52 protein-coding genes are annotated in these 57301 nt (G+C 68.2%); 19 read left to right on the forward strand and 33 right to left on the reverse strand.

Annotated features, from left to right (window positions below):
• Positions 1 to 59: 59 nt before the first annotated feature.
• The 7 genes from ABT313_RS43045 to ABT313_RS43075 form a co-directional block, all read right to left on the reverse strand.
• Positions 60 to 911, reverse strand: coding sequence for a polysaccharide deacetylase family protein (locus tag ABT313_RS43045; RefSeq protein WP_350866616.1), 852 nt, complete (start codon positions 909 to 911; stop codon positions 60 to 62).
• Positions 912 to 926: 15 nt separating this feature from the next.
• Positions 927 to 1481, reverse strand: coding sequence for a GNAT family N-acetyltransferase (locus tag ABT313_RS43050; protein ID WP_350866618.1), 555 nt, complete (start codon positions 1479 to 1481; stop codon positions 927 to 929).
• 4 nt (positions 1482 to 1485) lie between these two features.
• Complete coding sequence (locus ABT313_RS43055) at positions 1486 to 2223, reverse strand: 3D domain-containing protein (RefSeq protein WP_350866620.1); 738 nt, start codon at positions 2221 to 2223, stop codon at positions 1486 to 1488.
• Between the two features lie 91 nt (positions 2224 to 2314).
• Positions 2315 to 4747 (reverse strand): glycoside hydrolase family 2 protein, encoded by a 2433-nt coding sequence (locus ABT313_RS43060; RefSeq protein WP_350866622.1) that lies wholly within the window; start codon positions 4745 to 4747, stop codon positions 2315 to 2317.
• A gap of 67 nt (positions 4748 to 4814) precedes the next feature.
• Positions 4815 to 5423: an SGNH/GDSL hydrolase family protein gene (locus ABT313_RS43065; RefSeq protein WP_350866623.1), complete on the reverse strand. Its 609-nt coding sequence runs from the start codon at positions 5421 to 5423 to the stop codon at positions 4815 to 4817.
• Positions 5420 to 6517 (reverse strand): Gfo/Idh/MocA family protein, encoded by a 1098-nt coding sequence (locus ABT313_RS43070; RefSeq protein WP_350866625.1) that lies wholly within the window; start codon positions 6515 to 6517, stop codon positions 5420 to 5422. The genes ABT313_RS43065 and ABT313_RS43070 overlap by 4 nt, the downstream gene beginning before the upstream one ends.
• Positions 6514 to 7263 (reverse strand): sugar phosphate isomerase/epimerase family protein, encoded by a 750-nt coding sequence (locus tag ABT313_RS43075; protein ID WP_350866627.1) that lies wholly within the window; start codon positions 7261 to 7263, stop codon positions 6514 to 6516. Before ABT313_RS43075 ends, ABT313_RS43070 begins: the two co-directional genes overlap by 4 nt.
• Positions 7264 to 7559: 296 nt before the next feature.
• Between ABT313_RS43075 and ABT313_RS43080 the strand changes: the two genes are divergently transcribed.
• Entirely contained in the window at positions 7560 to 8570 is a 1011-nt protein-coding gene (locus ABT313_RS43080) for a LacI family DNA-binding transcriptional regulator (RefSeq protein ID WP_350866629.1), read from the forward strand.
• Here the strand turns inward: ABT313_RS43080 and ABT313_RS43085 are convergent.
• The 3 genes from ABT313_RS43085 to ABT313_RS43095 form a co-directional block, all read right to left on the reverse strand.
• Positions 8567 to 10651, reverse strand: a complete 2085-nt coding sequence (locus tag ABT313_RS43085; protein WP_350866631.1) for a molybdopterin-dependent oxidoreductase — start codon at positions 10649 to 10651, stop codon at positions 8567 to 8569. The two genes, ABT313_RS43080 and ABT313_RS43085, sit on opposite strands and share 4 nt — an antisense overlap.
• A gap of 35 nt (positions 10652 to 10686) precedes the next feature.
• Entirely contained in the window at positions 10687 to 11199 is a 513-nt protein-coding gene (locus ABT313_RS43090; RefSeq protein WP_350866632.1) for an AAA family ATPase, read from the reverse strand.
• A gap of 81 nt (positions 11200 to 11280) precedes the next feature.
• Positions 11281 to 11880, reverse strand: coding sequence for a TetR/AcrR family transcriptional regulator (locus ABT313_RS43095; protein WP_350866634.1), 600 nt, complete (start codon positions 11878 to 11880; stop codon positions 11281 to 11283).
• 67 nt (positions 11881 to 11947) lie between these two features.
• On the opposite strand from ABT313_RS43095, the gene ABT313_RS43100 reads away from it, so the two are divergent.
• From ABT313_RS43100 to ABT313_RS43110, 3 genes are all read left to right on the forward strand, one after another.
• On the forward strand, positions 11948 to 12493 hold the full coding sequence (locus ABT313_RS43100; RefSeq protein ID WP_350866636.1) for a 2TM domain-containing protein: 546 nt from the start codon (positions 11948 to 11950) through the stop codon (positions 12491 to 12493).
• Positions 12494 to 12533: 40 nt separating this feature from the next.
• Positions 12534 to 13169 (forward strand): Pr6Pr family membrane protein, encoded by a 636-nt coding sequence (locus ABT313_RS43105; RefSeq protein ID WP_350866638.1) that lies wholly within the window; start codon positions 12534 to 12536, stop codon positions 13167 to 13169.
• 175 nt (positions 13170 to 13344) lie between these two features.
• On the forward strand, positions 13345 to 13995 hold the full coding sequence (locus ABT313_RS43110) for a class I SAM-dependent methyltransferase (RefSeq protein WP_350866640.1): 651 nt from the start codon (positions 13345 to 13347) through the stop codon (positions 13993 to 13995).
• 297 nt (positions 13996 to 14292) lie between these two features.
• Here ABT313_RS43110 and ABT313_RS43115 read toward each other — a convergent pair whose 3' ends face one another.
• Positions 14293 to 14916, reverse strand: coding sequence for a transglycosylase family protein (locus tag ABT313_RS43115; RefSeq protein WP_350866642.1), 624 nt, complete (start codon positions 14914 to 14916; stop codon positions 14293 to 14295).
• Positions 14917 to 15204: 288 nt separating this feature from the next.
• On the reverse strand, positions 15205 to 15741 hold the full coding sequence (locus ABT313_RS43120; RefSeq protein WP_350866643.1) for a DUF5946 family protein: 537 nt from the start codon (positions 15739 to 15741) through the stop codon (positions 15205 to 15207).
• 102 nt (positions 15742 to 15843) lie between these two features.
• Between ABT313_RS43120 and ABT313_RS43125 the strand changes: the two genes are divergently transcribed.
• Positions 15844 to 16443, forward strand: coding sequence for a response regulator transcription factor (locus ABT313_RS43125; protein WP_233714898.1), 600 nt, complete (start codon positions 15844 to 15846; stop codon positions 16441 to 16443).
• Here the strand turns inward: ABT313_RS43125 and ABT313_RS43130 are convergent.
• The 10 genes from ABT313_RS43130 to ABT313_RS43175 all read right to left on the reverse strand — a co-directional run bounded on the left by ABT313_RS43130 (position 16422) and on the right by ABT313_RS43175 (position 28681).
• A complete protein-coding gene (locus ABT313_RS43130) occupies positions 16422 to 18095 on the reverse strand; it encodes an ABC transporter ATP-binding protein (protein ID WP_350866646.1) in 1674 nt (557 codons plus the stop codon). The genes ABT313_RS43125 and ABT313_RS43130 overlap by 22 nt on opposite strands.
• Positions 18092 to 19726: an ABC transporter ATP-binding protein gene (locus tag ABT313_RS43135; RefSeq protein ID WP_350866647.1), complete on the reverse strand. Its 1635-nt coding sequence runs from the start codon at positions 19724 to 19726 to the stop codon at positions 18092 to 18094. Before ABT313_RS43135 ends, ABT313_RS43130 begins: the two co-directional genes overlap by 4 nt.
• A gap of 14 nt (positions 19727 to 19740) precedes the next feature.
• Positions 19741 to 21567, reverse strand: a complete 1827-nt coding sequence (locus tag ABT313_RS43140; protein WP_350866649.1) for a prolyl oligopeptidase family serine peptidase — start codon at positions 21565 to 21567, stop codon at positions 19741 to 19743.
• A gap of 195 nt (positions 21568 to 21762) precedes the next feature.
• Positions 21763 to 21900 (reverse strand): SapB/AmfS family lanthipeptide, encoded by a 138-nt coding sequence (locus ABT313_RS43145; RefSeq protein ID WP_130387812.1) that lies wholly within the window; start codon positions 21898 to 21900, stop codon positions 21763 to 21765.
• Positions 21901 to 21904: 4 nt separating this feature from the next.
• The gene (gene lanKC / locus ABT313_RS43150; RefSeq protein ID WP_350866651.1) at positions 21905 to 24472 is read right to left on the reverse strand and encodes a class III lanthionine synthetase LanKC; all 2568 of its coding nucleotides are present in this window, start codon (positions 24470 to 24472) and stop codon (positions 21905 to 21907) included.
• Positions 24473 to 24979: 507 nt separating this feature from the next.
• A complete protein-coding gene (locus ABT313_RS43155) occupies positions 24980 to 25450 on the reverse strand; it encodes a DUF4429 domain-containing protein (protein ID WP_350866652.1) in 471 nt (156 codons plus the stop codon).
• A 168-nt stretch (positions 25451 to 25618) separates the two neighbouring features.
• Positions 25619 to 26680: an ABC transporter ATP-binding protein gene (locus ABT313_RS43160; RefSeq protein ID WP_350866654.1), complete on the reverse strand. Its 1062-nt coding sequence runs from the start codon at positions 26678 to 26680 to the stop codon at positions 25619 to 25621.
• Positions 26677 to 27483 carry a molybdate ABC transporter permease subunit gene (gene modB / locus ABT313_RS43165; protein WP_350866656.1) on the reverse strand — a complete coding sequence of 269 codons (807 nt, stop codon included), beginning with the start codon at positions 27481 to 27483 and terminating at the stop codon, positions 26677 to 26679. Before modB ends, ABT313_RS43160 begins: the two co-directional genes overlap by 4 nt.
• On the reverse strand, positions 27480 to 28277 hold the full coding sequence (gene modA, locus ABT313_RS43170) for a molybdate ABC transporter substrate-binding protein (protein WP_350866658.1): 798 nt from the start codon (positions 28275 to 28277) through the stop codon (positions 27480 to 27482). Before modA ends, modB begins: the two co-directional genes overlap by 4 nt.
• Entirely contained in the window at positions 28277 to 28681 is a 405-nt protein-coding gene (locus ABT313_RS43175) for a TOBE domain-containing protein (protein WP_502884074.1), read from the reverse strand. The genes modA and ABT313_RS43175 overlap by 1 nt, the downstream gene beginning before the upstream one ends.
• A 90-nt stretch (positions 28682 to 28771) precedes the next feature.
• Here ABT313_RS43175 and ABT313_RS43180 point away from each other — a divergent pair, with 90 nt between their 5' ends.
• A complete protein-coding gene (locus tag ABT313_RS43180) occupies positions 28772 to 30694 on the forward strand; it encodes an acyl-CoA dehydrogenase family protein (RefSeq protein WP_350866662.1) in 1923 nt (640 codons plus the stop codon).
• Positions 30687 to 31313: a hypothetical protein gene (locus ABT313_RS43185; protein WP_134109944.1), complete on the forward strand. Its 627-nt coding sequence runs from the start codon at positions 30687 to 30689 to the stop codon at positions 31311 to 31313. Before ABT313_RS43180 ends, ABT313_RS43185 begins: the two co-directional genes overlap by 8 nt.
• A 456-nt stretch (positions 31314 to 31769) precedes the next feature.
• Here the strand turns inward: ABT313_RS43185 and ABT313_RS43190 are convergent, their stop codons facing one another.
• Positions 31770 to 34301 carry a bifunctional FO biosynthesis protein CofGH gene (locus ABT313_RS43190; protein WP_350866833.1) on the reverse strand — a complete coding sequence of 844 codons (2532 nt, stop codon included), beginning with the start codon at positions 34299 to 34301 and terminating at the stop codon, positions 31770 to 31772.
• A 148-nt stretch (positions 34302 to 34449) separates the two neighbouring features.
• Here ABT313_RS43190 and ABT313_RS43195 point away from each other — a divergent pair, with 148 nt between their 5' ends.
• Positions 34450 to 34971, forward strand: a complete 522-nt coding sequence (locus tag ABT313_RS43195) for a TetR/AcrR family transcriptional regulator (protein WP_350866664.1) — start codon at positions 34450 to 34452, stop codon at positions 34969 to 34971.
• Positions 34972 to 35041: 70 nt separating this feature from the next.
• On the forward strand, positions 35042 to 36868 hold the full coding sequence (locus tag ABT313_RS43200; RefSeq protein ID WP_350866666.1) for an ABC transporter permease: 1827 nt from the start codon (positions 35042 to 35044) through the stop codon (positions 36866 to 36868).
• Here ABT313_RS43200 and ABT313_RS43205 read toward each other — a convergent pair.
• Genes ABT313_RS43205 through ABT313_RS43220 form a run of 4 tightly spaced genes read right to left on the reverse strand, consistent with a single transcriptional unit; the run spans position 36825 to position 39575 of the window.
• Positions 36825 to 37322 carry a DUF2867 domain-containing protein gene (locus ABT313_RS43205; protein ID WP_350866668.1) on the reverse strand — a complete coding sequence of 166 codons (498 nt, stop codon included), beginning with the start codon at positions 37320 to 37322 and terminating at the stop codon, positions 36825 to 36827. The genes ABT313_RS43200 and ABT313_RS43205 overlap by 44 nt on opposite strands.
• Before the next feature lie 11 nt (positions 37323 to 37333).
• The gene (locus tag ABT313_RS43210; RefSeq protein WP_350866669.1) at positions 37334 to 37864 is read right to left on the reverse strand and encodes a TetR/AcrR family transcriptional regulator; all 531 of its coding nucleotides are present in this window, start codon (positions 37862 to 37864) and stop codon (positions 37334 to 37336) included.
• 53 nt (positions 37865 to 37917) lie between these two features.
• Positions 37918 to 39132 (reverse strand): MFS transporter, encoded by a 1215-nt coding sequence (locus ABT313_RS43215; protein ID WP_350866671.1) that lies wholly within the window; start codon positions 39130 to 39132, stop codon positions 37918 to 37920.
• Positions 39129 to 39575 (reverse strand): MarR family winged helix-turn-helix transcriptional regulator, encoded by a 447-nt coding sequence (locus ABT313_RS43220; RefSeq protein WP_350866673.1) that lies wholly within the window; start codon positions 39573 to 39575, stop codon positions 39129 to 39131. Before ABT313_RS43220 ends, ABT313_RS43215 begins: the two co-directional genes overlap by 4 nt.
• 114 nt (positions 39576 to 39689) lie before the next feature.
• Here ABT313_RS43220 and ABT313_RS43225 point away from each other — a divergent pair, with 114 nt between their 5' ends.
• From ABT313_RS43225 to ABT313_RS43245, 5 genes are all read left to right on the forward strand, one after another.
• Positions 39690 to 40667, forward strand: a complete 978-nt coding sequence (locus tag ABT313_RS43225; protein ID WP_350866675.1) for a LuxR C-terminal-related transcriptional regulator — start codon at positions 39690 to 39692, stop codon at positions 40665 to 40667.
• A 145-nt stretch (positions 40668 to 40812) separates the two neighbouring features.
• Positions 40813 to 41502, forward strand: coding sequence for a hypothetical protein (locus tag ABT313_RS43230; RefSeq protein ID WP_350866677.1), 690 nt, complete (start codon positions 40813 to 40815; stop codon positions 41500 to 41502).
• Positions 41489 to 42535, forward strand: coding sequence for a hypothetical protein (locus tag ABT313_RS43235; RefSeq protein ID WP_350866679.1), 1047 nt, complete (start codon positions 41489 to 41491; stop codon positions 42533 to 42535). Before ABT313_RS43230 ends, ABT313_RS43235 begins: the two co-directional genes overlap by 14 nt.
• Positions 42532 to 45534, forward strand: a complete 3003-nt coding sequence (locus ABT313_RS43240) for a CHAT domain-containing protein (RefSeq protein ID WP_350866680.1) — start codon at positions 42532 to 42534, stop codon at positions 45532 to 45534. Before ABT313_RS43235 ends, ABT313_RS43240 begins: the two co-directional genes overlap by 4 nt.
• Positions 45535 to 45555: 21 nt before the next feature.
• On the forward strand, positions 45556 to 46260 hold the full coding sequence (locus tag ABT313_RS43245; protein ID WP_350866682.1) for a hypothetical protein: 705 nt from the start codon (positions 45556 to 45558) through the stop codon (positions 46258 to 46260).
• A gap of 7 nt (positions 46261 to 46267) precedes the next feature.
• Here the strand turns inward: ABT313_RS43245 and ABT313_RS43250 are convergent, their stop codons facing one another.
• The 6 genes from ABT313_RS43250 to ABT313_RS43275 form a co-directional block, all read right to left on the reverse strand.
• Positions 46268 to 47896 (reverse strand): ABC transporter ATP-binding protein, encoded by a 1629-nt coding sequence (locus tag ABT313_RS43250; RefSeq protein ID WP_350866684.1) that lies wholly within the window; start codon positions 47894 to 47896, stop codon positions 46268 to 46270.
• Positions 47893 to 48993 carry a serine hydrolase domain-containing protein gene (locus ABT313_RS43255; RefSeq protein ID WP_350866685.1) on the reverse strand — a complete coding sequence of 367 codons (1101 nt, stop codon included), beginning with the start codon at positions 48991 to 48993 and terminating at the stop codon, positions 47893 to 47895. Before ABT313_RS43255 ends, ABT313_RS43250 begins: the two co-directional genes overlap by 4 nt.
• Positions 48990 to 49886 carry an ABC transporter permease gene (locus ABT313_RS43260; protein ID WP_350866687.1) on the reverse strand — a complete coding sequence of 299 codons (897 nt, stop codon included), beginning with the start codon at positions 49884 to 49886 and terminating at the stop codon, positions 48990 to 48992. The genes ABT313_RS43255 and ABT313_RS43260 overlap by 4 nt, the downstream gene beginning before the upstream one ends.
• The gene (locus ABT313_RS43265) at positions 49883 to 50848 is read right to left on the reverse strand and encodes an ABC transporter permease (protein WP_350866689.1); all 966 of its coding nucleotides are present in this window, start codon (positions 50846 to 50848) and stop codon (positions 49883 to 49885) included. Before ABT313_RS43265 ends, ABT313_RS43260 begins: the two co-directional genes overlap by 4 nt.
• Complete coding sequence (locus ABT313_RS43270; RefSeq protein WP_350866691.1) at positions 50848 to 52398, reverse strand: ABC transporter substrate-binding protein; 1551 nt, start codon at positions 52396 to 52398, stop codon at positions 50848 to 50850. The genes ABT313_RS43265 and ABT313_RS43270 overlap by 1 nt, the downstream gene beginning before the upstream one ends.
• Before the next feature lie 73 nt (positions 52399 to 52471).
• Positions 52472 to 53014, reverse strand: coding sequence for a hypothetical protein (locus ABT313_RS43275; RefSeq protein ID WP_350866693.1), 543 nt, complete (start codon positions 53012 to 53014; stop codon positions 52472 to 52474).
• A gap of 64 nt (positions 53015 to 53078) precedes the next feature.
• On the opposite strand from ABT313_RS43275, the gene ABT313_RS43280 reads away from it, so the two are divergent.
• The 5 genes from ABT313_RS43280 (at position 53079) to ABT313_RS43300 (ending at position 57094) form a co-directional block, all read left to right on the forward strand.
• Positions 53079 to 53543 carry a methyltransferase family protein gene (locus ABT313_RS43280; protein ID WP_350866695.1) on the forward strand — a complete coding sequence of 155 codons (465 nt, stop codon included), beginning with the start codon at positions 53079 to 53081 and terminating at the stop codon, positions 53541 to 53543.
• Between the two features lie 5 nt (positions 53544 to 53548).
• Positions 53549 to 54544: an aldo/keto reductase gene (locus ABT313_RS43285; protein ID WP_350866696.1), complete on the forward strand. Its 996-nt coding sequence runs from the start codon at positions 53549 to 53551 to the stop codon at positions 54542 to 54544.
• Positions 54545 to 54615: 71 nt separating this feature from the next.
• Entirely contained in the window at positions 54616 to 55227 is a 612-nt protein-coding gene (locus ABT313_RS43290; RefSeq protein WP_350866698.1) for a TetR family transcriptional regulator, read from the forward strand.
• Complete coding sequence (locus tag ABT313_RS43295) at positions 55224 to 56798, forward strand: MDR family MFS transporter (protein ID WP_350866699.1); 1575 nt, start codon at positions 55224 to 55226, stop codon at positions 56796 to 56798. Before ABT313_RS43290 ends, ABT313_RS43295 begins: the two co-directional genes overlap by 4 nt.
• Positions 56795 to 57094 carry an MTH1187 family thiamine-binding protein gene (locus ABT313_RS43300; protein WP_350866700.1) on the forward strand — a complete coding sequence of 100 codons (300 nt, stop codon included), beginning with the start codon at positions 56795 to 56797 and terminating at the stop codon, positions 57092 to 57094. Before ABT313_RS43295 ends, ABT313_RS43300 begins: the two co-directional genes overlap by 4 nt.
• Positions 57095 to 57301: the final 207 nt, after the last annotated feature.

Consider the following 57301-nt stretch of genomic DNA (forward strand, 5'->3'; position numbering starts at 1 on the left):
TCTTTGTTTCCCTGTCCTTCCTTGGTCTTTCCTCTCACACCTTCTGAATAGCCCTCTTTTTAGCTGACCAGTTGGGTTACCGTGACTAGTTGGTAGCCGCGGGTGCGGAGGGCTTGGACTATGGGGCCTACGGCTTGGGCGGTGTAGGGGGCGTTGTCGCCGCCGTGCATGTGGAGGACGACTATTGAGCCGTTCTGGACGTGGTCGAGGACCTGCTTGATGATCGGCTTCGGGGACTTGGCGAAGCCGTCGGCGCCGGGGACGTCCAGGCCTACGGCGGTGACGCCGGCGGGGGCCAACTCGCGGAGGGCGGTGGTGTCGTAGCAGCCGCCGGGAAAGCGGAACCACCTGGTGGCGTGGGGATCTACGCGATCCAGTTCGACGATCGCTCGCCGTACGTCGGCCAGCATCTGGTCGCGTGGCACGGTCCCCAGCGTGTAGCAGTGCTTGGTGAAGCCGCGGTGGTCGTAGGTGTGCGTCCCCAGCTCGAACAGCGGGTCGTTGGCCAGCTGGCGGGTGATGTCCGGGTACTGCTCCATCCACATCCCGGTCAGGAACATGGTCGCCGGTACGTGCAGCGCGTGCAGCTCGTCGATCAGCGCCTTGTTGTAGTACGACTTGACCTTGCCGGACAACAACCGCCGACGCATCAACGCGGTCAGATCCGCGTCGAACGTCAACGCGATCCGCTTCTTGTCCCGCGGCCCGTGATCGAGCACCGGCATCAGCTTCACGTTGCTGGACGCACCGGGCTTGGCCTGCACCGGAGCGATCGTCGGCCGGATCGGCTTCGCAGTACGCACAGGCACCGAAGGCGCGCGGGTCTGCGGCGTTTCGACCGTCCTGGTGTTGCTGCAAGCAACAAGCGTCAATAGCAGGGCACCGGCTAGTACGTGCTTCCCCCAGGTCACAAGGTCCCAGTATGCCTACCGCCAGGGTCGGTGCTCCCAGTCGGTCCGGGTCATGGCCCACACCTGTACGTCGTGTACGCCGTGATGCACGAACGCCTGCCGCAGCGTGCCCTCGTGCACCATCCCCAGCCGCTTCGCGGTCGCAGCGCTGCGGGCGTTGTCCGCAGTACAGCGCCATTCGACCCGGTTGAGCTCGCGTACGCCGAATGCCCAGTCGATCATCCGCTGCGCCGCCCGCGTGACCAGTCCGCGGCCCTCAGCCTCCGGAGCGACCCACGCGCCGAGCTCGGTGATCCCCAGGTCGGTGTCGAAGCCGCGGAACTGCATGCCGCCGACCAGCTCGCCGTCGAGCCAGATGCCGTACATCCGGCCCTCGTCAGCCGCCTGCCGGCGCGCGTACCGGCCCAGGTAGTTCCGGGCCCGTTCGAGATCGGTGACCACCTCGACCCACGGCGCGTACGGCGCCAGCGCATCACGCGCCTTGTCCACATGCGCCAGGAACTCAGCAGCCTGCCACGGCTCGAGCGGCCGCAACTCGGCCGACTCCGTCAACGGAACAGCAAAGCGCACCCGCTCACTCTACGGTCAGCGTCAGCCGCTGAATGCCCCAGTTGTCCGCGTCGGGGCCTGGTGGGAACCACACGTCGACGATGTCGTCCTTGATCCAGCTGCCGATGTCGGCCGCGTAGCAGTGGCCGTAGCCGGGGACGTAGAGGCGAGTGCCCCACGGGATGATGCGGGCGTCGACCGCGCAGATCCCGGTGCCGGCGTTGTAGCCGAGCGCCGTCTGCGCCACGTCGTTGTACGCCGACACCCGGTAGTTCAGCGTGGTCCCGACAGGCATCCGGTACGACGCCAAGTGGTTGGACGAGTCGAGCCGGTACGACGTACTGATCTGGCCGATCGACGACGCCGCCGTGTCCTCGGCCGACATCGCGTACACCTGGTAGTGCGCACCGGCGCACGGGCTCGCGTCAGTCACCTGCAGCGTCGGCTGTCCCCAGTCGCTGATCCACTGCAGCGCCTGCCCGTTCCGGAACGCCCGGTATGCCTTCGCGCCGGCCACCCGGTTGAACGTGAACGTCACCTTCCCGTCCGCACCCAGACCCCCGCTGACACCACTCGGCGCAGGCAGCCGGCCGCTGACGTCGTACGGCGGTGCGGTGGTCCCGTTGCCGTGACCGCCGGAGATCGGCCGGTCGGGGATCGGGCCGGTGTAGAAGTGCTGGCAGGCCGGCAACGCGGCCGATGCGGTGGCCGGAGCTACCAGCAGAGAAGCGAAACTCAGCAGGACAACGGCGAGTGAACGCATGACGGCAAGACCTCCAAGGTGGGGCGGGACCAGGGAGTTTCACTGTTAAGTAGCGGTCCCGCCACACCTTTAGTCAAGGTCTCGACGTAAATCAGCTCACCAGATCGTTGGCCGAGCGAAGCACGGGTACGCCGACCTCGGACGGGGCGGTCGCGCCGGTGACATGGAACGTGTGGGTCTCGCCGGCCGACAACGTGATCAGGCACGAGTCGACCCGCGCCGCCGGGTCCAGCCGATCCGGGAAGAGGGCCAGATCCTTCGCGAGTGCGGTCGCCGTCACGACCACGTCGTACCCGTCGTCGGTCTTCGTGACGGCGGACGAGTAGGCGTCGGCCGCCAGCGTCAGCGCGGTGTCCTCGACGAAGTACCAGTACGCCGTGGTGTCGCCGCGGACCTCGAGGTACTCCGCCGCCGGGTCGGCAGCGACCGCAACCGACTCAGGCAGACCGTTGAGCACCGCAGACCGAGCCGGCACCTCGAGCGCGAACGTTTCGCGGGCCAGCACCTCACCGTCGCGAGCGGTCGACCGCCGGGTCACCGTCACCTCGGTCTTCCAGGCCTCGTCGGTGTCGTTGTGCGCGGCAACGACCAGCCCGTCCTCCCGCGGCTGCACGGTCAGCAGCCGGTCGGCGTACACCCGCTTCAGCGCGAACCACAACGGCTTGCGGATCCCGTGCCCGTCGACGGCGGCCCAGGAGACGACCGGCCAGTTGTCGTTCAGCTGCCAAACCACAGCACCCGTGTTGAGCGGGAACAGCGAGCGGAAGTGCTCGATGCCGTAGGCAACGGCTCGCGCCTGGTTCAGCTGCGTGGTCCAGTGCCAGTCGTCGATGTCCTTCCACGCCGGCAGGTGCTCACCCAGCCCACGCTCCAGCTTGAGGTTGCCCTCGTAAGCCTTCTGGTGCACCAGCATCTGCGAGCCGTACGGATCCAGTGGCGCGTCGTGCACCACCGACGTCAGCGTGGACCACGCCGGCGGACCCTGGAAGCCGAACTCCGACACGAACCGCGGCTTGTATTTGCGGTACGTCGTGTAGTCCACCTGGTTCCACACGTCCCAGATGTGCATGGTCCCGTGCCGCTCGTCGTTCGGGTGGATGAACTGGTCGAACGAGTACGGGCTACCGGCCGAGTACGGCGTCCGCGGGTCGAGCTCGGCGACGATCTTCGGCAGCAGATCGAGGTAGTACCCGGCGCCCCACGGCCGCCCGGCCAGCGGGACCCGCCAGCTCCACTCGACGTACCCCCAGATGTTCTCGTTGTTGCCGTTCCACACCGCGAGGCTGGCGTGCTTGCTCAGTCGCGTGACCGCCTGCCGCGCCTCGGCCTCGACCTCGCTCCGCAGCGGCTCCTCCTCGGAGTACGCCGCGCACGCGAACAGGAAGTCCTGCCAGACAAGGATTCCCAGCTGGTCGCAGACGTCGTAGAAGTCTTCGCTCTCGTAGATCCCGCCACCCCATACCCGCAGCAGGTTCATCCCGGCGTCGACGGCGTCCTGGATGCTGGTCCGGTACGTCTCGGCATTCAACCGCGTGACGAACGCGTCGTCCGGGATCCAGTTCGCCCCGCGCACGTAGATCGGTTTGCCGTTCACCGACAGCACGAACGGCGTGCCCTCGTTGTCCGGGGCAACGTTCACGGTGATGTCGCGGAAGCCGACCCGCCCGTTCCACGTCTCGTCGGTCAGCGTCACCACGACGTCGTACAACGGCTGCTCGCCGTGCCCGCGCGGCCACCAGAGGTCCACCTCGGGGACCGTGTTGGTGAGTACGACGGTGTCCCACCCGGGCTTGACGCTCGCGGTCTGCGTCGTCCCGCCGACCTCAACGGTGACGGTGGCGTACTCCGAGGCGGTGTCCGTCCAGGCCAGCGACACGAAGGTGTTCAGTACGCCATCGGCCCCGGCCAGCGGGCGGACCGAGTCGATGCGCACGCCCGACCACGACTCCAGACGGATCGGCCGCCAGATACCCGCGGTCGCGACATCCGGTCCCCAGTCCCAGCCGAAGTTCGAGGCCATCTTCCGCAGTTCGTTGTACGGGTGCAGGTTGGTATGCGGCCAGCTACCGACCTTCGCCCGCTCCGCCTCGGCCGCCGTCACCGGACCCTCGAACTCGATCACCAGCTCGTTGTCGCCGGCAACCAGTGCGGCCGTGACGTCGAACCGGTACGAACGATGCTGGTTCGCGGTGCGGCCGACCTCCTGACCGTTCAGCGTGACGGTGGCGACCGTGTCGAGCCCGTCGGCGACCAGCTCCTGCCGGTCGTTGCCGTCGGCGGTCCAGCTGAACGTCGTCCGGTAGCTCCACCGGGTCCGCCCGATCCAGTGCAGCTTCGACTCGTTGCCGCCGTCGAACGGGTCCGGGATCTCGCCGGCCGCGAGCAGGTCGGTGTGCACCTCGCCCGGGACGGTCGCGGCCACCGGCCGGTCGATCAGGCCGTCAGGCACCGGACCGTCGACGGCGCGGACGGTCCAGGCGGCGCCGCCGGCGGTGGTGAGGTCAAAGGTCTTCAGCGATGTCACAGTCGGACTCCAGGGGATGAACCGGTTTAGTAAAGCCGTGCCGGAAGCGTTGGCGGATCGGTGGAGGTCAGTTGTCCAGCACGTACCGTCGCCACAGATCGGCGAGGGCACGGTGTCCGGCCGGGCTCGGGTGCACGCCGTCGCCGGCGAGCGTTTCGCGGCCGACGGACACGGCCTGCTTCGTCAGCTCGACGTCGGTCGGTACCAGGATCGCGCCATACTCGACGGCCAGCTTCCGGACCACCTCGAGCTTCGGGTCCAGGTCCTCACGCCACGCCTCCTGCCCGTCCTTCACCGGCAGCAGGAACGGCTCCATCAGGACCACCGGACAGTCCAGCGGGTCGAGCAGCGCCCGGTACGACGCCTCGAAGGACTCCGCCGTCGTCGGGTCGTTCTCGTCGTACCGCCGCCAGGTGTCGTTGATCCCGATCAGGATCGACACCAGCGCGGGGTCGTGGGCCAGCACATCGGCGGACCACCGGGCGGCCAGATCGGCCGCCCGGTTGCCGCTGATGCCGGCATTGACGATCTTCGGCCGGCGTTCGCCCAAGTCGTCGGACAGATCGCGGACATAGCCGTCCCCGAGCCCGGAAGGGTCGGTACGGCGGCCGCAGTCGGTGACCGAGTCCCCGGCGAACACGACGGTCCGCCGGGGATCGAGGAAGATGCTCGTCATAGCGTTGCTGCGGTCACGTCCCAGTCGTCCGGCAGGATCGGCGCGACCTCGACCGTGCTGTTCACGTCGACGAATGCGCCGGTGTCGATCGAGTCGGTGATGGAGGCCATCACGTCGACGATGTGGAACGCCAGCGCCCCGGTCGCCCGGTGCGGCCGGCCGGCCCGGATCGCCCGGGCCATCTCCAGTACGCCAGTGCCGCGCTGAGCGACCGCCTTGGTGTCGGCGACGGTCTCCCAGTCGTCCGCGCCGCGGCGACGGATCTTGATCTCACCGTCGAACCCGTTCGGGTCCGGAACGGCCAGCGTCGCGTCCGAGCCGGTGATCTCGACGAACCCGGCCCGCGACAGCGGCGAGTCGAAGCTGAAGATGCTCTGCGACGACTGACCCGACTCGAACTTCGCGATCGCGCTGACATGCGTCGGCACGGTCACGTCGAAGTCGGTCCCCGCCAGCGGACCGGAGCCGATCGTGCGCTTCTCCTTCGACTTCGACCCGATCCCCGCGACCGCGGCGACCGGACCGAACAGCTGCACCAGCGTGGTCAGGTAGTACGGGCCGATGTCCCACAGCGGGCCCGCACCCTCCTGGAAGAGGAACGCCGGGTTCGGGTGCCAGGACTCCGGGCCGGGGGACTGCATCAGGGTGAGCGCGGTCAGCGGCGTACCGATGTCGCCGCGCTCGATGATGCGACGGGACTCCTGCAGACCCGGGCCCAGGATGGTGTCGGGCGCGCAACCCAGCCGCACGCCGGCGTCCTGTGCCGTGGCCAGCAGCTTGAGCCCGCTGTCCTGGTCCAGCGAGAACGGCTTCTCGCTCCACACATGCTTGCCTGCGGCAACCGCTGCCAGGGCCACCTCGACGTGCGCGATCGGGATGGTCAGGTTGACCACGATCTCGACATCGGGGTTGTTCAGCACGACCTCGGGGCCGCCGTGGGCCTCGATGCCGTACTGCTTGGCCTTCTCCTCGGCGGCTTCCGGCCGGAGGTCGCCGATCGCGACGACCTTCAGGTCCGGGAAGCTCTGCATGCTCTTGATGTAGGCGTCGGAGATGACTCCGGCGCCGATCACACCCACGCCAACTGCCGTCATGCAGGTGCACCCTCTCCGGTGAGGAAGGCGTAGCTGCCCTCGACCGCGTCCATGATCTCGCCGGTGAAGTCGTCCAGCTCGACCACGCGGAGCGCGTTCGGCGCGGCGGCCAGGATGTCCCGGACCGCGATGACGCCGTCGCCGACCGCGACCTGGGCCTTGTTGTTCAGCGTGCCGTCGCCGTCCTTGACATGGATCGCCTTGACCCGGTCGCCGAACTTGCCCAGCAGCGCCGGTACGTCGGCGCCGCCGACGGCCGCCCAGTACGTGTCCACCTCGAGGATCACGTCGTCGGACAGGTTGTCGACCAGGATCTCCAGGCCGTGCGCGCCGCCGATCTTCGACTCGAGCTCGAACTGGTGGTTGTGGTAGCCGACCGTAATGCCGTGGTCGGCGGCCTCGATCGCGGCCTTGTTCAGCCCGTCGGCGATGACCTTGATGTCGTCGGCGTTCTGCCAGCGAGCCGGGTCGGTGTGCGGGTCGATCACCGTGGTGATGCCGAGCCGCTTCGCCGCCGCGTAGATCGGGCCGGCCTCGTCGCGCAGCAGGCCGGCGTGCGTGGTGGGGGCCGAGAGTCCGTGCTTGGGCAGCGCGTCGGCCAGGCGGTCCGCGTAGGCGGTCACACCGAAGGGCTCGACCTTGGTGTAGCCGATCTCCGCGATCCGCGCCAGGGTGCCGTCGAAGTCTTCTTCGAGCTTGCCCCGGACCGTGTACAACTGGAGGGACAGGTGGTCCACTGCGACCATTGGTTTCTCCTTGTCGGCGGCGCGTCACCCGCTGCCCTGGGGTTTGCGCCGACTGATAAGCCGAACCGGTTAAGTAACGGCGCCAACGGTATCCCACCGAGCCCTGGCGGCACCACCCTCCGCCCAACGACTGGGCGGTCACTAAGGCGGCCGCCGGCACTTCTCTCGGGTTCCCGAGTTTGATCAAACGGTCACTTTGTGTGCTCAAGTGATGACAGGGTGTTCAAGTCAGGCGCACACTGGAGGATTCCGGACCGACCGTCAGCGGTCCGGCCGCCCGTGAGGAGTGAACCGTTGTGTCCCGTGTGACCATCAAGGAGATCGCCCGTCGCTGTGGTGTCTCCCAAGGCGCCGTCTCGTACGCCCTGAACAACCAGCCCGGGGTGTCGGAGGCCACCCGTGCCCGGGTGCTGCAGGTCGCCGCGGAGCTGGAGTGGGCGCCCAACCGGGCCGCTCGTCAGCTGTCCGCCGCGCGCAGTGAGACGTTCGGGCTGGTGCTGGCGAGATCGGCACAGACTCTGATCGAGGAGCCGTACTTCATGGGCTTCGTCGGCGGCGTCGAGTCGGTCCTCGCGGAGAAGTCGTACGCGCTGGCCCTGCAGGTCGTGGCCGATCTCGACGAGGAGCTGGCGACGTACCGGAAATGGGCCGCCGAGCGCCGGGTCGACGGCGTGATCGTCGTCGACCTCCGGGTCGCCGATCCGCGGCTCCCGGTACTGCGGAAGCTCGGGCTGCCGGCCGTTCTGGTCGGGGATCCGGCGCTCGCGGACGGGATGCCGTGCGTCTGGACGGACGGTACGGCGGCGATGAACGCGGCCCTGGACCACGTCGCGTCGCTCGGCCATCGGGTGATCGCGCGCGTCGCGGGGCCGCCGGAGTTCGGCGATGTCTGGATCCGCGACCAGGCGTTCGAGCTGGCCACCCGCCGGTTGTCGGTCGAGACAGGCATCCATCACACCGACTACTCCGCGGCGCAGGGCGCTGCCGCGACGCGGGACGTGGTCACCGCGTCGCCGCGCCCGACCGCGATCATCTACGACAACGACCTGATGGCAGTCGCCGGCCTGGCCGTTATCCAAGGCCTCGGCCTGAAAGTCCCCGACGACCTCACGCTGGTGGCCTGGGACGATTCGGCGCTGTGCCGGATCACCCATCCCACGCTCACAGCGCTCAGTCACAACATCGTCGGGTACGGCGCGGAAGTGACCCAGCGGCTGCTTGGCCTGATCTCCGGCGCCCAGCCCCAGGCCCACCTCTACTCGACGCCATTACTCATCATTCGCGACAGCTCGGCGCCCCCGGGTTAGGACGCCGTCACCGTGACCGGCACCCCGTTGACCGCGGCGGTGCCGGCCACGGCGTCGGTGTAGCCGGCGTCGGTCACGTCGTTCACGCTCTGGCCCGCCACCTGATTCGCGATCGTCAGGCGGGCGCCCGGCCGATTGTGGCCGAAGCCGTGCGGCAGGCTGACGACCCCAGGCATGATGTCGTTGCTGGAGGCAACTTCTACGGAGATCGAGCCGGCCGCGGAGGTGACCGTGACGAACTGGCCGTCGGTCAGGGCACGCTCGGCCAGGTCGTCGGGATTCATCAGCAGCTGATGCCGGGGCCGGCCTTTCACCAGCCGCGCCGAGTTGTGCATCCAGGAGTTGTTGTTGCGGAGGTGGCGCCGGCCGATCAGCAGGAGCCGGCCGTCCAGCTCGTTGAGCGAATCCAGTCGCGGCAGGTCGTCCAGGATCATCCGCTGCGCCAGATCGATCCGCTTCGACTTGTGATGCAGCGCTGCGGGCAGCGCGGGCTGCAGCGGTCCGAGATCGATCCCGCCCGGCGACTTCCGGAGCTTGCCCACCGACAGCCGGTACGGCCCGATCCGCAGCCCGGCGTCCACGACCCGGCGCGGCGAGACCCGCAGCCGGGCCGTCACCTGGACGCGCTGGCGGCTCCACGGAGTACGCCGTACCAGCGCGAGCCCGAGATCCCGGAAGATCTCCCAGTCGTGCCGGGCCTCTGCGGGCTTGGGCAGGACGGCGTCGTTCCAGCGCGCGGTGTTGCGTACGGCGAGCTGGTGGAAGATCACGTCGTAGTGGTCGCGCTCGAGCGGCGGCGCCGGCGGCAGGATCACGTCCGCGTGCCGGGTCGTCTCGTTGATGTACGGATCGATCGCGACCATGAACTCCAGCGACCCGAGCGCCTCGTCGAGCTTGCGGCCGTTCGGCGTCGACAGCACCGGGTTGCCGGCCACCGTCACCATCGCCCGGATCTGGCCGTCGCCCGGCGTCAGGATCTCCTCGGCCATCGTCGACACCGGCAGCTCGCCGCCGAACTCGGGCAGCCCGCGCACCCGGCTCTTCCAGACCCCGATGTGCCCGCGACCGAGACCGAGCAGCGCGTTCACCGCCGGCCGCGGGAACATCGTCCCGCCCGGTCGATCGAGGTTCCCGGTGATGATGTTGAGCACCTGGATCGCCCACTGGCAGATCGCGCCGAACTGCTGCGTCGACACCCCGACCCGCCCGTAGCAGGCCGCCCGGTCCGCCGCGGCGAACTCGCGGGCGATCCTCCGGATCACGTCTGCCGGGATGCCGGTGATTCCTGCCGCCCGCTCCGGCGTCCACGGCTCCACCACGGCCTCGACCGTCGCCAGCCCGTCGACGTACTCCGCCGGACGCGCGGCGCCCGACGAGATCACCTCATGGATCAACGCGAGCAGGAACGCGGCGTCCGTCCCCGGCCGGACGAAGTGATGCTCGTCCGCGACCGCCGCGGTCTCGGTCCGCCGCGGATCGATGACGACGACCTTCCCACCGCGCTTACGCACCTCCTTCAGCCGTCGTCCGAAGCCGGGCGCGGTCATCATGCTCCCGTTCGACGCCAGCGGATTCGCACCGAGCATCAGCAGGTACGACGTCCGGTCGATGTCCGGCACCGCGACCATCAGTTGGTGCCCGTACAGCAGGTACGACGACAACATGTGCGGCAGCTGGTCGATCGACGTCGCGCTGAACTTGTTCCGGGTCCGCAGCTGCCTGACCATCGTCGGCATATGCGTGAGCGCGCCGAGACTGTGCACATTCGGGTTGCCGAGGTACACGCCGATCGAGTTCCGGCCGTGCTCCTTCTGGATCCCGGTCAGCTTGTCGACGACGAGCTCGTACGCCGCGTCCCAGCCGATCTCCTCCCAGCCGTCGGACGTCCGCCGTACCGGCGTGACCAAGCGGTCGGGGTCCTCCTGGAGGTCACGTAGCGCGACCGCCTTCGGGCAGATGTGACCGTGGGACAGCGGGTCCGACTCGTCGCCGCGGATGTCGGTGACGCGGCCGTTCTCGACGGTCACGAGCACGCCGCAGATCGCTTCACACAGGTTGCACGAGGTCCGCCGTACGGTCATCCACTCAAACTACCCTCGGGTAGGGACAGTCGCCATCAGTCGAAGACGGCCTCGTCGAGTCGCCCGAGGATCGCGTCGACCGTCTCGCCGACCGACAGGTCGGAGTTGTCCAGCCACAACCCACGCCGTGGGCTGAACGCGTGCAGCTCGTAGTCGAGCTCGTCGACCAGATGATGCGCGCCGCCGAGCCGGTTGGAGATGACCTCAGGCCGCGGTGTCAGGACGACGAGGTACCGCGGGCGGGTCCGGATGCCGTCGAGGAATTCGCGCAGCAGTTCACCGATCACGACGTCCTGCAGGACGACGGTGAAACCCGCCTTCGCATACTCGTCGGCGGCCAGGCACGCGAGCCGGTAGCGGAGCTGGAGCTGACGCTGCGCTTCGAGCACGTCGTCGGCCATCGAGGCTTGTCCGCTGACGATCATCCGCCGGAAAACATCCCCCCGAAGATGCACCCCGTACTGGAATCTTTCGGCCAGCATCTGGGACACCGACGACTTCCCCGCCGCCATGATTCCACTGACGACGATCACCCCCTCGGACTCCATGCGGTGATCGTGCCACGTGGCGCAAGGTTTTGAACCGGTCGCGGCGATTCTTCTCCGAAAACCCTAGGTTTCTCAGGGGTTCTAGGAGATCAGCGACTCCAGGTGGTGACGCATCAGCTGGCGTAGCCGGGCCGGAGTGGTGCGCTCCGGCTGGATCGCCGCGTGCAGTGCGAGGCCGTCGAGCAGGGCATGGAGTACTTCGACCTCGCGGGGCAGGTCGAGACCATCCTTCAAGACGCCGGCCTCGGCGAGCGAACGGAGCAGCGTCTCGCACAGCTGACGCAGTTCGTTGTGCACCTTGTCGAGGTGCTGTTGCAGGGTGCCGGCCCCGGATTCGGCCCGGGCCTGGGCCATGAACGCGAGCCACACGTCGAACTCGGCGCGACGCTCCGCATCGAGCGGAAGCACCTCCTCGAGGTAGCGCAACACGATGGTCTCGCTACTGCCTTTGGGCTCGATCGCGCCGACCCGCTCGGTCACCCGACGGGAGACGAGGTCCATCGCGAAGCTCAGCAGACCGTCCTGGTCCGGAAAGTAGTAGCGGACCGCGCCGGCCGACCAGCCCGCCTCGGCGGCGATCGTCCGGACGGAGGCGGCCCGGATCCCGTCCCGGCGGACCACGCGCCACAGCGCCTCGGCGATCTCCTCGCGGCGAGCGGCGTGGTCGACGATCTTCGGCACGCGTCCTTTTTAGCACAGTTGTGTTAGTGTCGTTTTACAACACAGTCGTGCTGAAAAACTCGGGAGGGTGAACGACGTGCTCGTCGCTGTGATCGCCGCGTGTGAGATCGGGTTCTGGGTGCTGCTCGCCGCAGGCCTGGTCACGCGGTACCTGCTGAAGCTGCCGAGGGCCGGGATGGTGCTGCTGGCCGGCGTGCCGCTCGTCGACGTCGTGCTGCTGGTCGCGAGCGTGATCGACATCCATCGCGGTGCCGAGCCGGCGTTCAAGCACTCACTGGCCGCGATCTTCATCGGCGTCAGCGTCGGCTTCGGTCATCAGACGCTTCGCTGGGCCGACGCGTGGGCCGCGCACTACCTCAGCGGTGCGCCGCGTCCGGTGAAGCCGCCGAAGCGAGGCCCCGAGCGTGCGCGCCGCGAGCGCGCCGGCTGGTTCCGGCACCTGATCTCGTATGTTGTCGGCGTCGGCATCATGATCGGCCTCGGCCTGCTGTCGGGTCGTGGGTACGACGCGGTGCTCGCGCCGGCCGGGACCTGGACGCTCGTGCTGGTGATCGACGCGATCGTGTCGTTCAGCTACTCGTTCGAGCGGGACCGCGAGAAGCAGTCGGTCTGACCTCCCGGGTCTGGGCAGTTACTCGTCGTACATTTCCTGCATGACGACGCTTGGGCGGATCTGGGCTGCGGTGACCGCGGCCGTGGTGGTGTGCGGGATCGTCATCCAGCTCTTCGTGACGGCGAGCGGGCACGAAGGGTTCTTCCCAGACAACCCGGAGCGGGTGTTCAACGTGTTCGCGTACTTCACGATCCAGTCGAACCTGCTGCTCGGCGGTACGGCACTGCTGCTGGCGCTCCAACCGGACCGGTCGGGCGGCGCGCTGTTCCAGACGCTGCGGCTGAACGGCGTGCTGTGTATCGCGGTGACCGGCATCGTCTACCACGCGGTGCTCGCGCGCGACGCCGACTTCCGCGGGTGGGCCGAGGTGGCGAACTTCCTGCTGCACACGGCGGCGCCCGTGATCGGTGTACTGGGCTGGCTACTCTTCGGACCGCGCGGTCTCACCGACTGGCGGGTCACCGGCTGGTCGATCGTCTACCCGCTGCTGTGGCTGGTGTTCACGCTGGTCCGCGGCGCGTTCGTCGGGTTCTACCCGTATCCGTTCGTGAATGTCGACGAGCACGGGTACGGACGGGTGTTGCTCAACTGTCTGCTGGTGGCGGTACTGTTCCTGGCTCTGGCGGCCGGGGCGACCACTCTCGACCGCCGGTTGCGTCATGAGAGGGTGTCTTGAAACTCTGCGCCTACTGCGCGGCGCTCGGCGGGCGCATCGCTGCGTTGGAGGGCGAGGCACGGAGAACCCCACTCCGAGCCTCGCCCTCCGCCTTGCGCTGCACTCCGCCGAGCACCTGCTCGCGACGGCGCAGAGTTCCAAGACACCCTCTAGACAACCGTCGAAAGGTAGACCCGTGCTGGTGACCTCGCGCTCGTACGCCGAGTACGAAGCGATGTTCGACCTGAAGGAACTCCCCGACTCCATCCTCGACTGCTGCGCCGGCGGCGCGAGCTTCACCGCCGAGGCCGCCGAGCGCGGTGTCGACGCGATCGCCGCCGATCCGGCGTACGAGCTGGAGACGCCCGAGCTCGTGGACAGCGTGCGACGGAGCCTGCCGGCCACGTCGGGAATCGTCGACGAGCATCAGGGAAGTTTCGTCTGGCACTGGTACGGATCGCCGGAGCGGAAGGACCAGTACCGGATCGAGGCGGCCGACCGGTTCCTGCAGGACGTGATGGCGGCGCCGGAGCGGTACGTCGCCGCGGGCCTGCCGGAGCTGCCTTTCGGCGATCGCCGTTTCGAACTGGTGCTCTGCTCGCACCTGCTCTTCACCTGGTCGGACAAGTACGACCGCGACTGGCACGAGGCCGCACTGCGCGAGCTGATCCGGGTCAGCAACTCCGAGGTCCGGATCTTCCCGCTGGTGCAACAGGGTGCGGGCGAACCGATCCCGTGGCTGCCGGAGCTGCTCGCCTCGCTCGAGGGCGTGACCACCGAGATCCGGAAGGTCCCCTACGAGTTCCAGCTCGGTGCCAACGAGATGCTGGTCATCACCCGCAGCTAGGAGGGCGTCTGAGGACCCTGCGCCTACTGCGCGGCACTCGGCGGGCACCTCGGCGCGCTGGAGGAAAGGCCACGATGAAACCACATCGAGGCCTCCCCTCCAGCACGCCGAGGCACTCCGCCGAGCACCTGCTCGCGACGGCGCAGGGTCCTCAGACGCCCTCAATCTCTGGTGCTTCCCGCTCATCGCGATCACGGATGAGTTTGCGCCTACCCGCCACGATGAGCGGGAAGCGGTCCAGGGATGCCGGGCAGGTGGCGGGAGGACGGTCTGCCGCCGACCCGCCCGGCCGCCGGGTCAGCGCAGGTACTTGCCGCAGACGGGCCACGGGGAGGCGCCGCGCTGCGCGTACAGCTTCTTCGCGCGCATCAGCTGCTCGGCCGCGGAGGCCTTCGCCGGGTTGCCGGAGCCGCCGACGCTGCGCCAGGTCTGCAGGTCGAACTGGAACAACCCGTAGTAGCCGGCCGCATTCACGGCTCGCGGGTTTCCGCTGGACTCGCAGTTGGCGACCTTGGCCCAGGCGCCGCTCAGGTTCGCCTTGCCGCTGCTCGCCTTCGGGCGGTCCTCGGACCGGCTCGGCTTGGCGTCGCGGTTGACCTTCTTCGTGGTCTTGCGGGTCTCGGACTTCTTCACGACCCGAGGCGTCGAGGTGGACTTCTTCGCGCCGTCCAGGGTCAGGGTCTGCCCGATCAGGATGAGGTTCGGGTCCTTCAGGTGATTGATCCGGGCCAGCTCGTGCCAGTCGGCGCCGTTGGCCTGGGCGATCTCGGAGAGGGTGTCACCGGCTTTGACCTGGTAATCGGTCGCGAACGCCGCGCCGGCTCCGGCGGCGGTGATACCGGCTCCCAGACCGGCGATGGAGAGGGTTCGGGCCACCCGGCGAGTACTTCGCCGGGCGCGCGCATGTCGGGCCTTGGACATCAGGAAGCGCTCCTTGTGAGCTCGGGCATGGTGGGGCACACCAGGCCCTCGTGCAGGGGGAGGGGCAATCCGGACACATCCCACAGCAGGTCACAGGACAGCGTCCGAATGATCACGCCACGGTAACGACGCGACCTGAGTCATCCTCGGTGAGGTTTCTGCGAAACGCAAGACCAGATCCGGATCTGCCCCGAACTTTTTCCACCCTCTGACGTACCGAAACCCCAACAACAGAACGGTTTCCGGGCCGACACGCCGATCGGCGACAGCCTGGAACCGATCGGTTTATCACCGGTGGAAATAGCGTTCCGGGACCAGTTCCACGGTCAATTCCCGGATCGTCTCCCGCGCGTCCTCGGGCCAGGCTTCCCAGACCTGCCGGGCCCACTTGAGCAGGGCCGACTCAACCTCGTCGACCCCGCCGGACATCAGCACGTCGTACGCCGTGAGCTCGCCGACACGGTCCGGCGGGACGAGCCGCGGCCAGTCGTCGTACGAGTTCGCCATGATGCCGTGGGCGGTGCGTACGTCGAGGTTGCCCGAGCCGCGTTCGAAGTACATGTAGAGGCCGTTCAGCGCGAACACCGGGCCGATCCGCGGGGCGTCCGGGTTGACGTGCTGCCCGCCGTACGCGTCGATCCGGAGCTGGTGCAGGTACCCGAGGCGGGCCGCGTTCCGGACCTCGAACCCGAGCAGCTCACCGGCGACCTCCGCGCACTCCGGCGAGGCGTTGTACTTCGGGGTGTCCGGCCACTCCGACGATGGAAGTACGGCGCGGCAGCCAGGACAAACCGTTGATTCGTGCGTGCCATCGGGCGAGTTCACTCGTTGATCGAAGCACGGGCACCGCCGTCCGGCAGCTGGATTTACCGTCGGGGGTCGCGGTAGCCGGCGGATGAGGCGACGGATGTGATGGGGGCAGTAGGCGTGATCCGAGTGGCTCTCGGCCATCGCGGCACGTTGGTGCGTGGTGCACTGGCCGCGGTGCTGGCAAGAGAGAACGACCTGGACGTGGTGGCCGAGCTGGACCGCTCGGAGGATGTCCTCCAGGTGGCCGGGCGGCGCCCCGATGTCTTCCTGCTCGATCCACAGCTGCCCGGCCGGATCCGGATCGAGGAGCTCTGCCGCAAGCTCGCCGGCCGCGGCGTCCTGGTGCTGATCGACCACGAGGCGATCGCAGCCACCTCGCTGGCGCTGGTGAAACAGGCGCCGCGCATCGGGCTGATCGCGACCGACGCGACGACCGATCAGCTGGTGCAGGCTGTCCGCGACGTGGCGAAGGGGCTGCCGGTCGTCGACGTACGGCTCGCTGTGGCTGCTTTGAAGGCGGGTGACAATCCGCTGACCGATCGCGAGTGCGAAGTGCTGCGCCAGGTCACGACCGGAGCTACCGCGCAGGAGGTCGCGCGGACGCTCAGCCTGAGCGCGGGGACCGTGCGGAACTATCTGTCCCGGATCCTCGCCAAGACCGGTTCGCGGAGCCGGATCGAGGCGATCCGCAAGGCTCAGGACGCGGGCTGGATCTGAGGGCTGGGCGCCCAGCTGCCGTGGAGGTCCCGGTAGAGGCGGGACGTGCGCATCAGGCTCGCGTGAGTGCCGATCGCGGCCTTGTTGCCGTCGAGGACGAGGATGCGGCGGGCGCGCAGGGCCGAGCTGATCCGGTGCGCGATGACGATCAGCGTCCCGTTGCGCTTGGCAAACGCCTCTTCGGCCTGACGCTCGGCCTCCGGGTCGAGGAAGCAGGTCGCCTCGTCGAGCACGACCAGCGGTGCGGGGGAGAGATAGGCCCGGACCAGCGCGATCAGCTGCTTCTCGCCGGCCGACAGCTCGCCGGGTTTGATGTCGTCCAGTCGATCGATCAGCTGCGTGGCACCGACCGCTTCGACAGCGTGCCTGACCTGCGCTGTCGTTGCATCGGGCAACAAATAGGTGAGGTTGTCGTGCACGCTCCCGCTGAAGACGTAGGCCTCCTGTGGGATCAGCACTCGTGTCTTTGCGAGCTCCTCGGTGGCCACCTCGGTCGGCGGTGCTCCGCCGAGCAGCAGACGGCCGTTCGTCGGGGTGAGCATGCCGCAGACCAGGCCGGCGAGTGTCGACTTGCCGATGCCGCTAGGTCCGACCACCGCGAGGTGCTCGCCCTCGGGGATGGTCAGCTCGAGTTTGTCGAGCACGGGCTCGGCCTTCGGGCCATAGGCGAACGTGAGGCCTTGGAGCCGGACCTGGTAGCCCTTGACGTCCTCGACCGGCCGCGGCTGGTCCGTGGGAGTTGAGGTGTCGAGGATCCGGCCGAGCGTGATCACATACCGCAGGCCGCTGTCGCCGAGGGCGTTCATCACCGTGTTCAATGCGGGCTGCAAGCCGATCAGCACGTAGGTGAGTCCACCGAGCAGCGTGCCTGTGCTGACACCGCGGTCGACCAGCCACGGCCCGGTCGCGAGCAGGATCAGCAGCGGCAGCCAACCTCCGACGGCGAAGCACAGCGTCCGGAGGGCCGCGACCTTCGCCAGTGCGCGCTCGGCCGCCGCGTGTGCCTCGATCGGTTGGCCGACCAGCCATTCGGCGTACTCCTCGGTGCCGGCCGCGGTGATATCGCGTACGCCGCCGAACACCATGCCCGCCGACGCTGCCAGATCCTCATCGGCCGTCAACGACGCGCGCACCCGATCCGCCGCCATCCCCAGCACCGCCAGCGACAAGGCGAACCCGACGAGGAACGGCGGTACGACGAACGCCGCGACGAGCGGAGCGAGCGACAACAATCCGGCCAGCACGCCGAACAGCGTGACCGCGAAACTGCGCAGTACCAGGACCAGTCCAGCGAACGTGTCGCGGACGATCTCCACCTGCCGATTCAATCGTGCGACGGCGCCGTCGTCCCCACCTCGCAGCGCGCCGCCGACGACCCGGCGTACCAGGTCGTCGCGGAGCGGCTCGACGAGATCGCCGAGCCGTGCATAGACCTGTCGCGCCCCGGCCGCGCCGAGCCCTGCTGTGGCGACCAGCCCGGCGAGCCAGGCGATGCCTTGCCACGCGTGCCCGGCGAGAAAACTGTCGGTCGCGCGCGCCACCGCGATGCCGTACACCGCCGTCGGCAGGATCTCCGGAACCGACCACGCGACCAGCTTGACCGTGGCCCGCCTCCGCAGCGCCGCAGCGCCGTACGACAGCTCCCGCTTCATCCGAAAAGTTCTCGGTACGACGTGTTGTGCCAGAGGTCGGCGTGGGGGGCGATGGCGCGGATCTGGCCGTGGTCGAGCCAGATGACCAGGTCGGCGCGGGCCGCGGTCCCGGGACGGTGCGTGACGATCAGGCGGGTGCGGTGGTGCCGGTCCTCGGTCAATGTGCGGCTGATCTGGCGCTCGGTGGCCGTGTCGAGGCTCGACGTGGCGTCGTCGAGAACCAGGAGCCGACTGGCGGACCAGGCCCGGGCGAGGCCGAGCCGTTGCCGTTCGCCGCCGGACATCGGTGCCTTGCGCAACGAAGTGAGGTACCCGTTGGGCAGCCGGCTGACGAAGTCGTGGGCGTGGGTCGCACGGGCGGCGGCCAGTGCCCGGATCGGGCTGACCGCGTGCGGATCGATCGCCTCGCCCACCGTCCGGCCGACCAGCTGCGGACGCTCGAACGCGCAGCCGACCGCGCTCCGCAGCTCATGCCGGCTGATGGCCTGCAGCGGTACGCCGTCCAGCGAGACCTGGCCGGTCGACGGATCCCGCAGTCGGGCCGCGACCGCCGCGAGGACGGACTTGCCGGCACCGCTCGGACCGACCACAGCGACCGTGACGCCGCCAGGAAGGTCGAGGTTCACGTTGTCCAGCAGGACAGTCCCGTCGGCGACCACGCTGACACCGTCGAAGCTGAGCTGGCCCGGTCCGGCCGGGACCGGCAGCGTGCCGTGGGCGATCGTGTCGATCGCGATCACCTCGGCGGACCTGTGTACCCCGGCTTTCGCGCGGGCGAGTTCGCCGAGGACACCGGTCAGGTTGCCGAGGCCCGCGCCGAGGACGGCGTACTGCGAGGCGGCGAACAGCTCGCCCGCGGTGATGTGGCCGGCGACGAGCTGCAGGCCGCCGACCGCGAGTACGGCGACGAGCACGAGCGGGCCGACGACTGCGGCCTGTGCGCCGGAGCGGGAGAGGATCCGCCAGGTGACGACGCCGTTGCGGTGGAGCTCGGGGAGGAGGCCGAGGATGCGCTGCTCCTCGCGTTCCGTCGTACCGGCGGCGGTGATCGTGCGGATGCCGGTGAGCGACTCGGACAGCAAAGCGGCGATGCGGCCCTGGGTCTCCTGGTAGTTGAGGCTGACGTCGGCGGTCCGCTTGGCGAACGTCCACAGGACGAGGATCACCAGCAGTACGCCGCCGAAGAAGGCGGCAGCGAGCCACGGGTCGATCAGCGCCAGGAGGACCAGACTGCCGAGTGGCGGCGCGATCGCTGCGATGGCTGTCACGGCGGCCGGCCCGGCCTGGGCGGCGTCGGTCGCGTTGGCGGAGACGCGGGTGACGAGGTCGCCGGTCTCGAAGTCGCGCGTGCCGGCCGGGCCGCCGCGGACGACGTGCCGGACGAGGCGATGGCGCAGCCAGGCGGTGGTTTCAGCGACACAGGCTGCGCCGGCGAACGCGTCGACGATGCTTGCGGCGATGCCCAGACCGATCAGCGCGGCGGCGGCGATCAGCCAGCGGGTGTAGCCGTTGCCCGAGACGATCGCATCGACCGAACGACCGAGGATGGTTGGGAGCGCGAGTGTCACGCCGCTACCGATGAGCGCGTTGAGTCCGATCAGCGGAAGCCAACCGCGACCACGTTTCGCCACCTCTTGGAAGGTGATCATCGGTCCAGGCCCGTCTCGGTGGCGAGGAAGGCCAGCATGTCGGCGGCCAGGTTGATGCCACCGGTCGTGTGGCCTGCGTCCGGCTCGAATCTGAGCAGCACCGGCCGTTGGCTCGCGGTTGCGTGCTGGAGCGCTGCGCACATCTTCCTTGCGTGCAAGGGATCCACGCGGGTGTCGTTCCCGAAGGCGGTCAGCAGGACGGCCGGATACTTCACGCCGCTCTGGACCCGGTGGTACGGCGAGTAGCTCGCCAGCGTCTCGAAGTCGTCCGCGTCCTTGACCGAGCCGTACTCCGCGGTCCAGCGGTCGCCGAGACCTGAGAGCTCGTAGCGGAGCATGTCGGTGAGCGGGGCCGATGCGACGGCTGCTGCGAAGAGCTCTGGGCGTTGGGTCAGGGCAGCCGTGACGAGCAGACCGCCGTTGGACTCACCGCAGATGGCGAGCTCGTCGGCCGTGGTCCAGCCTTCGCCGATCAGGTACTCGGCCGCGGCGATGAAGTCGTCGATCGTCTGCTGCTTGGTTGCGTCGCGGTGTGCAGCATCGCCGCGAACGGTGGCGGTCACGAACGCGCCGCCGGCCTCGACCCAGGCGAGCGCGAAGGCGGAGTACGTCGGGGTGAGCGCCTGCCCGAAACCGCCGTACCCGTAGAGGATCGCCGGTCCACCAGGCTTGCCAATCACCTGGAGCTCGAGCTCGGTGCCGTCGCGCGAGGTGTAGCTCAGTGTCTGTGTCTCTGCTTCCCGGGCGCTGCCGGCGCCTGTTGTCTGGCCGGTGCTCGCGTCGTAGCAGTAGACCGTCGGTGGCGTGACGCTGTCCGTGTAGGTGAACCAGGCACGGTTCTCGTGGGCGCTCAGTGATCCGACCGATCCGACGCCCGGGAGGTCGATGGTGCCCTGCCGGCGACCGGTCTCGCGGTCGTGGACAGTGATCGTGCTGGTTGTGCTTGTGAGGACGACTTCGTCGAGGATCGCGAGGCCGGTCAGCGGTGCGGTGAGCTGGATGTAGTCACGCCAGACGGTCGGCTCGGCCGGGTCGCCGATGCGGATCCCGTCGGCCGTCACGACGTACAGGCGGTTGTCGGGGCCGACCGACATGATCGTGGTGGTGTCTTGCGGGAGGTGCGCCGGTGGCTCGTCCTTCGACAGGTCCGCGAACCACAGGTCGTCCGTCGTACAGATGGTCAGCCAGCGCCCGTCGGCGCTGAGCTCCAGGCCGTACGACGCCTCGCGGTCGAGGATCGTGGTGTCGTCGGGGTCGCCCAGGCGATGGCGTCGCACCTGGCGGAATCGGACGTAGTAGAACGCGCTGCCGTCGGGGAGCCAGGCGACAGGGGAGTACCGGCAGCCGTCTAGTGGGCCGTCGATGAGCTGGCCCGTTGTGATGTCGAGGATGCTGAGGGTCGAGCGCTCGTCGCCGCCGCGGGAGAGCTGGTACGCGAGCTTGGTGCCGTCCGGTGACGGCTGCCAGGCGTCGAGCGTGGTCGGCCCCGTCGGGTCGAGCTGCTTCGGATCGATCAGCGGGGTCTCGTCGACGAACAGTACGGGCTGGCGGCCTGGCTCGCGGCGCAGCGTGAAGCAGCGGCCGCCTCGCCAGACGGGTGTGGACACGCTGCCGACCTCGGACAGCTGTCGCACCCGGTTCTTCCAGGCGAATCGGCTGGTCAGCGTGCCGGCGTACGTCAGCCACAGATCGTCCTGAGCCCTTGACCACTGTTCGGTCTCCGCGGCCGAGGAGTCCTCGAGCCAGCGGTACGGGTCCGCGACGCTCCGACCGTGCACCTGCTCCACGAGCGGCAAGCGCTCGGCGCATGGATAAGACTGCACGGAATCGATCACCTCACTCTCTTCTTCCGTCCCCCACCAACACAACGAGCGCTGGGTCGCTGAGCTACAAGAAGCGGCCCGGCGACCGAGGCGAGTCGGCCACCGGGGGTCTTGCTCCGGCCCTGAATGCAGGTCGGCCCTGGGTGGGACAACGCCCACCCAGGGCCTCACTACCTGGCATTAACAGGTGCCGTATCAGTGGCAGAGCAGCAGGCTCAGGTTGCTCGGGGTCTGCGAAGCGCAGCCCAGCACGGTCAGCGTGGAGCCGCCGTGGTGGTGGCCACCGTGGCCGTAGCCCGGGGTCTCCAGACCCTGAAGGTCGAGAAGTGCCATGTGTTTACACCTCCTTCGGTGCAAGTCGTCGGGATATGGACTCGGACCACTGGGGAGGTCCGAGGAACGGGAGGGCGACCGGCGCGTCGTGCAGCGCCGCACCCAGGGCCAGCAGTACGCCGGCCGATCCGGTCGCCAGGTCCATCGAGAGACGGAGCAGCTGGTTGCCCGGGTACGCGAGGCCGCCCTCGAACGGCATCGCGTGCCAGCCGAGACCGTGCACGAGGTCGTCGACCGTTGCCTGATCCTCGCCGAGTGCAGCGGCGGAGAGGAGCAGGCCGGCGCGACCCATGAACAGGCCGGGCTGGACGTAGTAATCGCAGTGCGTGACTCGCTTGAGCTCCTGGAGCGTGTTTGCGAGCTCCTCGGACGGGCGGTGGCGCAGGTAGCGCTCGAGGACCAGTGCGACGCCGGCCGAACCCTCTTCGAGGTACGGCAGGGTCCGCCAGCCCTGGTTGACCTGGCGCATCCCGTCGTCGGTGAGCACTGTCCGCTTGAGGTCCTGCCGGATCGCAATCTCGGCCAGGTCGAGCAGCCCGGTGTCGCCGAGCTGCTCGAACGCGGTGAGGAACAGCAGCGCCGGCCCGGACGATCCGTACATCAGCCCGGCGCGCGCGTGCTGGCCGCCGCTGATCTCCGGTACGTCGACCTGCAGCCGATCGGCGACCAGGTCGAGCACGCGGACGGCCTTGGCACGGAGCGCCGGCTCGGTGTCGAAGTACAGGAGGTTCAGGCCGATGCCGGCGAGGCCGGAGTGCAGCCCGAGCTCGCGGGAGCTCCAGTCGTCAGTGAGCGTGCGGTCGACCAGGTCGAGCGCGTCCTGCCGGTAGCCGAGCTCTCCAAGGACGTGTGCGACGCCGTGGAGGCCGTCGTACAGACCCGGTCCGGTCTCGGTGTCGAGGGCCCGCTTGCGCAGCCATTCGTCGTACTGCGGGAGCCGCGAGCCGGTCTTGCTCAGCGCGTAGAGCACGCCGGCTGCACCGGTGGCGAGGTCGATGCCGCCGCCGTCGCGGAACTGCGCGATGTCGCCGGGGAACAGGCGGTCGGTGCGTTCGGGGGTCGCGCTGGCGACGATGGCCCTGGTGAGGGCGTCGCGTACGTCGGTCCACTCGGCCTCGCCCGGCAGCGCCAGGTCGACCATCGCCGGGTCGTGCGTCTTGCCCGGGCCGACGATCGTCCTGACCGCCTCGTCGAGCGTGGCCCGCGGCACCGGGAAGGTGTCGGCGATCATGTCGGCGAGCTGGAACGCCTTGCCGGGATGGAGGTTGAGCAAGATGGTTGCCTGCGGCGCGTAGACGCCGAGCGCGATACAGGCGAGCGCGTACCGGTCGACGTCGACGCCTTGCCGGTCCTGCGGAGCGGCGTACCCGGGGTGGGCGAGCGTCGAGCGGGCCTGGTCCTCGGCCTTGGTCGCGACCTCGAAGTCGATGAGTGTGAGCTTGCCGTCCGCGTCGAGCAGCAGGTTGTCCGGATGCAGGTCGCAGAACACGACACCGCGCTGGTGCAGCTGGCCCACGGCCTCGCCGACCTTGGCGATCATCGCGGTCGCCCATTCGGCGTACTCCGCTTTGTCGGCCTCGGTCGCGTCCGGGTGGGTCAGCGGATAGCGGCGTACCAGCTCGCGTTGCAGCGACACCGAGTCGATGTGCTCCTGCACGAGGAAGTGATGCTCGCCCAGCTGCAGGTAGTCGTGCGTCTTCGGTACGGCGTCGAGGCCGTCGAGCTGCTCGAGGATGTCGCGCTCGTGGGCGATCCGCGCGACCGCGTCCCGGCCGGCCATGTCGAGACCGGCGTACGGCCGGCCTTCCTTGAGGACGACGCGGTCGCCGGTCTCGTTGTGGTGGCCGACGTACACGCCGCCGCCGTTGGAGAACTGGATGACGCCGTCGATCGTGTACGCGAGGTCGTTGGTGGTGACCGCGTTGCGGGCCTCGAGGTGCGGCTGCAGGAAGTCCGGCAGCGTGATCCACGGCGGCGTGACGAAGGTCGGGCCGCGGTGGTCCGGGACAAGGTTGCCCTGGGCATCTTCGATCGCGAGCACGCGTTCGCCGGTCGCCGACAGGCAGTGCCGGCTGACGAAGGCGCCGTACCGGACGAAGAGCGGACCTTCGGCGTAGCGCAGATCGCTCAGGATATAAGGGCCTTCGACGCCGCGGAGGATCTCGTCGAGCTCCTTCAGGACCAGCTCGCACTGCGCGTCGTCGGTCGGGTAGATCGTCACCAGCTTGCCGCTCGACCCGCGGGGAGCAGCCTTGGAGTTGACCATCACCAGAACGGCTTCGTTGCGCAGGAACTTGAACGCGATGCCGCGCGGGACGCAGTACTCCCACACCGCCTCGAGCGTCCGCTCCACGTCCTGCAACCGTGCCGACACGTGGATCTTCCACCCCTGCGCGGGCAGCCGGAGATCGTCGGGCGCGTAGTGCATCCACTGCTCACCCGGCACATGCCGCCACCCGTCCGGCACCGCCCGCTCGGCGATGGCGAAATCCGGATGCTGAGCACCGCGATTGGCCGGCGTCTCGTAGAACCGCCGATCCGCAAGGCAGTAGAACTCGTAACTCTCATGCATGACTGTCCGACCCCCCTTTCGTGGTGCCCCGCCACATCTTGGGCGCCACCACAGGGCTCGGCGTAGTGCACGATGTCATCACTCTCGTGTGAAGAACCCACACACTACGAGTGAGTAACTAAACACTCTTCGTTACCGTACTGCACAACCTGAGCGCGAATCCGCCCGTTACAACATGTCAATCCGTCCCGAACCCATCACAACCCGTAACCCCACACCTTGTGCCTCGTACGGCGTCTGCCCGCGCGCACTACGCGGCCGCTTCCCTCGTCGCTCCGCTCCTCAGCGCGGCCACTCCGTGCGCTCCCACCCACCCCGGCTCATCGCCGGTGCATCCCTGCCGGCTGCCGCCGGCGACTTGCGAGCTGCCGCTCGTGGCGACTGCTTGACCGAAGCCTGTCCTCAGGGGCAGGCGTGGTCACGGGGACGGAACCACGCCCGACGGCGACATCGCCGATTGTCGTGAGCGGCCTCCGAGCGCATCGGCAGCTGGAGAGAGAACCCAGCCTAGAGTCGTCCGAGAATCTCGACCTTCTTCGCGTTGAACTCTTCGTCGGACAGAACACCGGCTGCGTGGAGCTCAGCCAACTGCCGCAGGTGAGCGAGCGGATCGGACGCTGGTGCCGCTGCCTGGACCGGCGGAGCGTACCGGGCAGCGATCGCCTGCTCGATCTCGGAACGCAGAGCATCGAACGCACGCATCTGGTTCTTGACGAAGATCACGCTGTTCTCATCATGTACCGCGTCCATCGTCTGTGCCCCGAATCGCGAGCGCGCCTCGTTCCCACCGCCGAGGGTGAACTGAATGAACCCGTTGACGAGCGCGCCTGCAGGCTTCCACTGCACGGCAGTAACAGACCCGACCGGAATTCGCTTCTCGCCCTTCCCGATCGTGGCCCGTGCCAGGAATCCCTTCCGCCGGATCGTAATGAACGTTCCGTCCCAAACAACGGTCCCGTTGTGGCCCTTGACTTCCACCGCTCCCCGCCTCTCTTCCAGTGTCCTGAGGAGAGGCACGACCAGTGGGTCGTGATACATGGCGCCGAGACCCGTTGGTCAATCGCCCCGGCGACGACGCCTTACGGCTTTCCGCTCAAGACGTTGCCGAACGGCCCACATGCTTGCGCATCACCTGGCGACGTCTACCTACACCGGGTAGGTGTGGACCTCGGTGGCTTTGAGGGTGGCTTGGAGGGTTTGGTTGGGGGTTAGGTGGAGGTCGGCTACGGCTGCGGGGGTGATGTCGGCGAGGAGGTCGGCTGGGCCGGTGGGGGAGGCGGTGAGGCGGACTCTGACTGTGTGGGCGTGTTGTTCTATGCCGGTTACTACTGCGGGCCAGGTGTTGCGGGGGCTGCCGGCGGGGGCGGTGGGGTAGAGGCTGACGGCGGTGGGTGGGAAGGCTACGTGGACCGGGCCGGTGGCTGGTTCGGCGAGGGTGATGGTGCCGCCGTCGGACAGGTGGACGGTGGTGTTGGTCGCCGTACCTCGGTAGAGGTTCAGGCCTACCAGTTGGGCCACGTAGTCGGTGCGGGGGCGGTGGGCTACTTCGGTCGGCTTGCCTTCTTGGACTACCTGGCCGTTCTCGATGATGATCAGGCGGTCGGCCAGGACCATCGCGTCGAGCGGGTCGTGGGTGACCAGCAAGGTGCGGCCTTCGAAGCGGCGGAGGTGTTGGCCTAGTTCGGCTCGGACGTGGAGTGTGGTGCTGGCGTCCAGCGCGGCGAGCGGTTCGTCCAACAGCAGTAGCTCGGGGTCGGTGGCCAGGGCGCGGGCCAGGGCCACGCGTTGGGCTTGGCCGCCGGACAGAGCGCGAGGGCGAGTACGGGCGTACTCCGACAGCCCCACGGTCTCCAGCCAACGGGCAGCCTCTGCGCGGGCGGTCTGCTTCTCGGCGCCACGGGCTCGGAGGCCGAAGGCAACGTTCTCCAGGCAGCTCAGGTGGTTGAAGAGAAGGTAGTCCTGGAAGACCACGCCGATCGGTCGGCGGTCTGGCGTACGGAAGGTGCGCGGCGGCTCGTCCCAGACAGAGGTGTCCAGTGCGACGCGTCCGCCGTCCAGCGCGAGCAGTCCGGCGATCGCACGGAGCGCAGTGGTCTTGCCTGCACCGTTGGGACCCAGGAGTGCGACTACCTCACCTGGCTCGACGGTCAGGTCCACGGACAACGCGAACGAACCACGTCTCACCTGGAGGTCGGCGTACAGAGTCATTGCAGCCCGCTGATCCAGCGCTCGCGCAGAGACGCTAGTACGACGACGGAGACGAGCAGCAGCACGAGACTCAGTACGACGGCCACATCCGGATCGGTCTCCAACGCCAGGTAGACAGCCAGCGGCATAGTCGTCGTACGGCCGGGGAAGTTGCCGGCAAAGGTGATGGTCGCGCCGAACTCACCCAGGGCACGTGCCCAACACAGCACAGTCCCGGCAACGATCCCTGGCGCAATGGACGGCAGAGTCACTCGGCGGAACGTCGTCCAGCGACCAGCACCGAGCGTCGCAGCGGCCTCCTCGTACCGCGGGTCGGCTGCACGCAATGCACCCTCCACCGAGATCACCAGGAACGGCATAGCTACGAACGCCTCCGCCACGATCACGCCGGCAGTTGTAAACGGCAAGGAGATCCCGAACCACGAGTCGAGGTACTGGCCGACCAGTCCGCGTCGCCCGAGCACCAGCAGCAGTGCCACGCCGCCAACCACCGGCGGCAGCACCAGAGGAACCGTCACGAAGGCACGGATCAAGCTGCGCCCCGGCAGACCACCCCGGGCCAGCAACCACGCCAACGGAACGCCCAGCACCAGACATAGTGCTGTCGCGGACGTAGCGCAGACCAGCGATAGCTTCAGCGCCTGCCAGACGTCAGCACTGTGCAGCTTCGCAGGCAGGGTCGACCAAGGCGCTTTGACGAGCAGTCCGATCAGAGGGACGACCAGGAACGCCAGTCCGATGAGTGCAGGCAGCAGGAGCACGAGGGGCAGCCGCCCGCTCGTACTCCTGCCACGACGACTCACGGCGCGGAGAATCCGGCCGCGCTCAGGACCGCCTTGCCCTTGTCGGACAGGACGTAGTCGACGAACGCCTGGGCGCCGGCAGCATTCGGAGCCTTGGTCAGCGTGGCGATCGGATACTCGTTGACGGCCTTGCTGGCTTCAGGGAACTCGATGCCCTCGACCTTGTCCTTGGCGGACAGCACGTCGGTCTTGTAGACCAGTGCGGCGTCGACCTCACCGAGACCGACCTTGGTCAGCGCGGCCTTCACGTCCTGCTCGAGGCTGTCCGGCTGCGCGGTGATCCCGCTTGCCTTGAACACCTTGTCGGCCGCCGCGCCACACGGAACCTGCACGGCGCACAGCGCGATCTTCTTGTTCTTGTCGGCGAAGTCCTTGAGGCCGGTGATCTTGCCCGGGTTCCCCTTCGGTACGGCGATCTCGAGCGTGTTGCTGACGAAGTTCGTCGGCGTGCCCTTGTCCTTCACGTCGTCCATGTTCTTCGGCGCCGCCGAGGCGAACACGTCCGCCGGCGCGCCCTCGTTGATCTGCTTGGCGAGCGCCGAGCTGCCGGCGAAGTTGAAGGTCACCTTCGTGCCCGGGTTCGCGGCCTCGAAGTCCTTGCCCAGCTGGGTGAACGTCCCGGTCAGCGACGCGGCCGCGAACACGTTGATGGTGCCGGACACAGCCGGTGCGCTGCTGGAGCTGCTGGACGTGCTCGAAGGCGAGGACGACGCGGCCGGGCTGTCGTCGCCGCAACCGGCCAAGGCGAGCGCGGCGACTGTGGCGAGGGCGGCGAACGCGGTACGACGGAACATCAGGCCTCCGGGATTTCGACGACGACATGGGTGGACTTGATCGAAGCGACGGCCACCACCCCGGGCTCGAGCCCGAGCTCGTCCGCGGCCTCACGACTCATCAGCGACACGACGCGGAACGGCCCCGCCTGCATCTCGACCTGGGCCATCACGCCGTCCTTCAGCACCCGGGTGACGATCCCCCGCATCCGGTTGCGGGCCGAGGCGGCGGCGGTGTGGCCGGGCTCCGGGGAGTCGGCCAGCTCCTGGGCGAACGCGGCGAGCGCTTGCCCGTCGACGGCCATCCGGCCGTTCTCCTGCTTCGACGGCAACCGCCCCTGATCGATCCAGCGCCGAACCGTGTCGTCGCTGACCCCCAGCAGTGCGGCTGCCTCACTAACCCGCAAGTTCGGCACGGAGGTCAGCTTACCGCCGCATCTGCGGATTGGTGCCAGGTTGTCCACAGTTACGAACCGATGACGGATCGCGGGTGCCAATCCGCATAAGTTAAGGACATGAGCACATCGGGGATGCGGGACTACCTGGACGGGCCGCACAAGGCGGCGCGGGACGTTGTGCGAGCCCGGTTGGGTGCGCACGGTGAGTTGGCGGATCTGGCGGTGCGGTTGCCGCGGGACGAGTATCGGGACAAGGTGCTCGAGCTGTTGCTGGAGTCGGCTGCGGACGGGCTGCCGGCGCGTGGATATCCGAAGGAATACGGAGGGGAAGGTGATCTGGGCGGGTTCATCGCGGGGTTCGAGACGCTGGCCTTCGGTGACCTTTCGCTGATGGTGAAGGCGGGTGTGCAGTTCGGGCTGTTCGCCGGCGCGATCCTGCATCTGGGGACGGAGAAGCATCACGAGCGTTACCTGGCGGAGGCGGTCAGCGGGCGGTTGCTCGGCTGCTTCGCGATGACCGAGACCGGTCACGGGTCGAATGTGCAGGCGCTCGGCACGACAGCGACGTACGACGAGGCGACGGGAGAGTTCGTCGTACACACACCGACACAGGAGGCGCGGAAGGACTACATCGGTAACGCAGCGCGGCACGGGCGGATGGCGGCGGTGTTCGCGCAGCTAGTCGTCGGCGGTGAGAGTCACGGCGTGCACTGCCTGCTGGTGCCGATCCGGGCCGACGACGGGACGCCGCTGCCCGGCGTGACGCTGTCGGACTGCGGGCCGAAGCTCGGGCTGAACGGCGTCGACAACGGGCGCATCGTGTTCGACCAGGTCCGGGTGCCGCGCGACGCCCTGCTGGATCGCTATGCCCAAGTCGATGCCGATGGCAACTACACCAGCGGGATCGAGAACCCGGACCGGCGGTTCTTCACGATGCTCGGGACACTCGTACAAGGACGTGTGTCCGTCGGCGGCGCGGCGATCAACGCGAGCAAGGTCGCGCTGGCGATCGCGATCAGGTACGGCGACCAGCGGCGTCAGTTCGGCGCTCCCGGGAGTGCCGAGGAGACCGTGCTCCTCGACTACCGGATGCATCAGCGGCGACTGCTGCCGTTGCTCGCGCGGACGTATGCGTTGCACTTCGCGCAGGCCGAGCTGGTCGAGGAGTTCGCGCGGGTGTTCAACGACGATCGCGACGAGCACGACCGGCGGGCGTTGGAGGCGCAGGCCGCCGGCACGAAGGCGCTGGGGACGTGGCACGCGACCGAGACGATCCAGATGTGCCGCGAGGCGTGCGGCGGCGCCGGTTACCTGGCGGAGAACCGGCTGGCCACGTTGAAGGCGGACACCGATGTGTTCACGACGTTCGAGGGCGACAACACCGTTCTCCTGCAGTTGGTGGCCAAGGGTCTGCTGACCGACTATCGGGAGTCGTTCGGCAAGCTCGACCCGCTCAGCACGGCGCGGTTCGTGGCAGCGCAGGCCGTGGAGATCGCGGTCGAGAAGGCCGCGCTGCGACCGGTGATCGAGCGGCTGCGGGACGCCGTACCGAATCGGAGTGATGCGGCGGATCCGGATGCGGGGTTGCGCGACGATGCGTACCACTCGGGCCTGCTGCGGTTCCGCGAGGAGCACATGTTGTCGGGCGTCGCGCGGCGGTTGAAGGCCGGGATCGATGCCGGCGACGAGCCGTTCGAGGTGTTCAACCGGTGCCAGGACCACGTGATCGCGGCCGGGCGGGCGCACGTCGACCGGGTCGTCCTGGAGGCATTCCAGGCCGCGGTGCAGGATGCGCCGGAAGAGATCAGGCAGCGGCTGCAGGATCTGTACGACCTGCATGCGCTGGCGACGATCGAGGCCGAGCGCGCGTGGTACCTCGAGCACGGGCGGCTGTCGGGCGGTCGGTCGAAGGCGATCACGGCGCTGGTCAACGAGTTGTGCGCGGCCGTCCGGCCCGCTGCGGTGGAGCTGGTCGACGCGTTCGGAGTACCGGGCTCAGCAGTGGAGGTGCCGATGGTTGTACCGTCGCAGCATGAGTGAGTCGATCGAACCCGCGTCGGCTGCCGAAGCCGCCCGCGAACTCGCCCGGGTCCTGCTCGAGCAGGCCGACGCCCTGGACCTGCACGACCTGCGGGCCACCGGCGCGATCGAGAACGTCCGGGTCCAGGCCCGGGCGCTCGCGGACGCGGTCCACGAACGCGGCTGGGGCGACATCTTCCTCGGGATCGACTCGTACGACCCCGACGAGCTGGACGACCTGCCGCTGGGACCGGACGACTTCGACGACCCGGCGGACTACCGCGAGATCGTCGAGGGCGGCGGTCTGGACGACCTCGAGGAGCTCGGGGAGCCGCTGCTGCCCGAGGACGGCGTCCGGCTCAGCTACCAGGCGCGCTACGACTACGTGGTGACCGACCCCGAGGCTTTCGTGCAGTACGTGCGGAGCCGCGCGGACGAGGCGCAGAACGACGAAGTGATCGACGACATCGAGGACGCGCAGTCGGCGTTCGAGCTGCTCTGCTACCTCGATGGCCTCGGCTCGAAGGAGTACGAGTCGTTCGGGCTGATCCCGGGCGGCGGCGAGGAGTCCCACAAGGTGGTCGAGTTCTCCCTCTGGGACCTCGACCCGACCCGGCGCGACGACACCTACCCCTACTGACCCCTGGAAACAGAACTTCCCCGCCGTACTGGTCCCCAGCAGCACCAGTACGGCGAGGAAGTCTCCGCATAGAAACGCCGACCGCGCCGGACGTTGGTCGCCACCTCACTGGCGACCAACGCCCGACCGGCACGGCCGACGTCCTGCTGTTGCCCCGAGAGGGCAAGTGGCCCGAAGGAGGGTGGGCCCGAAGCTCATTCCGAGGCCGGCAGGGGAGGTACAGTCCGGTCGCGGACGGGAGCTCGTCGGGCAACCACCTGGACCCGTTTGCCGGCGACCCGTCCGCCGCCGACAAGAGAACGTTGTCACGGGGCCGCTACTACCGGGAATCATCCGCTTCAAACATTTGCATTGCCTTTGAAGTAGGCAACGCTCAGTAAAACTTTCCTCACTTTCCGTGCAGATGTTGCCTTCTGCAACAACTAACCAGTCGTCAAGACTCCTGCAGGGGAACGGTCACGCGAGTTCCAGCGACGGGCGGGCCGGAACTTCGCCGTACGTCGTGGTGCGCTGCCGGGCCGGGCGGCCGGCGGCGGTCGCCATCGCGGTGAGTTCGGCGATCGACTTGCGGCTGCCGTGTTTGGAGCCGGCCATCCGGCTGATGGTCTCCTCCATCAGCGTGCCGCCGATGTCGTTGACGCCGCCGTTCAGGACCGCGACGCAGCCGTCGACGCCGAGCTTGACCCACGAGCACTGGATGTTGTCGATGCGCCCGTGCAGCATGATCCGCGCCATCGCGTGCACGGCCCGGTTCTCGTCGTACGTCGGACCCGGGCGTGCGACGCCGGCCAGGTAGATCGGCGAGTTCTGGTGGATGAACGGCAGCAGCACGAACTCGGTGAACCCGCCGGTCCGGTCCTGGACGGCGGCGATCGTGCGCAGGTGCTGGACCCAGTGGTGCGGCGCGTCCACGTGGCCGTACATCATCGTCGAGCTCGACGGCAGGCCGACCTTGTGCGCGGTGCTGATCACCTCGATCCAGCTTGCCGTGGGCAACTTTCCCTTGGTGAGGATCCAGCGGACGTCGTCGTCGAGGATCTCGGCCGCGGTGCCGGGGATGCTGTCCAGGCCGGCCTCCTTCACCGAGATCAGGAACTCCTCGATCGACAGTCCGGTGCGGACCGAGCCGTTCACGATCTCCATCGGGGAGTAGGCGTGGACGTGCATCTCCGGGACCCGGTCCTTGACCGCCCGGACCAGGTCGGCGTACGCCGTACCGGGGAGGTCGGGGTGGATACCGCCCTGCATGCAGACCTCGGTCGCGCCGATCACCCAGGCTTCCTCGGCGCGCTGACCGACCTCGTCCATCGACAGCGAGTAGGCGTCGGCGTCGGTCCGGCGCTGGGCGAACGCGCAGAACCGGCAGCCGGTGTAGCAGACGTTGGTGAAGTTGATGTTCCGGTTCACCACGTAGGTGACGTCGTCGCCGACCACCTGTTTGCGCAGCTCGTCCGCGATCCGCGCGAGTTCGTCGAGCGCCGGACCGGTGACGGTCATCAACGTGAGCGCCTGGTCATCCGACAGCCCGGCCGGGTCCCGCTCGGCGGCAGCCAAGGCTGCCTTCACCTCGGAGTCGACCCGTGCCGGAGCGGACGCGGCACGAGCTGCCGCGTCGACCGGAAGAGATGTGCCAGCCGCCCGGCGGGCCGCGACGTCCTCGCGGACCACGTCCCAGTCGCCGTACGCGGCGTCGAAGTCCGAGCGGGTCTCGGTACGGCGGCCCTCGGTGTCGATCGCGGTGTGGAGGTCGGTTCGGCCGACGCTGTCCCCGCCGCCGTCCGGCTCCTGCCACGGCAGGCCGACGGGCTTGGCGTCTTCCCGCGCCAGACCGGTCGCGGGATCGAGCAAGGCCTCGACGTGCGAGATCAGCCGCGGGTCCAGCCAGGGTTCGCGCAGGTACTCGGGGTGTGCCGTCAGCCGCTCACGCAGTACGAACCCGGCGTCCGCCGTCACCTTCGCGAGGTCGTCGATCTGCGGCCACGGGCGCTCCGGGTTCACATGGTCGGGCGTCAACGGCGACACCCCGCCGAAGTCGTCCACGCCGGCGTCCAGCAGCGCACGGCATTCGGCCAGGTCGACGAGGTTCGGCGGCGCCTGCACCCGTGCCCGCGGACCGAGCACGATCCGCGTGACCGCGATCGCGGCCAGCCACTCGTCCAGCGGTACGTCGGCGTCGTTGCGCATCGCCGTGTCCGGCTTCACCCGGAACCCCTGGATGATGACTTCCTGGATCCCGTTGTACTGCCGTGCGACCTTGCGCAGCGCGAAGATCGAGTCGGCCCGCTCCGGGAGCGTCTCGCCGATCCCGATCAGCAGCCCGGTCGTGAACGGCACGTTCGACCGCCCGGCGTCCTCCAGCACCCGCAGCCGAATCGCGGGATCCTTGTCCGGCGACCCGAAGTGCGGCTGGCCCTTCTCCTCGAACAGCCGCCGCGAGGTGGTCTCGAGCATCATCCCCATGCTCGGCGCGACCGGCTTCAACCGCTGCAGGTCCTGCCACGACATCACGCCCGGGTTCAGGTGCGGCAGCAGGCCGGTCTCCTCGAGGACCCGGATCGCCATCGCCCGCACGTAGTCGAGCGTGCTGTCGTACCCGGCCTCCTCCAGCCACTGCTTCGCCGCGTCCCACCGGTCCTCGGGCGCATCGCCCAGCGTGAACAGCGCCTCCTTGCACCCCAGAGCTGCGCCCTGCCGCGCGATCTCCAGCACCTCGTCGGGCGAGAGGTACGGCGCGTGCACCCGACCCGGTGTCGTCGCGAACGTGCAGTAATGACAGCGGTCGCGACACAGGCGGGTCAGCGGGATGAAGACCTTCTTCGAGTACGTGACGATGCCCGCCCGGCCGGCGTCGACCAGGCCCTGGTCGCGGACGCGGGCCGCGGTCGCCATCAGGGCGGTCAGCGCGTCGCCGCTCGCGCCGAGCAGCACCTCCGCCTCCACCGGGTCGAGGGTCTTGCCGTCGTCCGCACGCTTCAACGCGCGCCGCATCGCAGTACTCAGATCGTTGGCCACGAAATCCGAGCTTAAGTCGGGAAAACCGGTCGATCTCCCGATTCCGGGCACTAAAAACAATCCGTACAGACGTCCTGATAGTTTGCTGTTCGTGCAGGTCAGGAGGGTTGCGGACGGTCGTCGGGTGCGCGGTGAGCAGCGGCGGAACGAGCTGCTGCGCGCGACCTTGACCGTCATTGAACGCGACGGAGTCGCAGGTGTGAGCCATCGCGCCGTAGCCGCCGCGGCCGATGTCTCGGTCGCTTCGATCACCTACCACTTCCCGACCCTCGACGATCTCCTCGTCGCTGCGCTCCGCTCGGCCGCGGAGGATCTCGCCGTCGAGCTGCACGGTCGCGGCAGCGAGCTCGGCGCGCGCCCGGCCGATGAGCTGGCGCGGCTGATCGAGCACAGCGTCGTACGGCGCCGTGGCCGGACGCTGGCGCTCTACGAGCTCTACCTGTACGCCGCTCGCCGGCCCGAGCTCCGTGAAACGGCCGGGGCGTGGTTGGAGCCGTTGACGGAGATCGCACGTACGTTCACGGCGGACCCGCAGAAGGCGACGCTGCTAGTCGCCGCCCTGGACGGGTTGCTGATGCAGGCGCTGATCGGTGCGCGTGAGATTGACCAGCAGGATGTCGCGGCGCTGGTGCAGGTGCTGAGGTAGCGCACGGGCTACCTGTGGTCGGGTGTTCGGGCCAGAGCATTGGTGCGGTCGGAGCAGGTTGGCTAGCCACATGTTGAGGTTGTCTGTCGGAGCGCTGCGGACCAGGTGGCAGTTGTTCGCCGGTGCGGTGGTTGCTGTCGCTCTCGGGGTTGGACTGGTGCAGTCCGGGCTGCAGATGCTGGCTGCGACGGACCGGCCCGTGCTGCCGGCTGGGCTGTCGGCGTACCGGCGGGCTCAGGTGAGGGAGGGGTACGTCGGCGCTTCGACGTTGCTGGGGATGTCGGTGATGCTGGCCGTGTTCCTGAGTGTGTTCATCGTCAGTACGACGTTCGGCTTCATGACTGTGCAGCGGCGGCGGGAGTTCGGGCTGCTGCGGCTGGTGGGCGCGCAGCGGGGCTATCTGTGCCTCATGGTGGTCACCGAAGCCGGACTGCTCGGGCTGGTGGGCAGCGTGGTCGGTCTGCCGCTCGGAGCGCTGGCTACGTGGGCTCAGTCGTGGTTGCTCGTGCAGCTGGGGATGCTGCCGAGCTGGTTCGAAGCGCCGTGGGACCAGGGTGCGGTGTGGGCGGCGATGATCGTCGGAGTCAGTACGGCGCTGGCCGGCGTCCTCGCGGCGGCCTGGCGGGCGTCGCGGATCAACGCGCTCGATGCGGTCGTGGAGGGATCGGCCGCACGGCGGGTGATGACGGGCTGGCGATGGTTCTGGGGGCTGTCGGCGGCATTCGGCACGGTGGTGCTGGTGATCGCCGCGCAGGCGGCACGGGATCTCGTTGCGGGGTTGATGATCGGGCTGGTCGTGATGATCAGCGGGTCCGTCGCGTTGAGCCAGCTGAGCCCGGTCGTCGTACCGCTGGTCGGTCGCGTGCCCGCAATCGTTGTCCGCGGCAACTTGATCGCGGATCTCGCGCGGGCCGGCGTGTTGCACGCCGTACGGCGGAGTGCGGCCACAGCGGCGCCGTTGATCGTGCTCGTCGGACTGGTGGTCGGGCTGTGGGGGACGTTCGGCTCGCTGGCGAAGGCGGTCGGGGTGGAGCAGGAACGGTTGATCACGGCGGACGTCGTCGTCGATCACGCGGTCGCGCCGGGGTCGGGGATCGTGGCGGCGTCGGCCCAGACCGCTGTACCGATCGTTGTCACTCGGGGGAGGAACACCGTGTACTCCGAGGCGATCGGGATCGATGCGGCGGCGTACCAGCAGACGCACAAGCTGCGGCCGCGGAAGGGCTCGCTGGATCGGTTGACCGGGCGGACGATCGCGATCGGGCCGGGGATGGCGGTGGCGGGTTACAAGCTCGGGTCGGTGCTCAAGGTTGCTCTCGGCAACAGAAAGATCGCAGTGAAGGTCGTGGCGATCATGCCGGAGACGCTCGATGTCAGCGAGAACTTCTTCATCCCGCGGAGCCTGCTGCCGGCCGGTGGGCGGACCGAGACGCTGGTCAAGCTCGCGCCCGGTACGACGATGGAGGGGCAGACCGTCGAGGAGTGGGCGGAAGCGCGAGGTGAAGCGCAACAGCGCAGCAACTCGGGGTTGTTCGCCGCGCTGATGGAGTTGGCGGGGATCTTCACGGCCGTCGCGGTGGTCAACGCTGTCGTGATGTCGACTGCTGATCGGCGGCGCGAGTTCACGCTCGGGCGGATGGCCGGACTGACGCGCGGGCAGGTCGTTGCGGTTGCCGTGGTGGAGTCCGCGACGGTCGCGGTGGTCGGCGTACTGCTCGGAGCACTGGTTGCCGGGGCTGCGCTGGCCGGGATTGCTGCGGGGCCTTACGGCCTTGCGGCGTTGGCGATTCCGTGGCGGCTGCTCGGGTTGATCTTCGCGTCGGCGTTGGTGGTCGTCGGGGCGGCGGCCGCGCTCACTGCTTGGCGTGCGACGTCTCGCCGGCTCGGCACATACTGAGCATGACGAGGTGGTGGAACGGGCGGATCAGGTTGTAGTAGAACCGCCCGGCCGGTCGCAGGTATTGCACGAGGGTGACGACCTGGAACTTGGCCGGCCGCTCGTTGTCGGTGATGAACGCCAGATAGCCGATCAGGTGGTTGTCGGAGATCTTCAGCAGCAGGTAGTGATCCTCTTCGCCGCGCATGACGGTGAAGAACGCGTCCTTCTCACCCGGGGTGAAGCTCACCGTCTCCGGACTCATCTTCCGCGAGTCCGGCACGGTTGCGGTTTCGAGGCGCAGTACGGTCGCGACCGCGATCCGGATCGCGAACAATCCCTTCACCCACAACGGGCTGTGGCCGAGCGCACCCGCGACGAACTCCCGCAGCGTCACGTCGCCGTGCGCCGTCTTCACGTCGATCTCGTCCATGTCCGGGATCAGGTCGTCGAGTTCGTGCAGGGCGGTCGGCACCGGTCGCTCCTCTAATCGATCAGGCGGAGAGTGAGGTTGTAGATCTCGCGCAGTTCCGCGCGTCCGATCGGCGGCAACACCTGCTCGGCCCCGATCAGGATCAGATACAGCAACTGCGCGTACCGGTCCGGATCGACGTCCGCCCCGACTCCACGACACAGCTCCTTCAGGTACGCCGTTCTCGCCGCGTCCACCCGCTCCTGCGTCGCCCGCACGTCGGGATCCTGCAAGGCCCACGCCCGGACAGCAATCTCCAACGCCGCGTTGTCGGGATCGGCCAGCACCAGCCGCAACAGGTGCTCCAGCTTCGCCCGCGGCTTCGCGTTCTCGGCGTCGATGGTGTCGATCAGCCGGGTCGTGAACTGCGCCTCGAAGTACTCCATCAGCGCCGCCTTGAACCCGCCGGCGCTGCCGAAGTGGTGGTAATACGACCCCTTCGTCACCCCGAGCTGATCGGTCAACCGCTCGATCGTGATCGCCGGCGCCCCCTCGGTCGCCAACAGCTCCAGCCCCGCATCCAACCACTCAATCCGTGTAACCACGCTGAAAACATACCATACGGTTTGGTATGGTCTCCTGCCGGTGTGCAGTCTGGTCAGGCGTCGGCGGCGGTGAGGGCCTCGGCCTCGACCTCGGAGTGGTTGGCGGGGACCCGCAAGTGTGACAGCGGCTTCCAGCCGGTGGCCAGTACTCCGACCGCCAGCAGCACGGCGATGGCGCCGACGTAGAACGGCAGCTGGATGTTGAACTCCTCGCCGAGCTTGCCCGCCAGCCACGGTGCGACCGCACCGCCGGAGAAGCGGACGAAGGAGTACGCCGCGGAGGCCGTGCCGCGCTCGACCGGAGCGGCCGACATCACGGCCTCGGTGATCAGCGTGTTGTTGATGCCCAGGAACAGACCGGCGACGACGACGCCGATCGCCAGGACCGCCTTGTGGTGGGCGAAGAGGCCCATGACTGCGAGGTCCGCGCTGAACAGCAGCAGCACAGTCATCGCGACCGGCAGCGTGCCGAACCGGCGCTGCAGCCGCGGCGCCACGAACACCGAGGTGAACGCGAGGCACAGACCCCAGCCGAAGAAGATCAGCCCGATCTCACGCGCCGACATTGCCAGCGGGAACGGGGTGAACGCGAGCAGCGTGAAGAAGCCGAAGTTGTACAGCAGCGCGGTGATCGCGACGGTGGCCAGCGACCGGTGCCTTAGTGCCTTCAACGGCTCGACGATCGACGTACGACGGGCTTCGGGCGGCGAGGCGGGCAGTAGGAACGCGGTCGCGGCGAGCGCGATCGTCATCAGTACGGCGACGCCGAAGAACGGGCCGCGCCACGAGATCGTGCCGAGCTCACCGCCGACGAGCGGGCCGGCCGCGATGCCGACACCGAGGGCGGCCTCGTAGAGGATGATCGCCTCGGCGACCGAACCGGCGGCCGAGTTCACGATCGTGGCCAGGGCGGTCGCGATGAAGAGCGCGTTACCGAGACCCCAGCCGGCGCGGAACGCGACGATCATGCCGATGCTGTTGGACGCGCCGGCCAGGGCGCTGAAGACGACGATGATCGCCAGGCCGATGAGCAGGGTGCGCTTGGCGCCGATCCGGCTGGAGACCGCGCCGGTGATCAGCATCGCGACGCCGATGACCGCCATATAGCTGGTGAACAGCAGCGAGACCTGGGACGGGCTCGCGTGCAGCTGCTCGGCGATCGGCTTGAGGATCGGGTCCACCAGGCCGATGCCCATGAACGCGATCACGCAGGCGAACGCGACCGCCCAGACGGACTTGGGCTGCTTCAGAAACGATGAGTTGCTCACCGGGGCGTGTCCTCCAGAGGTTCGAGGGTGAGGAGTTTGTGGATGACGGCGACCGCGGCCTCCAGGGTGGTGAGGTCCGTCGCGGAGAGTTGATGAAGCCGGGAGGCCAGTGCGACACCGGCTTGCCGCCGGGCGCTGTTCAGTTCGGCGAGGCCGGCATCGGTGAGGCTGATCAGGCTGGCGCGGGAGTCGGCCGGGTCCGCGGCGCGGCGTACCCACCCCTGCTCCTCCAGGCGCTGGACGAGATTGGACATCGTCGGCTGGGAGCACCGATCGGCCTTGGCCAGCTCACTGATCCTGGCCTCCCCGAGCTCGTCCAGCCGACCGAGCACCCGCATCGCCGCGTGCGGCAGCGTGTTCACGTCGCGGGTCGCCATCCTGGTCAACCGCGACGACGCGACGACGACCTCTTCGCCGAGCCGAGTCAGATCCGTAGCAATCACACTGACAAATATACATAGGAATGCTATGCATCTCTATCGAAGTGAACGAGATCACTTGGCAACGCCGCGTAACCGGGGGATAGTGCAAGCTCCGGCTGGCTGGAGGGGGAGGACATGCCGATCGGAAAATCCGAGGGGGCACTGCGCGTCGACGCGGAGACGGCGATCATCCTGCGCGAGGCGTTCCACAAGATCGAGGCGCTGTACCGGACCGACCATCACGGGTTGTACGACTACGTTCGCGCGGTGGCCTGCAAGCTGGCCCGCGTCGACACCTTCTACATCGGCTTTCTGCACGGGTCGAACCGTGTGCGCTACCCGTACGGGTACGACAGCGGCAAGTTCGACGATCCGGCGACGCACACGTACGGGCCGAACGGTCAGACGGCGTGGCTGCTCAAGCATCGCCAGACCTATCGCTTCGCCTACGACAACGGCGACATCCTGAACGCGGGCGTGCCGTGCGGTGACGTCAGCAAACGGTCGAGGGACGCCGTCACGGTGCCGCTGTTCCGCAAGAGCGGTGAGCAGTTGTTCGGCATGGTGTCGATGCAGAGCTACGAATCCGGCTGCTACGACGACAACGCCGTACGGGCGTTCGAGTGGCTGGCCGGGATGGTCTCGAGAGTGCTCACCCGCGAGGCCGAGGACCGCAACGCGCTGCGCCTCTTGCCGGCCGGCGACGACGTTCCGAGCGTGCTCACGTCCGACCACGTGATGGAGTACCTGTCGAACCGGATCGCCTCGTTGCGCACGATGGCGGCCGACGCGCTGGACGCCGGAGAGATGGCCGCGGAGGTCCGTGAGCGGCTGGCCGGACTGATCCGGACCGCGGAGCAGACCCAGTCCGAACTGATCGAGATGATGCTGGATGTCGATGAGGGCCCGGAGCGGCGGTTCGCGAGTCTGACCCCGGCACAGCAGGGCGTCGCCGTGCTGCTGGTGGAGGGCTACGACAACGACCAGCTCGCCACGGAGCTCGGGATCAGCCTCAACACGGTCAAGTCCCACCTCAGCACGATCCTGCGCAAGTACGAGCTGGACAGCCGCGCGCAGGTGGCGGACGACGTACGGCGGTATCTCGCGAGGTAATTCTTCGGACGACGTGAGCAGCCGGCCGGAGTGGTTCCCCGGGCAATAGGCACCGGGGAGTCCGATTGGGACAGTCGGTGTCTGCGTACACGCCACCGACGGGAGCGACCACGTGGCCGGGATCCACAGCCGATACGTCCGGGAGATGCATCGACGGTTCGGGCAGTTCGCCTGCTGGCCGCCGAACACCCCGCTGGCGCTGGGAGATGTCGGCGTACTGCGCCGTGACCGCTTCGACAAGGCCACGACGCTCGCGGATCTCGGGATCCGCTCGCTCCCGGACGAGACAGGTACGCCGACCCTGCTGGAGTACTCGTCGGCCGACGAGGTGCGCCTGGTGATCGACGGCGAAGCACGGGCCGCCGCTGTGCTGCCACCGCTCGAGGCCAAGATCTCGATCAGCTTCGCCCGCGGAGGTGCCACGTTCTTCCAGGCCGCAGGCGCCGTCAAGCAGTCGATCACCAACCTCCCGAAGCTGGAGCGGGAGCTACGGCCGCTGCTGGCGCGCAAGATCTGGAGGCCGGAGTGGGCCGTCGTGACGAGTGTGCAGCGGACCGGCCCGACGATCATCCTCGTCTCCGACCGGCGGGACGCGAAGGTCGAGTTCAGCGTCAGCGCGGACACCCTCGGCCCTTCGATCCCGCTGGCCGCCGCGGCTGCCGGGATCGAGTTCGGCTCGATGCACGGTGTGGGGGTCCGGGTCGTCGCACCGGAGGGTACGACGCCGTTGTTCGGCGCGGCACAGTTCCGCGGGCGGAACCGAACACTCACCTACCGCACCGGCGGCGTCGAGCTGGCCGAACTGGGCTGGGACGACGTCGATGCCGGCGAGTGACCACACCACCGCGGCCTTCGATCGCTGTGTCGCCGTGGCGCGGGCGATGGCGTGGGCCGACCAGGAGGACGTCGATGTCGGGCACCTGCTGCTGGCCGCGATGTGCACCGACGACCGGTTCGCCCGCTCGCGCCTGACGTTGCGCGCACTCGGTGTCCACCACTTCATGACCGACGAAGCCGAGGCGATGTTCAAAGCCGGGGTGGCCGGGATCGACGCCACGCCGCGCACGATGACGCGAACGATGGAGGCCGCCGCCGTCTTCGACCGGATCGCCTACTGGGCGGGCCGGACGGGCGACGACACCGCGGACACCGTTCACCTGCTGCTCGCCTGCATCGAGGAAGGCGCCAAGGACGACGACTTCGCGGGCGTAATCGACATGTTCGGTATCTCGCACCGCGACGTGGTCCGGGAGGCGATGACGGTTCGGTTCCACATCTCTCCGGCCGACCGGCAGTCACGGCACCGCGGACCGATCCTGTCGGCGGCGCGGCCCGACCGGCCGTCAGCGTACCTGTTCGAGAACGTGCAGAGCATGTTCCGCGGTCCGCGGAAGATGTCCTCGATCCGGCATCGTTCACAGCATCCGAGCGCCGCCGAAGTCGGGTCACCGGCACGGCTGTACCTGTTCCGCATCCACGTGTGGTGGCACGTCGTACTGGCGATGGCGGCGGTGGCGCAGTTGACGGCTGTCGTCGTCGCGACGTTCACGGCGACTCTGTGGGCGGCTGTCTGGCTGGTCGGTTCGACGACGAGATTCATGGTGCCGACGTGGGGCCGGCTGCTGGTTGCCTGCGGACTGACGGCCGTCGCGCCGTTCCTCGGTGTGCCGTGGTGGCCGGTGATCGGCAACCTGCTGATCTTCGTGCTGATCACGATCGAGGGCCGGTTCGCGTTGCTGGAGGTCAAGGCCGACGTCGCCGATCCAGGCGTCCGGCTGCGCGACCTCCGCCGGGACGCACGGCTCAACAACTCGGCGGCCGGGTGGTACGGCGAGCTGAAGCTCAAGGGAAACCTGGCGACGGAATGACCGCTTCGATCTTCGATCCGTTCACCGCGGACGCGGCGGAGCTGACCAGCTGGCTCAGCCGGCGCAACGTCGAGGACGACGACCTGGACGCCGGCGAGGTCGTGCCGTTCGCGGTGTTCGCCAACCCGCAGGCCCAGGTTGGTCTCGACGATCGCCTCGAACTGCTCCTCGGCCTGCGACCGCTGATCCGCATGCGTCAGGCGTACCGGACCCGGCGCAATCACATCGGGCTCTGGGCGTGCGACGTGGCGGTCGCCCTCGACAACGCGACGCTCTGGAACTCGCTGGTGATCCGGCTGGTCCTCCTCCTCGCCCTCGGCGCGGGAGGCCTCGCCGCCGGCCTGGGCGGCGTCGTCTGGCTTGTGCTGGCGATGACTTGGGTGCTGACCGTCTGGCGGGGCCGGTTCGCCTTCCCGTTGACGGCGGCCGTGTTCGCCGTGGTGGCCTGGCACGACACATCCGACCTGCCGTACTTCGGACTCGCGGCAATGATCTGCGGACTCGCCCGATTGGTGCTGTGGTTCGTACGGCTCCGCTACATCTCGATCCACGTCCTCGACAGCCCGGTCCGTTTCCTCGGTCGGGCATTCCTGACGCGGGCGTTGTGGGACCGTACGGCGGCCTCGATCATGCTCGCCGTCGCGAAGGCCACCCATGAGGAGCGGGCCCGTGCGCGGTTCTTCATCGACGACTGCCTCGACCGTGCGCCCGCAGTACTCCGGCCGGTCGTCATCCAGTGCCAATCCCTGGTGGCGCTGGGGGACCTCGAGTTCTCCGAGGCGCTGCGGTTGTCCGAGCTGGCCAGAGAGGCGGCGGCCGGAGCGCCGGAGGCGATCCGGGGTTGGTGTGCGCTGCAGGCCGGGGACGTCCTCCTCGCGGCGGGACAACTGGCAGCCGCGGAGCGCCGTTGGCGCGAAGCCGTCGACCTGCTCGGCAGCAGTCGTCGCGGAGCCTTCTGGCTCGTGCGGGCGGAGCTGCGGCTGATCGAAGCGCAGACCGCCGACCTGGATGATCCGGAGCGCTGCCTGCTGGGACTGCAGACGCTGTACGACGTCCGGCAGCAGGCGGTCCGCCGCGGCGATCTCGCGCTGCTGCGAAGGACAGAGAACTACCTGCTGCGACTGATGCATCTGGCCGGGAACCTCGACGGTGTCGTGCTGCACCTCTTCGAGGAACACGAGATCACCAAGGGCAAGCTCGAGATCGGCGACATCCTGGCGGACCGTGCCGCCGAGACGCTCCTGCTGGCCTCGCTCTACCTGGACTTCGTCGATCTTCCTGAGCAGTACGAGCAGCACCGGGAGGTCAGTACGTCGGACCAGGAGAACTACGACTATGCGGCGAAGCTGGTGGACACGGCTCTGCGGCAGCTGAGCGTTTCGACCGAACCTGTGCTCGAGGCCCAGGCGTACGCGATTCTCGCCCGCATCCAGGCGGCGACCGGTCGGCGTGAGGACGCGCTCGGCAACGCGCTCGAGAGTCTGAACGTGGTCCAGCGGGTGCGCTACCAGTTGCCCACTGCGCAGTGGCGCTCGCAGTGGCTCGCCATCCACGCCCATACCTATTCGCTGGCCCTCGAGCTGTCGTCCGAAGGCGACGCCGCGCTGGTGGCCGAGTTGCTGGAGACCGTTCGCGCACAGGCGATCCCGCTGGAGACCGGCCGTCCCGGCGCCATCCTCCGGGCCGCGTTCGATTCGTTGCTATCGACAACAGGTCTGCCACTGACCGCGGAGTTGGCGGCGGACGCGGAGCCGGTCCGGACGGACCCGTTGCAGACCGACCGGACCGTCCTGGTGTCCGGCGCCTCGTGGGTCGGCGGGGACGACCGGGCGACGATCGATCTCGACCGGGAACTCGCGGCGATGTTCCCGGGCGGCTGGTACTGGAGCTTCGCGAAGGCCGATCAGTGGATCTACCACGCGATGCGATCGCCGACCGGGTCTTGGTTCTCCGAGCGCCGCCCGTTCGACGAGCTCGAGCAGCCGTTGGCGGCCTTGCTGCGGCATCTCCCGGTTGAGCGACCGGACAACTCCAACCTGGACCCGGCGCTGGCGGCGGAGCACGCGACCGATCCCGCTGCCGGTGGCTCGATCGGTGAGCTGTGGTCGACGCTCTTCGAGGAACTTGGCCGGGCACTCATCCCACTGCCGCTGCGCAACGCCGCCGCGGAGGTCACCGACGAACTTCTGCAGTTGGTCGTCGCACCCACCGCGTCGCTGACCCTCGTCCCAGTCGCGGCCCTGACGTTCGGCGACGGACGGCATCTTCTCGACGTCGGCTATGTCGCACATCTCCCGTCGGTGGCCCTCCTCGCGCACCGGCGCGCCGCCGTGACCGGTCGCACTCCTCCGGCCGCCGAGCCGGCCGAGGTTCTCGCAGTACTTGCGCCGCACGCGGCTCCTGAAGACTCCGACCTGACCTTCGCTGTTTCCGATCCGCCAATGGCTGAACGCGTTCTCACCGGGCCGCTGGAGAAGCGGGCCCTGGCCGATGCACTGGCGGCCCCGGGCGACCCGGACTCCGTGCTCTATCTGGCAGGTCATGTCTCGGCGCCGGACATCGGCGATCCCGGCAGCTCGGGCTTCGAGTTCGCCGACGGACTACTGGGACTCCACGACCTCTACCGGACCACCGACGCCGGCCAGGCGCTGTACCCGATCCCAGAGCAGGTGGTCCTGGCCGGTTGCTCGAGCCTCGGTCTGTATGGCGACGCGTGGGCCGGACCTGTCGACGCCCCCGAGTGGCTGGGGCTCGGTGCGGCGATGGTGTACGGCGGTGCGCGGCACGTGTTCTGCACCTTGTACGACGTACCGGACACGCGGCACACCAGCAGGATCGACCGCGCGCTGGTCGACTCGATGCGGTTCCGGGTCGAGCCCGCCCGGGCCCTCCGGGCGATCCAGCGCGCCGAGCTCGAGCGCTGGTTCGACGGGCGCGGCTCGATGCCGCTCGTGTTCCTCGCCTACGCCTACGTGGGCATCGGCCAGGCGGCGGCCTGACAGCTCGAAAGGAGTTCCGCCATGTCCGATCTCTTCGGCATGATCACCCAGCAGGTGCACGGCAGCATCGCCACCAGGTACGACCAGCTCTATCCCGGGCTCGAGGCGGACGGCTCGGTGCACTTCAGCTCGTACGACGGTGCGGTAGCCGGGCCGATCGCGATCCGGGGCGCCACCTGGAGCCGGGAGCTGATGTCGCTGGACAGCTTGAACCTCCGCGTCAGCCAGGCGACGGACTGGCGCTATTTCGACGTCAGCCTGTATGTGACCGACGCGCGCATCGTCATCGTGGTCGACAAGCCGATCGATGCCAGGACCAAGTGGGTCGGCCATCTGCGCTATCCGTGGCTGCACTCCGTCGGGTACCGGCCGCGGCAGGGCATTCTGTACGACTGCGAGCTGGTCCTCGGGATGGAGCAGCTGCAGGAGGGCCGGGAGATGCCCACCGACTGCACGCTCCGGCTCCTGCTCGACCGTCACGACGACAGCGCGGAACTCGCGCGCGAGATCGTACGCCGGTTGGCCCGGCACCACCTCGGGCGCGGAACGCTCCCAGCATCGGCGGTGCCGGAGTTCCAGGTGCTGCTCGACCCGCCTCGCCTTCCGGATCCGACGAAGGGCACGCATGCGACGTACTGGCTCGGTGCGTTCAAGCACTGTCCGACCGGTACGGAGTACGTCCGAGGTCAACCCGAGCAGGGCATCTGGCGCGGCAGCAAGGTCTGACGACCGGTCAGGCCGCCGTGAGGGTGTGGCCGGGGATGGCGGCGATCAGTTGTTTGGTGTACTCCTCGCGCGGCGAGCGGAAGATCGCATCTGGGTCTCCTGACTCGACGATCTGGCCCGCGTTCATCACATAGACCTGGTGAGCCACGAGTCGTACGACGGCCAGGTCGTGGCTGATGAACAGGTACGACAGGCCGAGCTCCTCCTGCAGGGAGACCATCAGGTCGAGGATCTGTTCCTGGACGAGCACATCCAGTGCGCTGACCGCCTCGTCCATGACCACGAGCTCCGGGTTCAAGGCGAGGGCGCGCGCGATCGCGACGCGTTGCCGCTGACCGCCCGAGAGTTCGTGCGGGTAGCGGTCGGCGAAGGCGGACGGTAGCGCGACCTGGTCGAGCAGGCCGGTGACCGCTTTGCGGCGGGCGGCGGCGTCGCCGATCTTGTGGACCCGCAAGGGCTCGGCGACGACCTGCGCGATCGTGTACCGCGGGTCCAGCGAGCCGTACGGGTTCTGGAACACCGGTTGCACGGAACGCCGGAACGCCATCAGATCCTTGCCCCGCAGCGTGGAGACGTCGGTCCCGCGGTAGCGGATCGTGCCGCCGTCGGCGTCCTCGAGCCGCAGCGCGAGCCGGGCCGTCGTCGACTTGCCGGAGCCGGACTCGCCGACGATCGCGACGGTCCGGCCGCGCGGAATCACCAGGTCGACGTTGTCGACGGCCAGGAACGGATCGCTGCGGCCACGGATCCGGTACCGCTTGACGGCACCGGTCATCTCCAACAAGTTCTCCGGCTCTGTCGCACTGACCGGTGCCACTTTCGCGCTCGCCATTCCAGGCGCCGCAGCCAGCAACCGGCGGGTGTACTCGTGCTGCGGATCCGCGATGAGCTCGGCGGCCGGACCGGTCTCGACGATCTCCCCGCGGTACATCACCGCGACCCGGTCGGCGCGCTCCGCGGCCAGCGCGAGGTCGTGCGTGATCAGCAGTACGGCGGCGCCGAGCTCGGAAGCGAGCTGTCCCATCTGGTCCAGGACAAGGCGCTGCACGGTCACGTCGAGCGCGGACGTCGGCTCGTCGGCCAGCAGTACTTCGGGGCGACAGGCGAGGGCCATCGCGATCAGCACCCGCTGACGCATGCCGCCGGAGAACTCGTGCGGATACTGGTTGAACCGAGCCTCGGCGTCGCTGATGCCCGCCTCACCGAGCAGCCGGATGGCTTCGGCGCGCGCGGCCTGTCCCTTGGCCAGGTCGTGGACTTCGAGGGCCTCGACGATCTGCGCCCCGATCTTCATCACCGGGTTCAGGTTCGTCATCGGGTCCTGGGGAACCAGGCCGATGCGGTTGCCGCGGATGGTGGTCATATGCTTCTCGCTCGCGGCGGTGACGTCCAGGTCGCCGAGCATGATCGTGCCGCCGGAGATCCGGCCGTTGTCGGCGAGCAACCGGTTCACGCAGGAAACCAGCGTGGATTTGCCGGAGCCGGACTCGCCGACGATCGCGAGAGTCTCGCCGGCGGCGACGTCGAGGCTGACGTTGCGGACGGCCTCCACCTCGCCGCGCGAGGTGGAGAAGGCGACCGACAGGTCGCGAACCTTCAGCACCAGCTCGCGAGCCGGCGCGGGGTTGGTGGTCATCGTTCCTCCATCAACTGAACAGCGCCGTCCAGGAGACAGGCGCTGATCTCGGCGCCGGTGACGAGGCGGTCCGTGGGGATTGCCGACCCGAGCGGGCCGAGCGTGCCGTACAGGCGCATGGCACCGCCGGCGATCACGACGGGACGCTCGAGTCCGACGGCGAAGTACGTGCCGGTGAACCCGCCGTGGTGGAGCAGCGTCAACGGCCCTTGAGTAGTCCGGCGGAATCCGACCGCCTGATCAGGCTGAATAGTCGTCGGTCGTGCGAAGCGCTCCAACACTTCACGACCGAACAGCTCTCCACTCTGCAGAGCTGCACCCAGACGCAGGAGATCGTCAACCGTGCTGAAGAGACCGGCGTGACCGGCCACGCCACCCAGCGCATGGGCGGCGTTGCCGTCGTTGACCTCACCGCGGAGGGCTCGATGGCGCCAACCGTCAAACGATTCAGTGGTGAAGGGGACGGCGTACGGTTGGCCGGTCGCGATCATCTGGAACTCGTAGGCGTCGCTGTCCGCGCTGGTGACGGCTTGATCGGCGGGGACCGGTCCGTACGACGCGGTGAGCGAGAGCGGTTCGGCGATCAGCTTCTGGAAGGCTTCGGCCAGGTCGAGTGTGGTGATGCGCTCGATGATGAGCCCGGCCAGGATCAGACCGAGGTCGGAGTACTTCCACGTGGTGCCTGGCGCGGTGGCGAGGGGGATCGTCTGCGCGCGGTGGAGCGCGGTGTCGCGGTCGCCCGGTTCGCAGTACAGCGGCCACCAGGGTTGGAGTCCAGCTGTGTGGGTCAGCAGCTGTTCGACGTTGGCGTCGCCAATGAAATCGGGCAGGTAGCGGCGGGCGGGTGATTCCAGGTCGAGTTGGCCTTCAGAGACCAAAGACATGGCGAGTGTGGTCGTCGAAGCAACCTTTGTGACCGAGGCAAGGTCAAGGGCCAACGAGCGAGTCATGGGGACACTGCCAGGAAGCACCGCCCATCCGCCGGCCTCGACCTGGGAGTTCGAGCCGATCCGTACTCCGGCGACCGCGCTCGCAGGCCGGTGGTGCTCGTCGCCCAGACCGAGCAGCCGATCGACGACGCCGCCGAGGACGGTCATCGACGGCCCCCGGTCCTGGGGTCGAGTGCGGCGCGGAGGCTGTCGCCGAGAAGGTTGAGACCGATGACTGCCCCGATCAGCGCGAGGCCCGGGAACAGCAGCATCCACGGGGCGACGCTGGTCAGCGTCTGCGCGTCGTACACCATGCCGCCGAGTGATGCGGCCGGCGGCGGCGTACCGAAGCCGAGGAAGCTCAGCGAGGCCTCGGTCAGGATCGCCCACGACAGGGACAGGGTGACCTGGACGACCAGGATGCCGCGCATGTTCGGGAGGACGTGCTCGAACAAGGTCGAGAACCGGCTGCGGCCGATCGCGGTCGAGGCCAACACGTAGTCCGCGGTGCGCAGGGTCAGTACGGGTCCGCGCGCGACACGGGCGAAGATCGGCAGGTAGACGATGGCGATCGAGATGCTGACCGTCAGCCAGTTGCGCTTCAGCGTCGCGGCCAGGGCCAGCGCCAGCAGCAGCGACGGGAACGCGAACAGGACATTGGTGACGACGCCGACGATCCGGTCGACGACGCCTTGGTAGTAGCCGCCGAGAACACCGAGCACGGTCCCGGCGATCGCGGCCGCGGCTACCGAGACGATTGCTATCCGCAACGAGTTCGCCAGCCCGGACGAGACCCGCGAGAAGATGTCCCGACCGAACTGGTCGGTCCCGAACAGGTGTCCCGAGCCGGGAGACTTGAGCGAGTCCGCGACGTTCTGGTGCGCGGGGTCGTACGGCGTGAGGCCGAACAGCGACAGCAGCGCGACGACTATCACGAGCAGCATCAGGACCACGCCGACGATCCCAGCCGGAGTCCGGAAGGCCGCCAGCCAGGCGCGCTTGCGCCGGGTCGCGTCGATCGGGACGTCAGGGACGTTGTTCAGCTCGGTCGCGGCGCTCATCGGACCCGCGCCTTCGGGTCGACGATGCGGTAGACGAGGTCGGTGAGCAGGTTCACCAGCACGAACATCGTGGCGATGATCAGCACGGTGCTCTGCACGACGGCGTACTCCTTCTGGGTGAGGCCGAGCAGGACCTGCCGGCCGATCCCCGGGATCGCGAAGATCTGCTCGGCCACCAGCGCGCCGCCCAGCAGGAAGCCGAACTGCAGGCCGGTCATCGTCACCACCGGGATCAGGGCGTTGCGCAGGATGTGCCTGGTCTGCAGGCGACGCTCGGGCACGCCCTTGGCCCGGGCCGTCCGGACGTAGTCCTCGGCGCGGATCGCCAGGATCGCCGTCCGCGTGGTCTGCAGGACGGGCGGAGCGATGCTGATCCCGAGCACGAGCACGGGCAGGATCATCTGCTCCAGGTTGAGGCCGGGGGACTGCGCGAGCGTCTTGAACCCTTCGCCGTTGGGGTACCAGCCGAAGGTGTTCGCCAGCCAGCTCGCCAGCAGCGTGGCCAGCAGGAACGACGGAACCGACAACGCCAGCAGACTGCCGAGCTGGGTGAGGTTGTCCCGCGACTTGCCGGGCCGGCTGGCAGCCAGCACACCCAGCGGCACACCCAGGAGAAGACCGACCAGGATCGCCAGCACGGCCAGCTCGAGGGTGTTCGGCAACGCTTGCGCGGTCAGCTGCGCCACGCTGACATGCGAGGTGGCGGAGACGCCCAGGTTGCCGGTCAGGACCCCGCGAAGCCAGCTGAAGTACTGGACCGGCAGCGACTTGTCGAGGCCGTAGTACGCCTCGAGCGACCGGACCTGCTCCGGCGACAGGTCACCGGCGGCTGTTCCGTACGACGCCGTGATTTGGTTGCCGGGGACAACCCGCAGCAGCACGAACGTCAGTACGGAGACACCCACCAGCGTCACGACGGCCTCACCGATCCGCCGGGTAACGGGGTGACGGAGGTACTTCATCAGGACAGCGAGGCTTTCCACAGCGTCGACAGGCTCGCGTCGCTGCGCGCCTCGAAGTCCTTGACCTTCGTGTTCACCGCGATGAACTCCTTCGGCGTGAACAACCAGACCCAGGCCGCGTTGTTCACGAGCTGATCGGACAGCTGCTTGTAGATCGCCTGCCGCTTGGCGGTGTCGGTCGTGGCGATGCCTTGGGCAAACAACTTGTCGAGCTCCGGCGAGCTGTAGCCGGCCACCTTGTTGTAGCTGCCGGTAGTCGTGAAGTACCGGGCGTACATGGTGTTCGGGTCGGCGCTGCCGCCGTTCTGCGCGATCGCGGCCTCGAAGTCTCCCGCGAGCCACTTCTGGACGTAGGTGTTCGAGTCCAGCGTCTGTACGTTGACCTTGATGCCGACCTTGCCGAGCTGGGCCTGGACGTTCTGGGCCTCGTTCACCGCGGTCGAGTACAGGCCTTGCGAGGTGATCAGGTTCAGTGCGAACCCGCCTGGCTTGCCGGCCTTGGCCAGGTAGTCCTTCGCCTTCGCGAGATCCTGCGTCGCGCACGGCTGGGCGTTCGGGTCGGACTTGAACTCGGGGGAGGTGATCGGACCGGTGATGTCGCCCGCACCGAGCGCGGCCGAGTCGACCACCTCCTTGCGGGCGATCGCGCACTGGATCGCCAGCCGGGCGTTGACGTTGGCCAGCACCGGAGCGGCTGCCCGGAGCTGCAGCACGTGGTACTGCAGCGAGGAGACGGTGTCGACCTTGACCTTGTCCGACGTCGCGGTCTTGGCCGTCACCGGGTTGTCGAAGACCGCGACGTCGACCGATCCGGTCTTCAGCGCCGCGACCATCGACTGGTCGTCGGGGATGATGCGGAACTCCAGCTTGGCCGCCCCCGGCTTGCCCTCGGCGAAGTCCGGGTTGCGCTGCAGGCTGATCGACTCGTTCGGCGTCCGCTTGACGAACTCGTACGGCCCGGAGCCGACCGGCTTGGTCTCGAGGCTGTCGACCGCGACGTCCGACGGGACGATCCCGGTGTTCACGCCGGTCAGCCCGACCGGGAACGACGCGTCCGGCTTCTTCAGCTTGACCACGACCGTGTTCGGGTCCGGCGCCTCGACGCCGGCCACCGAGGCGAAGTACGACTTCGAGCTGGCCTTGGAATCAGGGTCCATGATCTTGTCGAAGGTGTACTTCACGTCGGCGGCGTCGAGCGCCGAGCCGTTGGTGAACTTCAGGCCCTTCTTCAGGGCGAAGGTGTAGGTCATGCCGTCGGCGGAGACCTTCGGGAGCTCCGCCAGGCCGGCGATCGGGTTGTGGTCCGCGTCGGTGTCCAGCAGGGTCGAGTAGACCTGCGAGAGCACCTGGATCGACTGCTCGGACGTGCTGGTCCACGGGACCATCTGCGTCGGATCCGCGGTGATACCGAAGACCAGCGTGGAGTCGGCGCCGCCCGACCCGGAGCCCTGGGACGCGTTGCCTGAGCACCCTGCGACCAGCAGGGCGGCGGCGGCAACCGCGGCGCCGGCACTGAGCGCGCGACTGCCGGTGCGGCTGACCTTGTACACGAGGGGCCTCCTTGGTATCGGGGTGTGTCGACCCTAGGTCAATTTCTTACCAGACTCGAACTCTGTCCGGCGATCAACTCACCACGGGGGCTCCGGTACTGGTACGGAACAGCCGCTTGGGGATCGGGCCGCGGTGCAGGATGTGCGGGATGTCGGCCCAGGGGTACAGCGGCTCGGTCGCGTTGAGGTTGCGCAGGCGGTGGAGGGCCTTCTCGGACGGCGTGGCGAGCGCGGCGGCGGCCTCGGCGGAGTACGGGACGAAATCCTCGGGCGGTTGCGGGCGCTGCTCGGGGTCGTGGCGTTTGAGCAGGATGCACGTCCTGGCCGGGTCGAGGAGCTCGGCGTCGAGGGTCCAGTACGTGATCACGGAGGGGCCGATCCGGCCGGACTGCTGGAGTGCTTCGAAGATCGGCGCGGGGTGAACCGGTGACAGGAACACGACGTCGGCCCAGGTGCAGTCGAGCGGATAGACCGGGGCCTGCACGCGGTGCGGGCGGTGGGCGTACTTCGCGAAATGGCGTTCGTACAGGTCGGGGTAGTGCACGCGCAGGTCGTTGAGGGGCAGGATGTCGTCACCGCGGATTTCGCCGGCGGCCTTGTAGAGAAAAGTCGTCATACGAAAAATCCTCCGCACACGGGAACCGTGTCGGAGGCTTCCTATTAATTATAGAGGATTCCCGATGGTAAAAGCCATCCTCGGCAGCACGGTGTTCTTCTTCGCGGCGCCGTGCGTGGTCGGCGGCGTGCTGCCGTGGTGGATCAGCGGCTGGGCGGCGCCGAGGTTCTGGCCCGGTCTCGTGATCGTGGCGGCGGGCGCTTTCGTCGTACTGCGGGCCTTCGTCCGCTTCGTCCGGGAAGGCCGCGGTACGCCGGCGCCGGTCGCGCCGACCGAGGAGCTCGTGGTCGGCGGCGACTACCGCTTCGTCCGCAACCCGATGTACGTCGGTGTGGTCGCCGCGATCCTCGGCCAGGCACTCCTCTTCCTCGACTGGCGGGTCCTGCTGTACGGCGTGGTCGCGTGGGCCGTGATGGCCGCGTTCGTGACGGGCTACGAGGAGCCGGTCCTGCAGGAGCGCTACGGGAAGCAGTACGACGAGTACCGCGAAAAAGTACCGGCGTGGATCCCGCGGTTGCGGATACGTTGAACCGCATGGACAAGCGCTTCCTCGGCCGGACCGGCCTCCAGGTCACCGAGCTGTGCCTCGGGACCATGACGTTCGGCAGCGAGACGGACGAGCCCACCGCTCACCGGATCCTGGACGAGTACGTCGCCGCCGGCGGCACGATGATCGACACCGCCGACACGTACTCCGCGGGCTCGTCGGAGGAGATCATCGGCAGCTGGCTCAAGAAGCAGAACCGCGACGACCTGGTGATCGCCACCAAGGTGTACGGCGAAGCCGGGCCTGGGTTGCCGGTCCGCGGCGCCGGGCGGAAGCACATCCTGGCCGGGGTCGAGGACAGCCTCAGGAGGCTGCAGACCGACTTCATCGACCTGTACCAGATCCACGTCTTCGACGATGCGACCCCGCTCGAGGAGACGCTGAGCACGCTCGACGCGCTGGTGACCAGCGGCAAGGTCCGCTTCATCGGGGCGAGCAACCTGACCGGGTGGCAGCTGCAGAAGGCGATCGATCTGTCCCGCCAGCACGGCTGGGAGCCGTACGTCTGCCTGCAACCGCTCTACAACCTCCTCGACCGTGACGTCGAGCTCGATCTCATTCCGGTCTGCCTCGCCGAAGGTGCCGGCGTGATCGCCTGGAGTCCGCTGGCGGGCGGCTGGCTGTCCGGGAAGTACAGCAAGGACGCCGGTGGGCCGCCTCCCGGCAGCCGCAGTGGTCAAGCCGAGTGGGACGCCCACGACAACGACCGGACCTGGCGCGTCCTCGACGCGGTACGCGCCGTTGCCGACGAAGTACGCCGTACTCCGGCTCAGGTGGCGCTGCGCTGGGTCGTGCAGCGGCCCGGCCTCACCGCGCCGATCATCGGCGCCCGCACTCCGGACCAGCTCGCCGACAACCTCGGCGCGACCGGCTGGAGCCTCACCGACGAGCAGATGGACCGGCTGACCGAGGCTGCCGACCGGCCGCTCCCGTACCCGCACAACATCCTGATGCTGCCTCAGTTCGTGCGCCGGACGAGCTGATAGCTGCAGTTCTGCAAAGTTGCAGGATTAATAGTTTGCACTGACTGCAAGTTTTTCCTACCCTCGATGACATGGGGGCTGAGGGTGGGCTGCGGGAGCGCAAGAAGCTGCAGACGCGGGCGGCGCTGGCCGACGCCGCGCTGCGGCTCGCGCTGGAGAAGGGGCCGGACAACGTCACGGTCGAGGAGATCGCCGAGGCGGCCGACGTCTCGGTGCGGACCTTCTTCAACTATTTCCCGCACAAGGAGCACGCGATCCTCGGGCGCAATCCCGAGCACCTCGAGCGGGCGCTGGACCGGATGCGGACCGCGCCCGCCGAGGAGTCGCCGCTGACCACGATGTGGTTCGTCGTCCAGGACGTACTGCGCGACCTGGAGAGCGACGGCCAGCTGTCCCGCCGGGGCGAGCTGATCATGAGCTCCCCGACTCTGCTGTACCAGCTGATGATGTCGAGCTTCGACGACGAGCGGCAGCTCACCGCCGCGCTCGCGATCCGGATGGGTGAGCCGGCCGGCTCGGTCCGGACGGCGCTGATCGTCAGTGCCGCCGGCGCCGCCTGCCGGGTGGCGATGGACCTGCACAAGAACGCGCCGGACCGGCCGGTCGTCGAGCTCGTCCGCGAAGGCTTCCAACTACTTGCCCACGGCATCGATCCTGCCTTTGACCAGAGAGGTATCTCATGACGACGACGTCTTCACCTACGCCGGAACCGGCGACGGGTGAGGCCACCGCCACCGTTGCACTCACCCCGCGGCAGACCGTGCAGGCGATGTCCGGTCTGATGATGGGGCTGTTCGTGGCCATCCTGGCCGGCACCATCGTGTCGACCGCGCTGCCGCGGATCATCCACGATCTGGGCGCGAGCCAGTCGTCGTACACCTGGGTCGTCACGCTCGAGCTGCTGACGATGACGGCGACCGTGCCGTTGTGGGGCAAGCTCGCCGACCTCTACAACAACAAGCTGCTCGTCCAGTTGTCGCTGAGCTTCTTCGTGGTCGGTTCGCTGGTCGCGGGCTTCGCGCCGAACATCGAAGTACTGCTCGGCAGCCGGGTCCTGCAGGGTCTGGGCGGCGGCGGTCTGACCGCGCTGGTGCAGATCGTGATGGCGGCGATCATCCCGCCGCGTGAGCTCGGCCGGTATTCCGGAATCTTCGGCGCGATCTTCGCGTCGGCGACCGTCGGCGGTCCGCTGCTCGGCGGCTTCCTGGTCGACTCGCCGCTCGGCTGGCGGGCCTGCTTCCTGGTCGGCGTCCCGTTCGTGCTCGCCGCGATCGTGTTGCTGCAGCGGACGTTGAAGCTGCCGACCGTACGCCGAGAAGTGAAGATCGACTGGTGGGGCGCGGTCCTGATCATGGGCGGCGTGAGTACGTTGCTGGTCTGGTCCTCGTTCGCCGGCAACAAGTTCGACTGGGTCTCCGGCTGGAGCTTCGGGCTGGTCGGGGCGGCGCTGGTCGTGCTGGTCGCCGCGGTGCTGGTCGAGCGCCGGCACCCCGAGCCGATCATCCCGATGGACCTGTTCCGCAACCGCACGGTGACGCTGTCGATCATCGCCAGCGCGCTGGTCGGTGTGTCGATGTTCGGCGGCTCGGTGTTCCTCGCGCAGTACTTCCAGATCGCGCAGGGCTACTCGCCGACCAAGGCCGGTCTGATGAGCCTGCCGCTGATCATCGGCATGATGGTCGCGTCGACGATCGCCGGCGGGCTGATCACGAAGTACGGTCGGTGGAAGATCTACCTGGTCGTGGGCAGCGTGCTGCTGCCGATCGGGCTGGCGCTGTTCGGCACGATCGACGCCCGGACGTCGAAGTACATGCTGTGGGGCTTCATGCTCGTGCTCGGTGTCGGCATCGGTCTGGTCATGCAGAACCTGGTGCTGGCCGCGCAGAACGACGTACCGGCGCGGGAGCTGGGTGCGGCCACGTCGGCGGTGAGCTTCTTCCGCAGCATGGGCGGCACTATCGGCGTCAGCGTGCTGGGCGCGATCCTGGCCAACAAGGTCACTGAGACGCTGAACCCGGGTGGTGGCTCGTCCGGCGGGGGTAGCGCCGTACCGAACATCAAGGACCTGCCGGAGCAGGTGCGGACGGTCGTCGAGAACGCGTACGGCGACGCGACGGCCGACCTGTTCATGATGTCGGTGCCGTTCGCGATCCTCGCGCTGGTCGCCGTGGTCTTCATCAAGGAGAAGGCGCTGCTGACCACGTCGGGCGCCGAGCGTCGCGCCGCCGAGGAGCCTGACATCCTGGATGCATGATCGTCGCATTCAGCATCAGCCCGTCGGCCGGTGACGAGACCGGGGGTGTGAGCGAGGCGGTGGCCGAGGCCATCCGGGTCGTCCGCGCCTCCGGTCTTCCCAACGAGACCAACGCCATGTTCACCAACATCGAGGGCGAGTGGGACGAGGTGATGGCGGTCGTCAAACAGGCCGTCGACGCAGTAGCCGCGGCCTCCCCCCGCGTAAGCCTCGTCCTCAAAGCCGACATCCGCCCCGGCTACACCAACCAACTAACCGCCAAGGTCGAACGCATCGAACAGGCACTGGCGGACTAAGCACCATCCGGCGATCTCTCCCAGAAAGCAATTGAAGGAAAGATAAAGGAAAGAGAGAGATTCAGACTGGTGGCTGCCTTCGGCGGTCAGCCGGCGGTTTGGCTGTGCGACGTGCACACCCGTCGGCCCGCGTCATTCACAACCCGCCGAGTCGTGGCGAATGGTTCCGACCCCGAACGCCGAGTCGTGGATCGCGGCAGATTTTCT

This window comes from Kribbella sp. NPDC000426 (assembly GCF_040300265.1).
Taxonomy (GTDB): domain Bacteria; phylum Actinomycetota; class Actinomycetes; order Propionibacteriales; family Kribbellaceae; genus Kribbella.

What these genes read in the sequence shown, in the direction of transcription:
- ABT313_RS43235 (WP_350866679.1), top strand. Translation starts at nt 41,489, where the DNA reads ATGCCGGCGAGTGACCACACCACCGCGGCCTTCGATCGCTGTGTCGCC.
- ABT313_RS43300 (WP_350866700.1), top strand. Translation starts at nt 56,795, where the DNA reads ATGATCGTCGCATTCAGCATCAGCCCGTCGGCCGGTGACGAGACCGGG.
- ABT313_RS43250 (WP_350866684.1), bottom strand. Translation starts at nt 47,896, where the DNA reads ATGACCACCAACCCCGCGCCGGCTCGCGAGCTGGTGCTGAAGGTTCGC.
- ABT313_RS43295 (WP_350866699.1), top strand. Translation starts at nt 55,224, where the DNA reads ATGACGACGACGTCTTCACCTACGCCGGAACCGGCGACGGGTGAGGCC.
- ABT313_RS43280 (WP_350866695.1), top strand. Translation starts at nt 53,079, where the DNA reads ATGGTAAAAGCCATCCTCGGCAGCACGGTGTTCTTCTTCGCGGCGCCG.
- ABT313_RS43285 (WP_350866696.1), top strand. Translation starts at nt 53,549, where the DNA reads ATGGACAAGCGCTTCCTCGGCCGGACCGGCCTCCAGGTCACCGAGCTG.
- ABT313_RS43260 (WP_350866687.1), bottom strand. Translation starts at nt 49,886, where the DNA reads ATGAGCGCCGCGACCGAGCTGAACAACGTCCCTGACGTCCCGATCGAC.
- ABT313_RS43115 (WP_350866642.1), bottom strand. Translation starts at nt 14,916, where the DNA reads ATGTCCAAGGCCCGACATGCGCGCGCCCGGCGAAGTACTCGCCGGGTG.
- ABT313_RS43180 (WP_350866662.1), top strand. Translation starts at nt 28,772, where the DNA reads ATGAGCACATCGGGGATGCGGGACTACCTGGACGGGCCGCACAAGGCG.
- ABT313_RS43255 (WP_350866685.1), bottom strand. Translation starts at nt 48,993, where the DNA reads ATGACCGTCCTCGGCGGCGTCGTCGATCGGCTGCTCGGTCTGGGCGAC.
- ABT313_RS43160 (WP_350866654.1), bottom strand. Translation starts at nt 26,680, where the DNA reads ATGACTCTGTACGCCGACCTCCAGGTGAGACGTGGTTCGTTCGCGTTG.
- ABT313_RS43200 (WP_350866666.1), top strand. Translation starts at nt 35,042, where the DNA reads ATGTTGAGGTTGTCTGTCGGAGCGCTGCGGACCAGGTGGCAGTTGTTC.
- ABT313_RS43145 (WP_130387812.1), bottom strand. Translation starts at nt 21,900, where the DNA reads ATGGCACTTCTCGACCTTCAGGGTCTGGAGACCCCGGGCTACGGCCAC.
- ABT313_RS43240 (WP_350866680.1), top strand. Translation starts at nt 42,532, where the DNA reads ATGACCGCTTCGATCTTCGATCCGTTCACCGCGGACGCGGCGGAGCTG.
- ABT313_RS43265 (WP_350866689.1), bottom strand. Translation starts at nt 50,848, where the DNA reads ATGAAGTACCTCCGTCACCCCGTTACCCGGCGGATCGGTGAGGCCGTC.
- ABT313_RS43105 (WP_350866638.1), top strand. Translation starts at nt 12,534, where the DNA reads ATGACGACGCTTGGGCGGATCTGGGCTGCGGTGACCGCGGCCGTGGTG.
- ABT313_RS43275 (WP_350866693.1), bottom strand. Translation starts at nt 53,014, where the DNA reads ATGACGACTTTTCTCTACAAGGCCGCCGGCGAAATCCGCGGTGACGAC.
- modA (WP_350866658.1), bottom strand. Translation starts at nt 28,277, where the DNA reads ATGTTCCGTCGTACCGCGTTCGCCGCCCTCGCCACAGTCGCCGCGCTC.
- ABT313_RS43075 (WP_350866627.1), bottom strand. Translation starts at nt 7,263, where the DNA reads ATGGTCGCAGTGGACCACCTGTCCCTCCAGTTGTACACGGTCCGGGGC.
- ABT313_RS43130 (WP_350866646.1), bottom strand. Translation starts at nt 18,095, where the DNA reads ATGAAGCGGGAGCTGTCGTACGGCGCTGCGGCGCTGCGGAGGCGGGCC.
- lanKC (WP_350866651.1), bottom strand. Translation starts at nt 24,472, where the DNA reads ATGCATGAGAGTTACGAGTTCTACTGCCTTGCGGATCGGCGGTTCTAC.
- ABT313_RS43225 (WP_350866675.1), top strand. Translation starts at nt 39,690, where the DNA reads ATGCCGATCGGAAAATCCGAGGGGGCACTGCGCGTCGACGCGGAGACG.
- ABT313_RS43055 (WP_350866620.1), bottom strand. Translation starts at nt 2,223, where the DNA reads ATGCGTTCACTCGCCGTTGTCCTGCTGAGTTTCGCTTCTCTGCTGGTA.
- ABT313_RS43065 (WP_350866623.1), bottom strand. Translation starts at nt 5,423, where the DNA reads ATGACGAGCATCTTCCTCGATCCCCGGCGGACCGTCGTGTTCGCCGGG.
- ABT313_RS43070 (WP_350866625.1), bottom strand. Translation starts at nt 6,517, where the DNA reads ATGACGGCAGTTGGCGTGGGTGTGATCGGCGCCGGAGTCATCTCCGAC.
- ABT313_RS43190 (WP_350866833.1), bottom strand. Translation starts at nt 34,301, where the DNA reads ATGCGGCGCGCGTTGAAGCGTGCGGACGACGGCAAGACCCTCGACCCG.
- ABT313_RS43085 (WP_350866631.1), bottom strand. Translation starts at nt 10,651, where the DNA reads ATGACCGTACGGCGGACCTCGTGCAACCTGTGTGAAGCGATCTGCGGC.
- ABT313_RS43185 (WP_134109944.1), top strand. Translation starts at nt 30,687, where the DNA reads ATGAGTGAGTCGATCGAACCCGCGTCGGCTGCCGAAGCCGCCCGCGAA.
- ABT313_RS43290 (WP_350866698.1), top strand. Translation starts at nt 54,616, where the DNA reads ATGGGGGCTGAGGGTGGGCTGCGGGAGCGCAAGAAGCTGCAGACGCGG.
- ABT313_RS43090 (WP_350866632.1), bottom strand. Translation starts at nt 11,199, where the DNA reads ATGGAGTCCGAGGGGGTGATCGTCGTCAGTGGAATCATGGCGGCGGGG.
- ABT313_RS43230 (WP_350866677.1), top strand. Translation starts at nt 40,813, where the DNA reads ATGCATCGACGGTTCGGGCAGTTCGCCTGCTGGCCGCCGAACACCCCG.
- ABT313_RS43245 (WP_350866682.1), top strand. Translation starts at nt 45,556, where the DNA reads ATGTCCGATCTCTTCGGCATGATCACCCAGCAGGTGCACGGCAGCATC.